At 63.4% G+C, this 56,933-nt stretch carries 49 protein-coding genes and 1 pseudogene (1 of these 50 running past the window's edge); 17 read left to right on the forward strand and 33 right to left on the reverse strand.

Going from position 1 to position 56,933, the window contains the following annotated elements:
* Positions 1-34 precede the first annotated feature (34 nt).
* The 6 genes from betA to B3397_RS04545 form a co-directional block, all read right to left on the reverse strand.
* A complete protein-coding gene (gene betA / locus B3397_RS04520; protein WP_296247681.1) occupies positions 35-1,738 on the reverse strand; it encodes a choline dehydrogenase in 1,704 nt (567 codons plus the stop codon).
* 260 nt (positions 1,739-1,998) lie between these two features.
* Entirely contained in the window at positions 1,999-3,471 is a 1,473-nt protein-coding gene (gene betB / locus B3397_RS04525; protein WP_296247682.1) for a betaine-aldehyde dehydrogenase, read from the reverse strand.
* 49 nt (positions 3,472-3,520) lie between these two features.
* A complete protein-coding gene (gene betI, locus B3397_RS04530) occupies positions 3,521-4,114 on the reverse strand; it encodes a transcriptional regulator BetI (RefSeq protein WP_296247684.1) in 594 nt (197 codons plus the stop codon).
* A 213-nt stretch (positions 4,115-4,327) separates the two neighbouring features.
* The gene (choV, locus tag B3397_RS04535; RefSeq protein WP_296247687.1) at positions 4,328-5,509 is read right to left on the reverse strand and encodes a choline ABC transporter ATP-binding protein; all 1,182 of its coding nucleotides are present in this window, start codon (positions 5,507-5,509) and stop codon (positions 4,328-4,330) included.
* Positions 5,506-6,351 (reverse strand): choline ABC transporter permease subunit, encoded by an 846-nt coding sequence (choW, locus tag B3397_RS04540; protein ID WP_296247688.1) that lies wholly within the window; start codon positions 6,349-6,351, stop codon positions 5,506-5,508. Before choW ends, choV begins: the two co-directional genes overlap by 4 nt.
* Positions 6,352-6,425: 74 nt before the next feature.
* On the reverse strand, positions 6,426-7,373 hold the full coding sequence (locus B3397_RS04545; protein WP_296247690.1) for a choline ABC transporter substrate-binding protein: 948 nt from the start codon (positions 7,371-7,373) through the stop codon (positions 6,426-6,428).
* A 936-nt stretch (positions 7,374-8,309) separates the two neighbouring features.
* On the opposite strand from B3397_RS04545, the gene B3397_RS04550 reads away from it, so the two are divergent.
* Positions 8,310-9,404, forward strand: coding sequence for a GlxA family transcriptional regulator (locus B3397_RS04550; protein ID WP_296247692.1), 1,095 nt, complete (start codon positions 8,310-8,312; stop codon positions 9,402-9,404).
* Positions 9,405-9,657: 253 nt separating this feature from the next.
* Here B3397_RS04550 and B3397_RS04555 read toward each other — a convergent pair whose 3' ends face one another.
* Positions 9,658-9,906: a hypothetical protein gene (locus tag B3397_RS04555; RefSeq protein ID WP_296247694.1), complete on the reverse strand. Its 249-nt coding sequence runs from the start codon at positions 9,904-9,906 to the stop codon at positions 9,658-9,660.
* A 335-nt stretch (positions 9,907-10,241) separates the two neighbouring features.
* Between B3397_RS04555 and B3397_RS04560 the strand changes: the two genes are divergently transcribed.
* Together B3397_RS04560 and B3397_RS04565 are read left to right on the forward strand one after the other, a co-directional pair.
* Complete coding sequence (locus B3397_RS04560) at positions 10,242-11,474, forward strand: AAA family ATPase (protein WP_296247695.1); 1,233 nt, start codon at positions 10,242-10,244, stop codon at positions 11,472-11,474.
* On the forward strand, positions 11,471-12,058 hold the full coding sequence (locus tag B3397_RS04565; RefSeq protein WP_296247696.1) for a hypothetical protein: 588 nt from the start codon (positions 11,471-11,473) through the stop codon (positions 12,056-12,058). The genes B3397_RS04560 and B3397_RS04565 overlap by 4 nt, the downstream gene beginning before the upstream one ends.
* A 42-nt stretch (positions 12,059-12,100) precedes the next feature.
* Here B3397_RS04565 and B3397_RS04570 read toward each other — a convergent pair whose 3' ends face one another.
* The 4 genes from B3397_RS04570 to B3397_RS04585 form a co-directional block, all read right to left on the reverse strand.
* Positions 12,101-12,550, reverse strand: a complete 450-nt coding sequence (locus tag B3397_RS04570; protein WP_296247699.1) for a thioesterase family protein — start codon at positions 12,548-12,550, stop codon at positions 12,101-12,103.
* The gene (locus B3397_RS04575) at positions 12,547-13,512 is read right to left on the reverse strand and encodes an L-carnitine dehydrogenase (RefSeq protein ID WP_296247701.1); all 966 of its coding nucleotides are present in this window, start codon (positions 13,510-13,512) and stop codon (positions 12,547-12,549) included. The genes B3397_RS04570 and B3397_RS04575 overlap by 4 nt, the downstream gene beginning before the upstream one ends.
* Positions 13,513-13,744: 232 nt before the next feature.
* Positions 13,745-14,629, reverse strand: a complete 885-nt coding sequence (locus B3397_RS04580) for a 3-keto-5-aminohexanoate cleavage protein (RefSeq protein ID WP_296247702.1) — start codon at positions 14,627-14,629, stop codon at positions 13,745-13,747.
* 167 nt (positions 14,630-14,796) lie between these two features.
* Entirely contained in the window at positions 14,797-15,741 is a 945-nt protein-coding gene (locus B3397_RS04585; RefSeq protein ID WP_296247703.1) for a choline ABC transporter substrate-binding protein, read from the reverse strand.
* 406 nt (positions 15,742-16,147) lie between these two features.
* On the opposite strand from B3397_RS04585, the gene B3397_RS04590 reads away from it, so the two are divergent.
* Both B3397_RS04590 and B3397_RS04595 read left to right on the forward strand, forming a co-directional pair.
* Complete coding sequence (locus tag B3397_RS04590; RefSeq protein WP_296247706.1) at positions 16,148-17,095, forward strand: GlxA family transcriptional regulator; 948 nt, start codon at positions 16,148-16,150, stop codon at positions 17,093-17,095.
* A gap of 180 nt (positions 17,096-17,275) precedes the next feature.
* Entirely contained in the window at positions 17,276-17,521 is a 246-nt protein-coding gene (locus B3397_RS04595) for a hypothetical protein (RefSeq protein WP_296247709.1), read from the forward strand.
* Between the two features lie 128 nt (positions 17,522-17,649).
* On the opposite strand, the gene B3397_RS04600 is transcribed toward B3397_RS04595, so the two are convergent.
* A complete protein-coding gene (locus B3397_RS04600; RefSeq protein WP_296247711.1) occupies positions 17,650-18,075 on the reverse strand; it encodes a DUF3010 family protein in 426 nt (141 codons plus the stop codon).
* On the reverse strand, positions 18,072-18,464 hold the full coding sequence (locus tag B3397_RS04605) for a lysozyme inhibitor LprI family protein (protein ID WP_296247713.1): 393 nt from the start codon (positions 18,462-18,464) through the stop codon (positions 18,072-18,074). Before B3397_RS04605 ends, B3397_RS04600 begins: the two co-directional genes overlap by 4 nt.
* A gap of 315 nt (positions 18,465-18,779) precedes the next feature.
* Between B3397_RS04605 and B3397_RS04610 the strand changes: the two genes are divergently transcribed.
* The 6 genes from B3397_RS04610 to B3397_RS04635 all read left to right on the forward strand — a co-directional run bounded on the left by B3397_RS04610 (position 18,780) and on the right by B3397_RS04635 (position 26,649).
* Positions 18,780-19,757 (forward strand): dipeptidase, encoded by a 978-nt coding sequence (locus tag B3397_RS04610; protein WP_296247717.1) that lies wholly within the window; start codon positions 18,780-18,782, stop codon positions 19,755-19,757.
* 212 nt (positions 19,758-19,969) lie between these two features.
* Positions 19,970-20,500, forward strand: a complete 531-nt coding sequence (locus tag B3397_RS04615) for a DUF5943 domain-containing protein (protein WP_296247719.1) — start codon at positions 19,970-19,972, stop codon at positions 20,498-20,500.
* Between the two features lie 18 nt (positions 20,501-20,518).
* Positions 20,519-22,579 (forward strand): dimethylglycine demethylation protein DgcA, encoded by a 2,061-nt coding sequence (gene dgcA / locus B3397_RS04620; protein WP_296247721.1) that lies wholly within the window; start codon positions 20,519-20,521, stop codon positions 22,577-22,579.
* 110 nt (positions 22,580-22,689) lie between these two features.
* On the forward strand, positions 22,690-24,642 hold the full coding sequence (gene dgcB, locus B3397_RS04625; protein ID WP_296247722.1) for a dimethylglycine demethylation protein DgcB: 1,953 nt from the start codon (positions 22,690-22,692) through the stop codon (positions 24,640-24,642).
* Entirely contained in the window at positions 24,642-25,862 is a 1,221-nt protein-coding gene (locus B3397_RS04630) for an electron transfer flavoprotein subunit alpha/FixB family protein (protein ID WP_296247724.1), read from the forward strand. The genes dgcB and B3397_RS04630 overlap by 1 nt, the downstream gene beginning before the upstream one ends.
* 16 nt (positions 25,863-25,878) lie before the next feature.
* Positions 25,879-26,649, forward strand: a complete 771-nt coding sequence (locus tag B3397_RS04635; protein ID WP_296247726.1) for an electron transfer flavoprotein subunit beta — start codon at positions 25,879-25,881, stop codon at positions 26,647-26,649.
* A gap of 93 nt (positions 26,650-26,742) precedes the next feature.
* On the opposite strand, the gene B3397_RS04640 is transcribed toward B3397_RS04635, so the two are convergent.
* From B3397_RS04640 to gbcA, 3 genes are all read right to left on the reverse strand, one after another.
* Positions 26,743-28,725: an acyltransferase family protein gene (locus tag B3397_RS04640; protein ID WP_296247727.1), complete on the reverse strand. Its 1,983-nt coding sequence runs from the start codon at positions 28,723-28,725 to the stop codon at positions 26,743-26,745.
* A gap of 481 nt (positions 28,726-29,206) precedes the next feature.
* Positions 29,207-32,221, reverse strand: coding sequence for an RHS repeat domain-containing protein (locus tag B3397_RS04645; RefSeq protein WP_296247729.1), 3,015 nt, complete (start codon positions 32,219-32,221; stop codon positions 29,207-29,209).
* 185 nt (positions 32,222-32,406) lie between these two features.
* On the reverse strand, positions 32,407-33,702 hold the full coding sequence (gene gbcA, locus B3397_RS04650) for a glycine-betaine demethylase subunit GbcA (protein WP_296247731.1): 1,296 nt from the start codon (positions 33,700-33,702) through the stop codon (positions 32,407-32,409).
* A gap of 286 nt (positions 33,703-33,988) precedes the next feature.
* Here gbcA and gbcB point away from each other — a divergent pair, with 286 nt between their 5' ends.
* Entirely contained in the window at positions 33,989-35,089 is a 1,101-nt protein-coding gene (gene gbcB / locus B3397_RS04655; RefSeq protein ID WP_296247733.1) for a glycine-betaine demethylase subunit GbcB, read from the forward strand.
* Between the two features lie 172 nt (positions 35,090-35,261).
* Here the strand turns inward: gbcB and B3397_RS22490 are convergent, their stop codons facing one another.
* The gene (locus tag B3397_RS22490; protein WP_414704345.1) at positions 35,262-36,140 is read right to left on the reverse strand and encodes a methyl-accepting chemotaxis protein; all 879 of its coding nucleotides are present in this window, start codon (positions 36,138-36,140) and stop codon (positions 35,262-35,264) included.
* Positions 36,117-36,887: pseudogene (locus B3397_RS22495) on the reverse strand (MCP four helix bundle domain-containing protein); the annotation flags it as partial. The gene B3397_RS22490 and the pseudogene B3397_RS22495, both read right to left, overlap by 24 nt.
* A 244-nt stretch (positions 36,888-37,131) precedes the next feature.
* Between B3397_RS22495 and B3397_RS04665 the strand changes: the two are divergent.
* From B3397_RS04665 to hemE, 4 genes are all read left to right on the forward strand, one after another.
* Positions 37,132-37,356 (forward strand): hypothetical protein, encoded by a 225-nt coding sequence (locus B3397_RS04665; RefSeq protein WP_296247737.1) that lies wholly within the window; start codon positions 37,132-37,134, stop codon positions 37,354-37,356.
* Positions 37,353-37,622 carry a cell division protein ZapA gene (locus tag B3397_RS04670; RefSeq protein WP_296247739.1) on the forward strand — a complete coding sequence of 90 codons (270 nt, stop codon included), beginning with the start codon at positions 37,353-37,355 and terminating at the stop codon, positions 37,620-37,622. Before B3397_RS04665 ends, B3397_RS04670 begins: the two co-directional genes overlap by 4 nt.
* Positions 37,623-37,778: 156 nt before the next feature.
* Positions 37,779-39,713: a methyl-accepting chemotaxis protein gene (locus B3397_RS04675; protein WP_296247741.1), complete on the forward strand. Its 1,935-nt coding sequence runs from the start codon at positions 37,779-37,781 to the stop codon at positions 39,711-39,713.
* A gap of 296 nt (positions 39,714-40,009) precedes the next feature.
* Positions 40,010-41,071, forward strand: a complete 1,062-nt coding sequence (gene hemE / locus B3397_RS04680; protein WP_296247742.1) for a uroporphyrinogen decarboxylase — start codon at positions 40,010-40,012, stop codon at positions 41,069-41,071.
* 325 nt (positions 41,072-41,396) lie between these two features.
* Here hemE and B3397_RS04685 read toward each other — a convergent pair whose 3' ends face one another.
* Both B3397_RS04685 and B3397_RS04690 read right to left on the reverse strand, forming a co-directional pair.
* Positions 41,397-41,897 carry a hypothetical protein gene (locus B3397_RS04685; RefSeq protein ID WP_296247743.1) on the reverse strand — a complete coding sequence of 167 codons (501 nt, stop codon included), beginning with the start codon at positions 41,895-41,897 and terminating at the stop codon, positions 41,397-41,399.
* Between the two features lie 749 nt (positions 41,898-42,646).
* Positions 42,647-43,909: an MFS transporter gene (locus B3397_RS04690; RefSeq protein WP_296247745.1), complete on the reverse strand. Its 1,263-nt coding sequence runs from the start codon at positions 43,907-43,909 to the stop codon at positions 42,647-42,649.
* A 118-nt stretch (positions 43,910-44,027) separates the two neighbouring features.
* Here B3397_RS04690 and B3397_RS04695 point away from each other — a divergent pair, with 118 nt between their 5' ends.
* Entirely contained in the window at positions 44,028-44,918 is an 891-nt protein-coding gene (locus tag B3397_RS04695; protein WP_296247746.1) for a LysR family transcriptional regulator, read from the forward strand.
* A gap of 34 nt (positions 44,919-44,952) precedes the next feature.
* Here B3397_RS04695 and B3397_RS04700 read toward each other — a convergent pair whose 3' ends face one another.
* From B3397_RS04700 to B3397_RS04760, 13 genes are all read right to left on the reverse strand, one after another.
* Positions 44,953-45,393 carry an excinuclease gene (locus tag B3397_RS04700; RefSeq protein WP_296247747.1) on the reverse strand — a complete coding sequence of 147 codons (441 nt, stop codon included), beginning with the start codon at positions 45,391-45,393 and terminating at the stop codon, positions 44,953-44,955.
* Positions 45,394-45,435: 42 nt separating this feature from the next.
* Positions 45,436-46,668, reverse strand: a complete 1,233-nt coding sequence (locus B3397_RS04705) for a beta-ketoacyl-ACP synthase (protein ID WP_296247748.1) — start codon at positions 46,666-46,668, stop codon at positions 45,436-45,438.
* Positions 46,668-47,396: a 3-oxoacyl-ACP reductase FabG gene (fabG, locus tag B3397_RS04710; protein ID WP_296247749.1), complete on the reverse strand. Its 729-nt coding sequence runs from the start codon at positions 47,394-47,396 to the stop codon at positions 46,668-46,670. Before fabG ends, B3397_RS04705 begins: the two co-directional genes overlap by 1 nt.
* Complete coding sequence (locus tag B3397_RS04715; protein WP_296247750.1) at positions 47,389-47,859, reverse strand: hotdog family protein; 471 nt, start codon at positions 47,857-47,859, stop codon at positions 47,389-47,391. Before B3397_RS04715 ends, fabG begins: the two co-directional genes overlap by 8 nt.
* The gene (locus B3397_RS04720) at positions 47,856-49,028 is read right to left on the reverse strand and encodes a beta-ketoacyl-[acyl-carrier-protein] synthase family protein (protein ID WP_296247751.1); all 1,173 of its coding nucleotides are present in this window, start codon (positions 49,026-49,028) and stop codon (positions 47,856-47,858) included. The genes B3397_RS04715 and B3397_RS04720 overlap by 4 nt, the downstream gene beginning before the upstream one ends.
* Positions 49,025-49,570 carry a hypothetical protein gene (locus tag B3397_RS04725; RefSeq protein WP_296247752.1) on the reverse strand — a complete coding sequence of 182 codons (546 nt, stop codon included), beginning with the start codon at positions 49,568-49,570 and terminating at the stop codon, positions 49,025-49,027. Before B3397_RS04725 ends, B3397_RS04720 begins: the two co-directional genes overlap by 4 nt.
* Positions 49,567-50,298, reverse strand: a complete 732-nt coding sequence (locus B3397_RS04730; RefSeq protein ID WP_296247754.1) for a class I SAM-dependent methyltransferase — start codon at positions 50,296-50,298, stop codon at positions 49,567-49,569. The genes B3397_RS04725 and B3397_RS04730 overlap by 4 nt, the downstream gene beginning before the upstream one ends.
* Complete coding sequence (locus tag B3397_RS04735; protein WP_296247756.1) at positions 50,295-51,536, reverse strand: NAD(P)/FAD-dependent oxidoreductase; 1,242 nt, start codon at positions 51,534-51,536, stop codon at positions 50,295-50,297. Before B3397_RS04735 ends, B3397_RS04730 begins: the two co-directional genes overlap by 4 nt.
* A gap of 48 nt (positions 51,537-51,584) precedes the next feature.
* Positions 51,585-53,924, reverse strand: coding sequence for an MMPL family transporter (locus B3397_RS04740; RefSeq protein ID WP_296247757.1), 2,340 nt, complete (start codon positions 53,922-53,924; stop codon positions 51,585-51,587).
* Positions 53,896-54,501 carry an outer membrane lipoprotein carrier protein LolA gene (locus B3397_RS04745; RefSeq protein ID WP_296247758.1) on the reverse strand — a complete coding sequence of 202 codons (606 nt, stop codon included), beginning with the start codon at positions 54,499-54,501 and terminating at the stop codon, positions 53,896-53,898. The genes B3397_RS04740 and B3397_RS04745 overlap by 29 nt, the downstream gene beginning before the upstream one ends.
* Positions 54,502-54,581: 80 nt before the next feature.
* Entirely contained in the window at positions 54,582-55,007 is a 426-nt protein-coding gene (locus B3397_RS04750; RefSeq protein ID WP_296247759.1) for an acyl-CoA thioesterase, read from the reverse strand.
* A complete protein-coding gene (locus B3397_RS04755) occupies positions 55,000-56,538 on the reverse strand; it encodes an HAL/PAL/TAL family ammonia-lyase (RefSeq protein WP_414704344.1) in 1,539 nt (512 codons plus the stop codon). Before B3397_RS04755 ends, B3397_RS04750 begins: the two co-directional genes overlap by 8 nt.
* On the reverse strand, positions 56,535-56,933 hold the 3' end of the coding sequence (locus B3397_RS04760) for a glycosyl transferase (RefSeq protein ID WP_296247760.1). Its footprint extends 528 nt past the window's final position; the window shows 399 of its 927 coding nt (coding positions 529-927); its start codon lies off the right edge, out of view; the stop codon is at positions 56,535-56,537. The genes B3397_RS04755 and B3397_RS04760 overlap by 4 nt, the downstream gene beginning before the upstream one ends.

Raw genomic sequence — 56,933 nt, forward strand, 5'->3', positions numbered from 1 at the left:
TGGGGTGAGGGGACCAGGCGCCGCGGTTCCTCGATCAGCCCACCTGAGCGCCCACCTCACGCATCGGCTTGCCGCGCACCGGCGCATCGCCGGCCACGTAATAGGCTGCGGTGGAACGCGCTTCAGGCTTGCGACCACGAATTCGATCGGCAATCTTCTCGGCGATCATGATGGTCGGGGCATTCAGGTTACCCGTGGTAATGATCGGCATGATCGACGCATCCACGACACGCAGTCCCTGCATGCCATGCACGCGGCCCTGGCCATCGACCACCGCCATGTCATCGGTGCCCATCTTGCACGAGCACGAAGGGTGATAGGCAGTCTCGGCATGCTCACGGATGAACTGGTCCAGCTGCTCGTCGGTCTGCACCTCGGCACCCGGGCTGATTTCGCGGCCGCGGTATTGGTCCAGTGCCGGCTGTTGCATGATCTCGCGAGTCAGGCGAATGCCGTCGCGGAACTCCTGCCAATCCTGCTCGCTGGCCATGTAGTTGAACAGGATGCTCGGATAGTCCCGCGGGTTCTTCGAGGTCACGTTGACCCGGCCACGGCTCGGTGAGCGCATGGAGCCCACGTGGGCCTGGAAGCCGTGTTCCTGCACACCCTTGGTGCCGTTGTAATTGATTGCCACCGGCAGGAAGTGATACTGGATGTTCGGCCACTCGAATTCAGGCCGCGAACGAATGAAGCCGCCGGCCTCGAACTGGTTGCTCGCGCCGATGCCGGTGCCCAGGAACATCCATTCGGCGCCGATCTGCGGCTGGTTCCACCATTTCAGCGACGGGTACAACGACACCGGTTGGGTGCAGCTGTATTGCAGGTACATTTCCAGGTGGTCCTGCAGGTTCTGCCCTACGCCGGGCAGTTCGTGCACCACGTCGATGCCCAGGGGCTCGAGCACATCGACCGGGCCGACACCGGAGCGCTGCAGGATCTGCGGCGAGGCAATGGCGCCGGCGCACAACAGTACTTCCTTGCGGGCACGGGCCTGGATGCGGGTGTCGTTGTCGCCGACCATGTAGCTCACGCCCACCGCGCGCTTGCCTTCGAACAGGATCTTGTCGGTCAGGGCATGGGTAACGATGGTCAGGGTATCGCGCTTCTTGGCTTCATCCAGGTAGCCGCGGGCAGTGCTGGCGCGACGGCCTTTGGGCGTCACGGTGCGGTCCATGGGGCCGAAGCCTTCCTGCTGGTAACCGTTGAGGTCGTCGGTGCGCGGGTAGCCCGCTTGTACACCGGCTTCGACCATCGCGGCAAACAACGGGTTGTTGCCGGCCTTGGGCGTGGTGACGCTGACCGGGCCGTTGCCGCCGTGGTAGTCGTTGGGGCCGATGTCACGGGTTTCGGCTTTCTTGAAGTACGGCAGGCAGTCCAGGTAGCTCCAGTCTTCCAGGCCCGGCAACTTGGCCCAGCCGTCGTAGTCCATGGCGTTGCCACGGATGTAGCACATGCCGTTGATCAGCGACGAGCCACCCAGGCCCTTGCCACGACCACATTCCATGCGGCGGTTGTCCATGTGCGGCTCGGGCTCTGTTTCGTAGGCCCAGTTGTAGCGGCGACCTTGCAGCGGGAAGGCGAGGGCAGCCGGCATCTGGGTGCGGAAGTCCAGGCGATAGTCCGGGCCGCCGGCTTCGAGCAGCAGGACGGTGACGCCCTTGTCTTCGGTCAGGCGCGTGGCCAGGGTGTTACCGGCCGAGCCGGCGCCGATGATGATGTAGTCGAATTCCTGGGACATGGAGGTTCCCTCTTTGAAAAGTGGCAAGGTGGAGCAGGTGCGCAGGCCCCTTTGTGAGCCGGGCCTTGTGTGAGCAGGGCCTTGTGTGGGAGCGGGCTCTGCCCGCGATGGGCGCGCCGCGGTGTTGCCTGGGGCCCCATCGCGGGTAGAACCCGCTCCCACAGGGGGCTGCAGTGTCTGGGCAATCTGTGGCTGCTCAGCTTCCACAGGGGGCTGCGGTGTCTGAGTGCTCTGTGGCTGCTGCTCCCACAGGGGGCGGCTTAGAACACCGAGGCGTAATCGCCCAGCTCTACCTGTACCGATTTGATCCGGGTGTATTGCGCCAGCGAGCTGATGCCGTTTTCGCGGCCCACGCCGGACTGCTTGTAGCCACCGACCGGCATCTTCGCGTCGGACTCGCCCCAGGCGTTGATCCAGCAGATACCCGCTTCCAGCTGATGAATCACTCGATGTGCACGGTTGAGGTCGCGAGTCACCACGCCGGCAGCCAGACCCATGTCGGTGTCGTTGGCACGGCGGATCACTTCGTCTTCGCTGTCGTAGCCGAGAATGCTCATCACCGGCCCGAAGATCTCTTCGCGCACGATGGTCATGTCGTCGGTGCAATCGCTGAACACCGTCGGCGCGACGAACGCACCCTGGCCCAGCTCACCCGAGTTCAAACGCTCGCCGCCACACAGCAGGCGGGCGCCTTCGGCCTTGCCCTTGGCGATGTAGCCCAGCACGCTCTCCATATGAGCGAAGCTGACCAGTGGGCCGAAGTTGGTGTTCTCGTCCTGCGGGTCGCCGATGCGCACGCGCTGCACCCGTTCCAGAATCTTGGCTTCGAACTTTGCCTTCAAGGCGTTGGGCACGAAGACTCGAGTGCCGTTGGTGCACACCTGGCCGGAGCTGTAGAAGTTGGCCATCATCGCAATGTCGGCGGCCTTGTCCAGGTCGGCATCGTCGAAGATGATCAGCGGCGACTTGCCGCCCAGCTCCATGGTCACTTCCTTGAGCGAGGAGCTCGAAGCGCTGGCCATGACCTTCTTGCCGGTGCTGACACCCCCGGTGAAGGAGACCTTCTCGATGCGCGGATGCTCGGTCAGCCAGGCACCGACTTCGCTGCCGCTGCCGGTCAGGACGTTGAACACACCGTCAGGCAGGCCGGCTTCGGTGTAGATCTCGGCGAGCTTGAGGGTGGTCAGCGAGGTGACTTCGCTGGGCTTGAAGATCATGGCATTGCCGGCGGCCAGGGCCGGGGCGGATTTCCACAGGGCGATCTGGATCGGATAGTTCCAGGCGCCGATACCCACGGTCACACCCAGCGGCTCGCGGCGGGTGTAGACGAACGAGGTGTCGCGCAGCGGGATCTGCTCGCCTTCGATGGCGGGCACCAGGCCGGCGTAGTATTCGAGCACGTCGGCACCGGTGACGATGTCGACGTAGCGGGTTTCGGAGTAGGCCTTGCCGGTGTCCAGGGTTTCCAGCTGGGCCAGTTCATCGTTGCGCTCGCGCAGGATGTCGACAGCCTTGCGCAGCACTCGCGAGCGCTCCATGGCGGTCATGGCGGCCCAGATTTTCTGGCCTTTCTCGGCGCTGGCGACGGCTTTTTCCACGTCTTCGAAGGTGGCGCGCTGAACCTGCGCCAGCACTTCACCGTTGGCCGGGTTGACGGCCTCGAAGGTGCCAGTGCCGGAGGCGTCGACGTAGCCGCCGTCGATGTAGAGTTTTTGCGTTTCGAAACGGGCCATAAAGTCCTCGCTGGTGCAGTTAAGGTGGCAGCAGGCGAGGCGTGAGCCGTCAGTCCTGCTGTTTTGCCAATTGCATGTCCATGTACTCGCAGGCGATGCGTTGTGCCTGTTCGGTATCGAAGGCGTCGCCGGACAAGGCGCCGCGCAGCCACAAGCCATCGATCAGGGCCGCCAGGCCGCGCGCGGCGTTGCGCGCTTGTTCCACCGGCATTTCACGGCGGAACTGGCAGCACAGGTTGGAATACAGGCGGTGATCGTTGATCCGCTGCAACCTGTGCAAGGACGGCTGGTGCATGCTGGTGGCCCAGAAGGCCAACCAGGTTTTCATGGCCGGGCCGTTGACCTGGCTGGCGTCGAAGTTGCCTTCGATGATCACCTGCAGGTGCGCCCTGGCACTGCTGTCGTCCAACGCCTGCCGGCGTGCGGCGACGTTTTCGATCAGCACGTTCATCAGGTAACGCATGGTCGCCGCGATCAGGCCGTTCTTGTCCTGGAAATAGTGGCTGATGATGCCGTTGGACACCCCGGCCAACCGGGCAATCAAAGCAATGCTGGCGTCGCTCATGCCAACCTGATCGACAGCTTGAAGCGTGGCTTCGATCAACTGCTGGCGGCGGATGGGTTGCATACCGACCTTGGGCATTGCGCAAATCTCCTTGGGCCTTCAGTACGGTCGATGAGCTGCCGACTGAAGCCAGTCTAGTTTATTTTGATTGAACGATCAATCAAGAAAAGAGGAAGGGATGGATTTGCGGGGTTTTTAAGGGATTGGGGTGGGGATGGCAAGCGGGGTTTTGGATGGGAAGGGGTTGGGGATCTGGGGTGAGGGGACCATCCACCCCAGATCCCCAAGCAATCACCCCAGATTCTTGCCCAGCAACGCGTGATACAACTCGGTATCCCCCAGAATGCCCACCACCTGCTTGTCACTGTCCTGCAGCACCAGCTTGTTGCCGGTCTGATAGCGAATCTGCAGCGCATCGCGCATGCCGATATCCGCGTGCACCAGGGTCGGCTTGCGCCCCAGGCCCTCCACGGCCTGCCCCGGCGCCCAATCCTGCAGGTCCAGCACCGCCTCGCCCTGGCGGGCGCTGGTCAATGAATTGCCCGTGCCCAGGTTGAGCCAGGAATCGACACCAGGGTCCAGACACACCGAGCCATTGACGCGTTTGCACTTGTCCAGGGTGCGCATCAGGCTGCGTCCGCACAACACGTTGAGGGGGTTGGTGTGGGCGACGAAGGTGCGCACATATTCGTCGGCAGGGTTGAGCACGATTTCTTCCGGCACGCTGTACTGGATGATCCGGCCGTCCTTCATGATGGCGATACGGGTGCCCAGCTTGAGCGCCTCGTCGAGGTCGTGGCTGACGAACACGATGGTCTTGCTCAGCTTGCGTTGCAGCTCCAGCAACTCGTCCTGCAGGCCCTGGCGAATCAAGGGGTCGAGCGCCGAGAACGGTTCATCCATCAGCAGGATATCGGCATCCATCGCCAATGCGCGGGCCAGGCCGACGCGCTGCTGCATGCCGCCGGACAGCTCGTCGGGCTTCTTGTTGCGCCACTGGGTGAGGCCCACCAGCTCGAGTTTCTCGTCCACCAGCTTGCGCCGTTCCTTTTCCGGACGGCCCTGCATCTCCAGGCCGAAGCTGATGTTCTCGCGCACCGTCAGCCAGGGCATCAGGGCGAACTTCTGGAACACCATGGCGATACGCTTGGTGCGCATCATCTTGAGCTCGGCGGGGGTGCACGAAGCGATGTCGATCTGCTTGCCTTCATGCTCGACGAACAGCTTGCCGCGGCTTACGGTATTGAGGCCGTTGATGCAACGCAGCAGGCTCGACTTGCCCGAGCCGGACAGGCCCATCAGCACACAGATCTCGCCCTTGTTGATATCCAGGCTGGCCTTCTCCACGCCGACGATCTGCCCGGTCTTCTTCAGGATCTCGTTGCGGGTCATGCCCTGATCCAGCAGCTTGAGGGCTTCGCGTGGATCCTTGGAAAAGATCACGTCGACGTTTTCGAACTTGATAATGCTCATGCATCACCCCCTATCTTGACGTCCGGTTGCTTGCAGATCCGGTCGAGCATGATCGCCAGCAGCACGATTGCCAGGCCGGCTTCGAAGCCCAGGGCGATGTCTGCGGTGTTCAGGGCGTTGACCACCGGTTTGCCCAGGCCGTCGGCGCCTACCAGGGCGGCAATTACCACCATCGACAGCGACAGCATGATGCACTGGGTGATGCCCGCGGCAATGCTCGGCATGGCATGGGGCAACTCGATGCGCGACAGCAACTGGCGGCGCGAGCAGCCGAAGGCCTTGCCGGCATCGAGCAGTTCATGAGGGACGTCGCGAATGCCCAGGTAGGTCAGGCGGATTGGCGCGGCGATGGCGAACACCACCGTGGAGATAAGCCCGGGCACCACGCCCAGCCCGAACAGGGTCAGGGTAGGGATCAGGTAGACGAAGGTGGGCACCGTCTGCATCAGGTCGAGCACCGGCCGCATCATGGTGTAGAACATCGGCTTGTGCGCGGCAATGATGCCCAGTGGCACGCCGATGATCACGCACACCAGCGTGGCGAACAGCACCTGGGCCAGGGTCTCCATGGTTTCCTGCCAGTACCCCAGGTTGAGGATCAACAGAAAGGACAGGGCGACGAAAGCGGTGAGGCCCCATTTGCGCTGGATGAAATGCGCCAGCGCGGCGATCAGGCCGGTGAGCACGTAGGGGTTGAACCAGGTCAGGCCCGCAGTGAAACCATGGATGATCGTTTCGAGGGTCGAGGCGATGGCGTCGAAGGTCGACGCGCCGTGTTGCGTCAGCCAGTCGACGAACGCTGCGATGTACTCGCCAAGGGGAATTTTGTGATCTGTCAGCATGGTAGTGAGTGTCCGCATGCGAGGGAACAAATGCCGGCTGGAGAGGGCGGCCGGAGCCGACCTCCCTGCCTGCGTTATTGCGCGAGCTTGGCTTTGGCGGCCTCCAGGCCGGGTTTGCCGTCGATGGTGGTCACGCCCGCGAGCCAGGTGTCGAGCACCTGTGGGTTGTTCTTCAGCCAGGCCTTGGCGGCCACATCAGGCTTCATCTTGTCGTCCAGGACGTTGCCCATCAGCGTGCTTTCCATGGCCAGGCTGAATTGCAGATTCTTGAGCAACTGGCCAACGTTGCTGCATTGCTCGGTGTAGCCCTTGCGCGTGTTGGTGTAGATGGTCGCCTGGCCAAAGTTGGGGCCGAAGAAATCGTCGCCACCGGTGAGGTACTTGAGCTTGAAGCGGGTGTTCATGGGGTGCGGTTCCCAGCCCAGGAACACCACGTCGGTGTTGCGGCGCTGGGCGCGATCGACCTGGGACAACATGCCGGCCTCGCTGGACTCGACCACCTTGAAACCGGCGTCTTTCAAGCCGAAGGCGTTCTTGTCGATCATGCTCTGGATCAGGCGGTTGCCGTCGTTGCCCGGCTCGATGCCGTAGATTTTGCCGTCCAGTTCCTTCTTGAACTTGACGATATCGGCGAAACTTTGCAGACCCTTGTTGTAGAGCGCCTCCGGCACGGCCAGGGTGTACTTGGCGTTTTCCAGGTTGGCGCGCACGGTTTCCACGGTGCCGGCATCGCGGTAAGGCTTGATGTCGTTCTCCATGGTGGGCATCCAGTTGCCGAGGAACACGTCCATGTTCTTGCCATCGGCCAGGGACTTGTAGGTCACCGGCACGGAAATCATGGTGGTCTTGGTCTTGTAGCCCAGAGACTGGAGAACGACGCTGGTGACAGCGGTGGTGACGGTGATGTCGGTCCAGCCGACGTCGGAGAAATTCACGGTGGCGCATTGCGCCGGTTCCGCCGCTTGAGCCAGCACCGGCAGGCTCAGCAGGGCGGCCAGCAACAACGATGGTGAACCTTTCATGGTGTGCTCCTAGTTTTTCTCTGGCGCGGGCCCCCAGGGACCTTCACGCTTATGTGATTGCTTGATCGAGTACGTTCAAACAGACAGGCGGGGTCGGTCGAGGTTTGCTCGGGCCAGGTGCCTTGCAATCGAGTCCTGACGGATCATGTACCAGTGAAAATCAGACGCCTACAGGGGGGGTCGTATCCAGTACAGGCAGAGTCGTATCCAGTGCCGACGACGTCGCTTACAGATTTCTCGACCCTGCCAAACCCTCTTTGCAGCCCGCTTGCGTGCCTGAAACGTCACGGTTTGCTGCACGGCGCAGTTAAGCATGATTGCGTCGCGCACAGACGTGACGCCTGCGGAAAAAGCTTGATGTGGAGATCGTGTGGATCAGCGTAGCAGCAAGCCAGGCTGTGGCGGTTGGTGTTGGTGGTGGGACTTGGGATTTGTGGTGAATGGTCCCCTCACCCCAGCCCTCTCCCTGGGGGAGAGGGAGCCGATCACCGCTATCCGCAGCACCGCGATCTGCTTTTGGCTCCCTCTCCCTCAGGGAGAGGGCTGGGGTGAGGGGACCATTCACCGCAAATCCCAAACCGCGCACTTTTAGCCCATGCCCGCCCCCTCCCTGCATCGTTATCGAGCATAAGTATGTCCAGGTGTTACCTCGCACCCGGCCACCCCCGTGCTTGTGGTGACACACCCCGCTGCACGCCCTTGCCACGCTGCTACCGAACTGCTCACACCGCCTCATGGCGTGGCTCTTGCAACACAACTACCCCACCGAAAGCCTGCGCTAGTTAGCCCTCAGCGACGTCGTTTTCAGGATTTATTGAATGGCCATTCAAATTTAGGCATGAGCTTTGCGTGGTTATTGCAAAGCCCTTTCTGCAAGGGCAATAACAAGAGCCTGCGCCTGAGGCCACCATCCGCTTTGCGTGAGGAGATACCGCGATGACGTCGTTCAACACCGGGGCTCAACCCCAGACCCGCACCCCGCAATCCATCGGCTTTCTGCTGTTGGACAACTTCACCCTCATCTCCCTGGCGTCGGCGGTCGAGCCTCTGCGCATGGCCAATCAGTTGTCGGGCCGCGAACTGTATCGCTGGACCACGCTGACCGCCGACGGTGGCCAGGTGTGGGCAAGCGACGGTCTGCAGATCACGCCGGACGCCGCCATGCACAAGGCGCCGGCCATCGACACGGTCATCGTCTGCGGCGGTGTCGGTATCCAGCGCACCGTTACCCGCGAACACGTCACCTGGTTGCAGGCCCAGGCGCGCCAGTCCAAGCGCCTGGGTGCGGTGTGTACCGGCAGCTGGGCCCTGGCGTGTGCCGGCCTGCTCGACGGCTTCGAATGCAGTGTGCACTGGGAATGCCTGGCCTCGATGCAGGAAGCCTTCCCGCGGGTGTCGATGAGTACCCGCCTGTTCACCCTGGACCGCAACCGCTTCACCAGCTCCGGCGGCACCGCGCCCCTGGACATGATGCTGCACCTGATCAGTCGCGATCATGGCCGCGAGCTGTCCGCGGCCATCTCGGAAATGTTCGTCTACGAACGCATCCGCAACGAGCAGGACCATCAGCGCGTGCCGCTCAAGCACATGCTGGGCACCAACCAGCCCAAGCTGCAGGAAATCGTCGCGTTGATGGAGGCCAATCTGGAAGAGCCGATCGACCTCGACGAACTGGCCGTGTATGTGGCGGTGTCCCGTCGCCAGTTGGAGCGGCTGTTTCAGAAGTACCTGCACTGCTCGCCGTCGCGCTATTACCTGAAGCTGCGCCTGATCCGCGCGCGCCAGCTGTTGAAGCAGACGCCGATGTCGATCATCGAAGTGGCCTCGGTGTGCGGCTTCGTTTCCACCCCGCACTTTTCCAAGTGCTACCGGGAATACTTCGGCATTCCGCCGCGGGACGAGCGAGTAGGGTCGAACACGGCCCAGCAGGTGGCGATGATGCCGATTCCGCAAGCCATGGTCCTGGCCGGTCCGTTGTCCTCCCTAAGCCAGGCCCGCAACGAATCCACCTTCGCCAGCGTCCGAATCTAGAGTCCAGCATGCACCCGAACGTAACCCGCGTCCTACATGCACACGACCCCGTACCCGCGGCCTAAGCCGCGCCCTGCATGCACGCGAACCCGTACCCGCGGCCTAAGCCGCGCCCTGCATGCACGCGAACCCGTACCCACGGCCTAAGCCGCGCCCTGCATGCACGCAAACCTGTAGCAGCGGCGTAAGCCGCGTCCTGACCGTGCACATGAATCCGGGACTGCGGCGTCCGCGGACGCGGCTTACGCCGCTGCTACAGGTGTTTGGCCAGGGCGGGGAGTAGGGTCTGGTCGATGGCTTGGCGAACCGCTGGCAGGATGGTCGCGCGGCCCATCAGCATCTGTTCCACCATCTTGCGCAAGGCTTGCGCGCGACCGCTGTCGAGCCCACGTACCGCACACTCGCAAGCCTGTTCGGCGCTGGCACCGGGAGGCATTTCGAAGCCCAGGGCACGCAGTTGGCCCAACAGGTCATCCTGATCAATCAAGTCCGCATGCATCATGACGCTGGTCCTTTTTCAATGGCGGGATCGTGTCTGGATTCTGGTAGCGCTGTGACGCCACGGCAAGGGGCGGCGGTCGGCATGGCTGGATCGCGCATGAACAGGTCGTTTTCTGACTATGGGCCAGTGTGGCAACTGGCAGACCGGCCAGCAGCACCGGGTCGTTCACCCCGTACCATAGGCCGCTGACAAAGCGTTCAGCCGCGATTGCACATAGCTCTGCGGATTTCGTTGCCTGCGCCATGGATCGGCGTCCCGGGTGGCATTGGGGTATGTCACCGCTGCAACGGCGGATTCATACCCTTGTCGCCTCCTTTCAATGGACGGCAATGGACATGCTCGATTTTCTCTCGTTCCACGGTGTGGGCCCGGCCCCGGTGCTGGGCCCGCTGGCGCTGGGGCCGCGGCTGAACTTCATCACCGGCGACAATGGCCTGGGCAAAAGCTTCGTGCTGGACGCCGCCTGGTGGGTGCTTACCGGCACGCCCGCCGCCGACAGGCGCATCACGCCGCAAGCCGACGTGGCAGCGCCCAGCATCGACTACCGCTTGGGTGGCACCGACCGCAGCCCGGGACAATGGGTCTGGGAATATGGCCGCTGGCACCACGTCGGCGCCGTCGACACACGCCCGGCGCTGGTGGTCTATGCCCATGCAGACGGTGGCTTTGGGGTATGGGACTCACTGCGCAATACCGGCTCGCCTGAAGCCTTTCATTTCTCCCAGACCGAGCTCTGGCAGGGCACCGCTTCGACCGAACACGGACGCCTGTGCAACGGCCTGATCCATGACTGGGTGCGTTGGCAGCGCACCCCCCGCAGCGCCGCATTTGCAGCCCTCAAACAGCTACTCAAGGCGTTGTCGCCCTCGGCTGAGGAAATGTTGCTGCCAGGCAAACCCTGTTACCTGGGCATGCTGGATGACACCGAGTACCCGACGCTGCGTCGCCCTCAGGGCGTCGTGCCGCTACCGCATACCTCGAGCGCTATCCGTCGGGTCATGGCGCTGGCCTACACCGTGCTCTGGGCCTGGCGCGGACACCAGCGCGCCTGCCGTCAGGCGGGTGTGGGGCCTGCCGCCGAGCTGGTGTTTCTGGTCGATGAGGTGGAGTGCCATCTGCACGCCAAATGGCAACGGCGGATCATACCGGCGCTGCTATCGGTCATCGAAGGCCTGACCCGCCGCCGGCTGGCGGTGCAGATGATCGTCGCCACCCATTCGCCGTTGGTGCTGGCCTCGATGGAAGCGCAATTCGATGAAGACCGCGATGCCCTGTTCACCCTGGGCCTGCAGGAAGGCCAGGTGCAGCTTGTCCAGCAACCCTGGGCGCGCCAGGGCGATGTGGTCAACTGGCTGGTGTCCGAGAGCTTCGGCTTGCGCCAGGCCCGTTCGCTGGAGGCCGAAGCCGCTATCGATGCCGCCGAAGCGTGGATGAGGGGGCAGCGCACGCGCCTTCCGGCAGGGCTCGAGACCGAAGCGCAGATCCAGGCACGGCTGCTGCAAACCTTGCCTGCGGGTGACCATTTCTGGCCGTGTTGGGTGGTTGCCAAGGGCGGGGTGGTGCCATGATCGAGTTCATCCAACCGCTGGCCGAGCCCGAGGCGTTCGACGAGCGTTGCCGCCGACGGGGCAACGCCTGGTTGCTCGACAATCCCCAGCCGGGACGGCCACGGGACTACTGGTCGCCCTTTCGCCCGCTGCTGGCCGAAGGCTTTTGCAATCGCTGTGCGTTCGGCGCCATGTACATTCCCAGTGGCACGGTGGAGCATTTCATCAGCTGTGACGAAGACCGCAGCATGGCCTATGAGTGGAACAACTATCGCTACGTCGACGCCTGGATGAACAGCGCCAAAGGCAGCAAGAAAGCCCAGGACTTCCTCGACCCGTTCGAGGTTCGGGACGGCTGGTTCGAGGTGTTGCTGCCGTCCTTGCAACTGGTGATGACGGACAAGGTCCCGGAGGCCTTCAGGGCGCGTGCCGAATATACGTTGCAGCATCTGCCGCTGCGCGATGACGAGCGGGTGATGCGAGTGCGGCGCCAGTGGTTGCGCTTGTACCAGGACGGCAAGATCGGGCTGGAGGGGCTCCGGGAGATGGCGCCGTTGATCGCGGCGGCGGTGGAGCGTAGGGAGAATGCCGAGGCAGGGGGTTGAGAGGGCGCTGAAGGCTACCCTCACCCCCGATCTCGACCCTGCTCACCCCAGGCCAATCCGTCGCCCCGCGTACTCTGCCACCGGCAACCGCTGCTGCTGGTCAAACAACCCTGCCAGCACAGCCGCCGTTGCCGCGCCGAATATCGCGGACTTCGGCCCTTGCAGGTCGACATGCAGCAACATCTGCTCACTGGCCGCCAGCACCTCGTCGGCGCCGTGCCGATGCAGCGTGTGATACACCTGCACCCGCTTGCGGTCATGGGCCAGTACGCGGGTGCGTACCTGCACTTCGCTGCCGCGTTTCACTTCGTGCACGAAGTTGAGGTGGCACTCCAGGGTGAACAGCGAATGATTGTCGCGCTGCGGATCGACCCCGATGCGTTCCATGAACGCATCCGTGGCGTAGCTGAAGATCAGCAGATAGAACGCGTCCCGCAGGTGGCCGTTGTAGTCCACCCATTCCTCGAGCACGGCAGTCTGATACGTGATCATTCGCTGAAGCTCATGCCGTGCCTGGCCTTTGTCACCCGCACCGCGTCCAGCACAGCCAGCAGGCAGTCGTCGCGATAGCGTTCCAGGGCGCCGATACTGTGTTCGCCCCGTTGCGCGGTGGTGCCGTCGACCACCTCGTCGATCAGTTTGTCGGTCAGTTCGGGCGCCGGGAGGTACGTCCAGGGCAGTTGCAGCGCAGGCCCGAACTGGTTCATGAAGTGACGCATGCCAGCGTCGCCGCCGGCCAGGGTATACGTCAGGAAGGTGCCCATGAACGACCAGCGCAGGCCGGCGCCGAAGCGGATGGCGTCGTCGATCTCGCCGGTGGTGGCCACGCCGTCATTGACCAGGTGCAGGGCCTCGCGCCACAGCGCTTCCAGCAGGCGATCGGCAATGAAGCCGGGGACTTCCTTGCGCACATGCAAGGGTCGCATGCCCAGGCGTTCATAGACCTGGATCGCGGCCTGGATGGCCTCGGCTGAGGTGTGGCGGCCGCCGACGACTTCCACCAGCGGCAGCAGGTACACCGGGTTGAAGGGGTGCCCCACTACGCAGCGCTCGGGGTGGGTGGCGCTTTCGTAGAACTCGCTGGGCAACAGCCCTGAGGTGCTGGAGGCGATCAACGCGTCGGGCCTGGCCGCAGCGCTGATTCTGGCGTGCAGATCGAGCTTCAATTCCAGACGCTCGGGCGCACTTTCCTGAATGAAGTCGGCGTCGCGTACGCACGCCTCGACGGTGCTCACGAAGCGCAGGCGCTCCTGCGCGGCATTGGCGGCCAGGCCTTGCTTGACCAGGGCCGGCCAGGCATTGGCGACGCGCTGCCGCAAGGCTGCTTCGGCGCCGGGGGCAGGGTCCCAGGCGACTACGTCCAGCCCATGGGCGAGCGCGCGTGCCACCCAGCCACTGCCGATGACACCGCTGCCCAGGGCAGCGAAGGTATTGATGTGGGTGATGAAAGTCATGGGGGTTCCTGTCTTCAGAATGGAGGTGTCGGTGCCGGCCTCATCGCGGGCAGAGCCCGCTCCCACAGGGGGTCTGTGTGGGCCGGAGTTAGCTGTTGCGCCCTGTGGTGGGTTGGGTGTCGGTGCCGGCCTCATCGCGGGCAGCGCCCGCTCCCACAGGGGGGAGGGGCGCACACGGGTCCGTGTGGGAGCGGGTTCTACCCGCGATGAGGCCGGTACAGTCGCCGGAGAATTACCGCCGGGCCAGGTTCATCTTCACCCGCCCCTCGGCCGGGCTGAGCACCCGTGCGCCCAGGCGCGTCAGGATCTCGGTGACCCGCTCGACCAACTGCCCATTGGTGGCCAGCACACCTTTCTCCAGCCAGATATTGTCTTCCAGCCCCACCCGCACATTGCCGCCCAGCAGCACCGCCTGCGCGGCCATGGGCATCTGCATGCGGCCAATCCCGAAACCCGCCCACACGGCATCGGTCGGCAGATTGTCGACCATGGCCTTCATGGTGGTGGTATCGGCCGGGGCGCCCCAGGGAATGCCCAGGCACAGCTGAAACAACGGATCGTGCAGCAAGCCTTCCTTGATCATCTGCTTGGCGAACCACAGGTGGCCGGTGTCGAAGATTTCCAGTTCGGCTTTCACCCCCAGTTCGGTGATGCGCTTGGCACCAGCGCGCAGCTGCTGCGGGGTGGACACGTAGATGCTGTTGCCGTCGCCGAAATTCAGGGTGCCGCAGTCCAGGGTGCAGATGTCCGGCAGCAGTTCTTCCACGTGGGCCAGGCGGGTCAGAGGCCCGACCAGATCGGTGCCGGCGCCGAATTCCATCGGGCATTCGTCACGGCCGATCTCCAGATCCCCGCCCATGCCGGCGGTGAGGTTGACGATGATGTCCACATCCGCTTCGCGAATACGCTCCATCACTTCCCGATACAGCGCCACGTCGCGGCTGAATTTGCCGGTCTGCGGATCGCGTACGTGGCAGTGGACCACGGTGGCGCCGGCCTTGGCGGCTTCGATGGCGGCCGCTGCGATCTGCTGCGGGGTGATCGGGACGTGGGGGCTCTTGCTGGTGGTGTCGCCAGCACCGGTTAAAGCGCAGGTGATGATGACGTCGTGATTCATTGAGGTGGGTCCTTTGGGTTGGTTGAATGTGTGCTCGGGAAGAAATTGGCGGTGACGGGTCCCCACACCCCAGCCCTCCCGGATCGGCGTATCGCCCTAGGGGAGAGGGGGTAAAAAGCAGATCGCCGATCGTCGTGATATCGCGGTGCGGACCCTTGACCACCGATCTAGGGATTGGCACTCAAGCGCACATTTCCCTCAGCCGGCTTGCCATCGAACGTCGTCACCCCCTGCAACCAGCGTTGCTGGTCCTGCGGGTGATCCTTCAACCACTGGCGGGCCGATTGCTGAGCATCCTTGTGATCCAGCAGGGGCTGCATCATCCGGCTCTCGTCCTCGGCGGTGAAGGTCAGGTTGGTCAGCAGCTTGTCGACGTTCGGGCAGCGGCTGGCGTAGTCGGGGGCGGTCACGGTCCACACCGTCGCCATGCCTTCGTTCGGCCCCAGGGCATCTTCGCTGCCGGTGAGGTAGGTCATCTTCTGGTTGACGTTCATCGGATGCGGGGCCCAGCCGAAGAACACGATGGCTTCACTGCGGTTGACTGCTCGGGTCACCGCCGAGAGCATTCCGGCCTCGCTGGATTCCACCAGTTGGAAGTCGCCCAGGCCGAACCGGTTCTTGGCGATCATGTCCTTGATCTGGGTATTGGCGCCCGAACCGGGTTCGATGCCGTAGATCTTGCCGCCCAGCTCTTTCTTGAAACGGGCGATATCGGCGAAGCTCTTCAGCCCCTTGTCGGCCAGGTAGGTGGGTACGGCCAGTGTGGCGCGGGCGTCCTTGAGGCTTGGCTCGGCCAGCACCCGCACCTGTTTCTGCTCGACGAAGGGGGTGATGGTCTGGGTCATCAACGGGTTCCAGTAGCCCAGGAACAGGTCCAGGCGCTGATCGCGAATGCCGGCGAAGATGATCTGCTGTGAAGCGCTGGTGGACTTGACCTGATAGCCCAAGCCTTCGAGCAATACCTGGGTCATGGCGCTGGTGGCGATCACATCAGTCCAGTTGACCACGCCCAGGCGCACGTTCTTGCAACTGGCGGGCTCGGCGGCGTTGACCGTTTGGGTCAGCAGGGTACCGGTGAGCATCAGCAGACAGCAGCTGATCAGTCTATTCATGATGGCTCCTCGTGCGGCAGTTCGAATTGTTATGGGGGGCGGCGTCTTTGCACCGTGTGAACACGTTACGCAGACCGCGCGGGGAAAAATCGCACTGCAGCGACCGACACTTGCACAGTGGCGACGTGGTGGGTATTAGTGAACACCCCCGTAGGAGCGGCGTCATAGCCGCGAACGCCCCACCGCGGTATCCCTGACACACCGCGGCGCCCATTTCGCGGTTTGTACAGGGGAGATTCATACGGTCTGTAGGAGCGGCGTCATAGCCGCGAACGCCCCACCGCGGTATCCCTGACACACCGCGGCGCTTCATTCGCGGCTTTTACGCCGCTCCTACGGGGCTGTGGGGGCGGGTTCTACCCGCGATGGCGTCGGCATTTTCAACGCAGAAATCACAGAGCTCTCGATGCCCCGACATTTCCATTTTCTGCTCCTTCCCGGCTTCTCCGCCCTGGGCTTCATCTCGGCGGTGGAACCCTTGCGCGTGGCCAACCGCTTTCGCGGCGAGCTGTACCGCTGGCAGGTCGCGAGCCTGGACGGCGGGCCGGTTGTGGCCAGCAACGGCATGTCAGTGAACGCCGACACGGCGCTCGGACAGGTGACCAAAGGCGCAACGGTCGTGGTGGTGGCAGGGTTCGAGCCCCTTGCCGCCTATACGCCGGCGCTGCGCGAATGGTTGCGGCGCCTGGACAGGGAGGGGGTGACCCTGGGCGGTATCGACACCGGCAGTTTCATCCTGGCTCAGGCCGGCCTGCTGGAGCGCCACCGGGTGGCACTGCACTGGGAGGCGCTGGAGGCTTTTCGCGAGTTTTACCCGACGCTGGAGGCCAGCCAGGAACTGTTCGAAACCGATGGCGCGCGGATCACCTGTGCCGGCGGCACGGCGTGCATCGACCTGATGCTCGACCTGATCGCCCAGGCCCATGGCAGCGAGCTGGCGATCCAGGTGTCGGAGCAATTCGTGGTCAGCCGCATTCGTCCGCGCAAAGATCACCAGCGCCTGCAGATCGCCTCGCGGTACGGCATCAGCAACAAGAAGCTGGTGCAGGTAATAGGCGAAATGGAGCAGCACACCGAACCGCCATTGAGCACACTGGCACTGGCGGAGCTGGCCAAGGTGACCCGGCGCCAGTTGGAACGGCTGTTTCGTCTCCACCTGAACGACACGCCGAGCAACTTCTACCTGCGTCTGCGCCTGGAGAAAGCCCGGCAACTGTTGCGTCAGACCCAGATGAGTGTGCTGGAAGTCAGCATTGCCTGTGGCTTCGATTCACCGTCGTATTTCACCCGCAGCTACCGCGCGCGGTTTGCCTGTTGCCCGCGGGAGGATCGGCGTGGGCGGGATGCGGGGTAGGGGCTTGGGGCAGGCGGTGACTGAAAGGACGCCTTCGCGGCTGCACGCCGCTCCTACGGGGGGGGCGATGGTGTTGTGCAGCCGCGAAGGCGTCTTCAGCCGCACTGCATATGTACCGTAGTGAACTCACCGCGCGCCGTTACCCTGCATGCTCAATTGATCGATAAAGGAATCATCGACATGCGCAAGCACGCCACCGCAGCACTCATGCTGACCACCCTGGCCGGCCCGGTATCCGCCGCCTGGTACGACTGCCGGGTCATCGACCATCAGGCCGAAGATCTGCGCGGCAACACCTTGGTGGACTTCCCCGTGGAGGCAGACAGCCTCGGTGAGGCCGAAGAAAAAACCCGCGCGTTCGTGGCGCTGGATCTGGGCAACCCGACGGATGTCGGGTTGGATTGTCGGATGAATGAGGAGGAATGAGGGACCTGTGCCAGCCTTGCGGGCCTCATCGCGGGTAGAACCCGCTCCCACAGGGGATCTGCGTGGTACCGGTGTACCCTGTGGGAGCGGGTTCTACCCGCGATGGGGCCGGCACTGACACCGCACCGTCACCGGCCCTTGAGCAACACCGCACACCCGGCCTTGTAGGCCTCGTGCTGATACTTGTTCAAGGTGCCGGGCAGCTCGCCGCCCAGCTTCTTGGCCTGGGCGCTGATGGTCTGCGGCGAAACCAGCACCACCTCGCAGCCTTCCAGCAACTGCAGCACCCCTTCGATCTTGAAAGTCGTGGGCCCGCCGGCGAACTCGCCTTTCTTGCCGCGTTTCTTGATGGCCAGCAGCGTCAGGCCCTGCTCGGCCACGAACGCCGCCACCTGCGCGCTGAACGCCTTCACGTTGGCGCCGACGTCATCATCGTCCAGGGCGATCTTCTTCAGTGTTACCGGCACATGGGCAAGACCACTGGCCCCCTGTTCCACCACCGCGAAGATCGCTTCGCTGCCCTTGATCTCGACGCCACCGATTCTCGCGCTCACTCCAGACCCACCGATTGCAGAAACTCGGACCGCTCGTCGCTCTTCTGCGCGCGGCAGTCATTCTGCGCGGTGTCGTAGACCTTGGTGCCCTTGGCAGCATTGACCGTGTACACGTCGCAGTCGGCATCCCGCGACTTGGCCCACAGGTCCTGCGCGATCTTGAGTTTGTCGGTGAACGCCTTGAGCTCCGGCGAGCCCTTGGGGAACTGCGAATTGATCCGGTCGAGCAAGTCCTTGTAGGACTCGTTCATCTCGGTTTCCGACGTGCTGCGGTTGTAGGCCGAACAGTCGTAGCCTTGCTGGTCGGTTTCGACATTGTCGCAAGGGGTGGGACCATCGGACTCCTCGGCGTGGACGCCAAGGGACAGCAGGGCAAGCAGGAGCAGCATCGATCTCATTATGGATTTCCCTAACCCGGTGCGCAGGATAATTGCCGGTGATTCTGTCTCAGGGGCGGAGGAATGAATAGAGGGCGCGACTTGCCGGGCCGATATTTCATCCTCGAACCACGCCATCACGGGTGGAACCCGCTTCCTCAGGGGCCGGGCAGGCTGACGGGCGAGAAGGGAATGTCGTGCATTGACGCTTTCGGCAATTCCCTTGTCGTTTTTGCATCCGGTCCGGCTGGCGCGCAGGCATATGCTGGCCCCATGAAGCGCCGGCAAACGACTCGGCGCCCCAAATTGCCTATAGGGGACAGCCTGATGAGCCCAGCCGAACTGCACGCCGACAGCATCGTTATCGACGGGCTGATCATTGCCAAGTGGAATCGTGAGCTGTTCGAAGACATGCGCAAGGGCGGCCTGACCATGGCCAACTGTACCGTATCGGTGTGGGAGGGCTTCCAGGCCACCATCGACAGCATCTGCAAGAGCCAGAAGCTGATGCGCGAAAACAGCGACCTGGTGATGCCCGTGCGCACCACCGCCGACATCCGCAAGGCCAAGGAGCTGGGCAAGACCGGCATCCTCTTCGGTTTCCAGAACGCCCATGCCTACGAAGACCAGATCGGCTACGTGGAGGTGTTCAAGCAGCTGGGCGTGGGCATCGTGCAGATGTGCTACAACACCCAGAACCTGGTCGGCACCGGTTGCTACGAGCGTGACGGTGGCCTGTCGGGCTTCGGTCGCGAGATCGTTGCCGAGATGAACCGCGTGGGCGTGATGTGCGACCTGTCCCACGTCGGCTCGAAAACCAGCGAAGAAGTCATCCTCGAATCGAAAAAACCGGTGTGCTACTCCCACTGCCTGCCCTCGGGCCTCAAGGAGCACCCACGCAACAAATCCGATGCGGAACTGAAGTTCATCGCCGACCACGGCGGCTTCGTCGGCGTGACCATGTTCGCACCGTTCCTGGCCAAGGGTATCGATTCCACCATCGACGACTACGCCGAAGCCATCGAATACACCATGAACATCGTCGGCGAAGACTCCATCGGTATCGGCACCGACTTCACCCAGGGCCACGGCCAGGACTTCTTTGAATACCTGACCCACGACAAGGGCTACGCCCGTCGCCTGACCAACTTCGGCAAGATCATCAACCCGCTGGGCATCCGTACCGTGGGCGAGTTCCCGAACCTTACCGAAACCCTGCTCAAACGCGGCCACAGCGAGCGCGTCGTGCGCAAGATCATGGGCGAGAACTGGGTGAATGTCCTGAAAGACGTCTGGGGCGAATGAGTACCTCTGGAGCCTACTGCGCCCGCCGATAGCTGCGTCAGGTCCTCGCTCAACGCTTGCCGTACCGGGGTACGACGCGCATTTCGCTGCGGTCCTTCCTTGCTCTCGACGTGCTCGCTACGGCTCCAAAGGCACTCATGCTGCTGTTTATTTAAAAGCAAAGCGGTTCGCCTTTGCTTCAACGAATTGTGAATTTCCGGAGTTTAGATCCCATGGCCAAGATCGCCCCGCAACTGCCCATCGAAGTCGACAGCGAAACCGGCGTCTGGACCTCCGACGCCCTGCCCATGCTGTACGTACCGCGGCACTTTTTCGTCAACAACCACATGGGCATCGAGGAAGTGCTGGGCGCCGACGCCTACGCCGAGATTCTCTACAAGGCCGGCTACAAGTCAGCCTGGCACTGGTGCGAAAAAGAAGCCGAGTGCCATGGCCTGGAAGGCGTCGCGGTTTTCGAACACTACATGAAGCGCCTGTCGCAGCGTGGCTGGGGTCTGTTCAAGATCCAGGACATCGATCTGGATAAAGGCACCTGCAGCGTCAAGCTCGAGCACTCCGCCTTCGTCTATGTGTATGGCAAGGTCGGACGCAAGGTCGATTACATGTTCACCGGCTGGTTCGCCGGCGCCATGGACCAGATTCTCGCCGCCCGCGGCAGTGCCATCCGTACCGTCGCCGAGCAAGTGTACGGCGGCTCCGAAGAAGGCCACGAAGATGGTCTCTTCACTGTAAAACCGTTGTAAGTCGAGGAATAAACCGTCATGGCTTTCGAAGCGATGTTCCAGCCGATCCAGATCGGCAAGCTGACGATCCGCAACCGCGTGCTCAGCACCGCGCATGCCGAGGTCTACGCCACCGACGGCGGCATGACCACCGATCGTTACGTGAAGTACTACGAAGAGAAAGCCCGCGGCGGAATAGGCCTGGCTATCTGCGGCGGTTCCTCCAGCGTGGCCATCGACAGCCCTCAGGGCTGGTGGAAGTCGGTCAACCTGGCCACCGACAAGATCATTCCGCATTTCCAGAACCTGGCCGATGCCATGCACAAGCATGGCGCCAAGATCATGATCCAGATTACCCACATGGGCCGGCGCTCGCGCTGGGATGGCGAGCATTGGCCCACCCTGATGTCGCCGTCGGGCATCCGCGAACCGGTGCACCGTGCCACCTGCAAGACCATCGAGCCGGAAGAGATCTGGCGGGTGATCGGCAACTACGCCAGTGCCGCCGCACGCGCCAAGGCCGGCGGCCTGGACGGCGTCGAATTGTCGGCGGTGCACCAGCACATGATCGACCAGTTCTGGAGCCCGCGGGTCAACAAGCGCACCGACGAATGGGGTGGCAGCTTCGAAAACCGCATGCGGTTCGGGATCGAGGTGATCAAGGCCGTACGCAAGGAAGTCGGCGACGACTTCTGCGTGGGCCTGCGGATCTGTGGCGATGAATTCCACCCTGACGGCCTGAGCCACGAGGACATGAAGGAAATCGCCAAGTATTACAGCGACACCGGCATGCTCGATTTCCTTGGCGTGGTGGGCTCCGGCTGCGACACCCACAACACCCTGGCCAACGTCATTCCCAACATGAGCTATCCGCCGGAGCCGTTCCTGCACCTGGCGGCGGGCATCAAGGAAGTGGTGAAGATTCCGGTCCTGCACGCGCAGAACATCAAGGACCCGAACCAGGCCACGCGCATTCTGGAAGGCGGCTACGTCGACATGGTCGGCATGACCCGCGCGCACATCGCCGATCCGCACCTGATCGCCAAGATCAAGATGGGCCAGGTCGACCAGATCAAACAGTGCGTGGGCGCCAACTACTGCATCGACCGCCAGTACCAGGGCCTGGACGTGCTGTGCATCCAGAACGCCGCCACCTCCCGTGAATACATGGGGGTGCCGCACATCATCGAGAAGTCCACCGGCGTGAAACGCAAGGTGGTGATCGTCGGCGCTGGCCCAGCCGGCATGGAAGCGGCGCGGGTATCGGCCGAGCGCGGCCACGATGTGACCTTGTTCGAGAAAAAGGAATTCATCGGCGGCCAGATCACCACGGCCTCCAAAGCGCCGCAGCGCGACCAGATCGCGGGTATTACCCGCTGGTTCCAGCTGGAACTGGCGCGCCTGAAAGTCGACCTGCGCCTGGGCACGGCAGCCGATGCCGACACCATCATGGACCTGCGTCCGGACATCGTCGTGCTGGCGGTGGGCGGTCATCCGTTCCTGGAACAGAATGAACACTGGGGCGCGGAAGAAGGCCTGGTGGTCAGCAGTTGGGACGTGCTCGACGGCAAGGTCGCGCCGGGCAAGAACGTGCTGGTGTACGACACCATCTGCGAGTTTACCGGCATGTCGGTGGCCGACTTCCTGGCCGACAAGGGCAGCCAGGTAGAGATCGTGACCGATGACATCAAGCCGGGTGTGGCGATCGGCGGAACGTCGTTCCCCACCTACTACCGCAGCATGTACCCCAAGGAAGTGATCATGACCGGCGACCTGATGCTGGAAAAGGTCTACCGCGAGGGCGACAAGCTGGTGGCGGTGCTGGAGAACGAATACACCGGGGCCAAGGAAGAACGGGTGGTCGATCAGGTGGTGGTGGAGAACGGCGTGCGTCCCGACGAGAAGATCTACTACGCGCTCAAGCCGGGCTCGCGTAACAAGGGCCAGATGGACATCGACGCCTTGTTCGCGATCCAGCCGCAGCCGTCGTTGAGTACCTCCGGTGATGGGTATCTGCTGTTCCGCATCGGCGACTGTGTGGCCCAGCGCAATACCCATGCGGCGATCTATGACGCGCTGCGCTTGTGCAAGGATTTCTGACGCCGTTCCAGGCTTGACCTCGATCCTGTGGGCGCGGGCAGAGCCCGCTACCACAGGATCTGCGTCGGCCTCCCGTCATTCTGGATCTCAGGGTCCGCAGGGGCTTCACCATGCTCGATACGCTTCTTCCCATCCTGCTGTTCGCGGCCCTCGGCCTGGCTGTATTGGGCGCCGTGCGGCGCATCAACATGTGGCGTCGTGGCCGGCCTGCTCAGGTCGACCTGCTGGGCGGGCTGCTGGCCATGCCCAAGCGCTACATGGTCGACCTGCACCATGTGGTGGCCCGCGACAGATACATCGCCAACACCCACGTGGCCACCGCCGGCGGTGCGGTACTGGCCGCGGTGCTGGCGATCCTGGTGCACGGTTTCGGCCTGCACAACCGCATTCTCGGCTACGCACTGTTGTTCGCCTGCGCCCTGATGTTCGCCGGGGCCTGCTTTGTCTACGCCCGTCGGCGCACGCCACCGGCGCGCCTGTCCAAGGGCCCTTGGATGCGCCTGCCGAAAAGCCTGTTGATGTTCTCGGCCAGCTTCTTCATCGCCACGCTGCCGGTGGCGGGCATCCTGCCGCCTGACTTTGGCGGTTGGGTGCTGGCGCTGATCCTGGGCATCGGTGTGGCCTGGGGCGTGTCCGAACTGTTCTTCGGCATGACCTGGGGCGGTCCGATGAAACACGCCTTCGCCGGTGCCCTGCACCTGGCCTGGCATCGCCGCGCAGAGCGTTTCGGCGGTGGTCGCTCCACGGGTCTCAAACCCCTGAACCTGGACGACCCGCAGGCCCCGCTGGGCGTGGAAAAACCCAAGGACTTCACCTGGAACCAATTGCTGGGCTTCGACGCCTGCGTGCAGTGCGGCAAGTGCGAGGCCGCCTGCCCGGCGTTCGCCGCCGGCCAGCCGCTGAATCCGAAAAAACTGATTCAGGACATGGTGGTAGGCCTGGCCGGCGGCACCGACGCCACATTCGCCGGCAGTCCGTACCCCGGCAAAGCCATCGGCGAGCACGGCGGCAACCCGCACCAACCCATCGTCAACGGCCTGGTGGATGCCGATACCCTGTGGTCGTGCACCACCTGCCGCGCCTGCGTGGAAGAGTGTCCGATGATGATCGAGCACGTCGACGCCATCGTCGACATGCGTCGTCACCTGACCCTGGAGAAGGGCGCTACGCCGAACAAGGGCGCCGAAGTCCTGGACAACCTGATCGCCACCGACAACCCCGGCGGCTTCAACCCAGGTGGGCGCATGAACTGGGCGGCAGACCTGAACCTGGACCTGTTCAGCGACAAGAAGCACGCCGAGGTGCTGTTCTGGGTCGGCGATGGCGCGTTCGACATGCGCAACCAGCGCACCCTGCGCGCCTTCGTCAAAGTGCTGAAAGCGGCCAGGGTCGACTTCGCGGTATTGGGCCTGGAGGAGCGCGACAGCGGCGACGTCGCGCGGCGCTTGGGTGACGAGGCGACCTTCCAGCTGCTGGCCAACCGCAACATCCGCACCTTGGGCAAGTACAGCTTCAAGCGCATCGTCACCTGTGATCCGCACAGTTTCCATGTGCTGAAGAATGAATACGGCGCCTTGGGCGGCCACTACGAGGTTCTGCACCACAGCACCTTCATGGCCGAACTGGTCAACGCCGGCCAACTCGCTCTGGGCCAGCACAAGGGCGGCAGCGTCACCTATCACGACCCGTGCTATCTGGGCCGCTACAACGGTGAGTACCAGGCCCCGCGCGATGTCCTCAAGGCGTTGGGCATCGAGGTCAAGGAAATGCAGCGTTCGGGCTTTCGTTCCCGGTGCTGCGGCGGCGGTGGCGGTGCACCGATCACCGACATTCCTGGCAAGCAGCGCATTCCCGACATGCGCATGGACGACATCCGCGAAACCCAGGCGCAGTTGGTGGCCGTGGGCTGCCCGCAATGCACGGCCATGCTCGAAGGCGTGGTCGAACCGCGGCCCTTGATCAAGGACATCGCCGAACTGGTGGCCGACGCGCTGGTGGAAGAGCCGGCCGCGCCGGTCAAGCCGACCCCGGCCAAACGTGAAATCGCTGCGGAGGTGAACTGATGAGCGACATTATTCGCCGCGACCCGCGGGCCGAGTGGATCGCCCGCAACCGTCTGCATCCGCTGCACAGTGCCCTGCAGCCCCAGGCCAGTGCCTGGATGGGCCCCAACGGAGTCATGCGCAAGAACCCCCATGGGATCGGCTTCCTTGGCCCGAACGGGATCAAGCGCATCGACCGCAGCGGTGCCCAGCAGGGGGGAGCGAGCAAGCGCTCGGTGGCCGTGCAGGTGCAACTGCCGTTGCATCAGGTGGCGGCGCCGGCGTTCTACATTGCCGTGGTACCGGACATGGTCGGCGGCCGCCTGAGCAGTCACGATCGCGATCTGCTTGGCCTGGCCCATCGCCTGGCGGCAAACGGCGGTGCCGTGCTGGCGATTGTGTTCGGCGAGCACAAGGAAAGCGCCTTCGACACCGCCGGTGTGGATCGCCTGCTGGTGCTGCAGGGCAACGAATTCGAAGGTTATGCACCTGAGCAACGGGTCCAGGGCCTGCGCGCTGTGGATAACCAGTTCAGCCCCCGGCATTGGCTGCTGCCTGACAGCCGCACCGGTGGTGGGGAGCTGGGCCGTCGCTTTGCCGCCAGCCTGGGTGAGCGGCCGGCGACCCGGGTGTGGCAGGTCAAGGACAACCAGTGCATCGGCCGTGCCGGTGCCGGCCAGCAGGACATAGCCCGCCTCCTGCCGCGCCTGATTCTGGCCGCCGCCGAGTGCGCCGAGCCTGTGGATGAAACTCGCCACGAGGTACTCCCCGTGGAGTTGTCCACAGGCGTGGTGCGCAGCCTGACCCGCATCGAAGACCTGGGCGCAGTGGCGGTGGACCCGTCGGCCATCCCCATGGCCGAGGCCGAGTTCATTTTCTCCGGCGGCAATGGCGTACAGGACTGGGACCTGTTCCATCGCACCGCTGCCGCACTGGGCGCCACCGAAGGCGCCTCGCGGGTGGCAGTGGACGACGGCTTCATGGGCCGTGATCGCCAGGTGGGCGCCAGTGGTACCTGGGTCACGGCGCGGGTCTATGTGGCGGTGGGTATCTCCGGCGCCATTCAGCACCTGCAGGGCATAGGCGCGTGTGACAAGGTCATCGCGATCAATCTGGACCCTGGCTGCGACATGATCAAACGCGCCGACCTTGCCGTTGTCGGTGACAGCAATGCGCTGATGCAGGCCCTGATCGAAGCCGTCGACGCCTACCGCAACCACGCCAAGCGTGATGCCGCCTGATGAGAGAGACACGCCCATGAACACCAAGGTCATCAGTCTGGTTTCCATCGGTGCCCACCCCACCTCGGGCCGACCTCGCCGCGCCGAGCAGGACGCTCGCGCCGTGGAGCTTGGCCTGCAACTGGCTGGGGATAACTTGCAGGTCGCCCATGCGGGTGACATTGCCGAACCCGCCTTGCGTGCCTATCTGGGCATGGGGCTTGCCCAGTTGCATGTGCTGGAACTGCCCGAGGGGGGTGACGCGCTGCCGGCGCTGGGCGACTACCTGCAAGGGCAGGGTGCCCAGTTGGTGTTGACCGGTAGCCAGGCGGAAACCGGCGAAGGCTCGGGGATGTTGCCGTTCCTGTTGGCCGAGCGCCTGGGCTGGCCGATGATCGTCGGCCTGGCTGAGGTGGAGTCCATCGGCGACGGGGTCGCCCATGTATTGCAAGCCTTGCCGCGCGGTCAGCGGCGGCGCCTGAAGGTGCGCCTGCCGTTGCTCGCCACGGTGGATAACGCCGCGCCAAAACCGCGCCAGAGTGCGTACGGCCCCGCCCAGCGTGGCACGTTGGCGGCCGATGAGGTGGAAGTGGTGATCGATGAGTTATCCACAGCCGGTGACTGGCAACCTGCCAAACCCCGGCCCAAGCGGCTCAAGGTGATCAAGGCCAAAAGCGGCGCCGACCGCATGAAGGCCGCCACCGCCAAGGCCAGCGGCGGTGGCGGGCAGGTGCTCAAGGGCCTGAGCGCAGAGGAGGGCGCCCAGGCGATCCTTAAAACACTGCTCGAAGAAAACGTCCTCCGTTAAAGCCCGGAGGTGTAGCAGCGGCGTAAGCCGCGTCCGCCCCCCCCGATCTTCCCGACAACTCTGCGGCGTCCGATGACGCGGCTTACGCCGCTGCTACAGGTGCGGGGTGACGCGGGTCAGGAGGTGTTGGGTGAAGGCGGGTTCCAGGATACGGTTGCCGTGAGCGCTCAGGTGATCGCTGTCACTGAACAGGGGTTTGCCTTGATCGTCGTAAGCCGAGCACAGGCTGCCGGGGCAGAGGATGGGCAACGGGTCCCAGACCTGCAACGCCGGAAACTGTGCGCTCAGCCTGGCCAGCACGTTCATCTGCGGTGCGCGCAGCGCCTCCAGCCATTCGCGGCTGACATCGAAACCCGGTGCACACACCGGGTTCATGCGATTGAACCCATCCGAACAGCGATTGGGCGGCGCTTTGAACAACGGCTTCGGCGCGTCGATCAGCACCGTCAGCCCCGCCCGGGTCAGGCGTTGCAACAGCGCCTCGGCTGACTCATAGGCGGCCTCGCTGCGCTCAGGCGTCTGTTGCGCGAGGATCGCGGCCAACACCTGATCATCCCCCTGGCGCCAGCCCCGGCCCTTGAGCTCGGGCATGCGCAGCGACGCCAGGAACACGATGTCCCCCGCCTGCGCCCGTTCAAGCAAATCCCCCAGTGCGGCCTGCCGGCTGGCGGCGCAGCGCGGCGGATCGGCGTCCATCAGGCTGATCACCGGACAGCCACCGCGCTCGTATTCCACCACCTCGACACCCAGGCGCAGGGCAACGATATTGAGCAGCGTGCGGTAGGCCGCCGTGTGTGAATCGCCCATCACGAACAGCCGACGTCCTTGCATGGCCGAGTCCTCGATGACCTCCAGCGGCTCCTGTGGATAATGTTTGTAGGCCTGCCAGGTATAGCTGTCGCTGACCTGGCTCAGGGATAGACGCTCGGTGTTGGCGGTTATCCACACGCCCGCGCCTGCCGCCAAACCCACCCCCGCCACGGCTCCGGCAAGCGTCAGGCCGGGGCGCCTGTGCAACGCGCTCCTACCTCTGCGTGCAGGTGTTTCGATCCAATGGTAGGAGGCCGCCGCCAGCGCCAGCAGCACCGGCGGGTAGGCCCAGGGCACCCACGACTGCTCCATGCCCACCGTCCAGCGTACAAACACCGCCAGGGGCCAGTGCCACAGGTACAGCGAGTAAGACAGCCTGCCCAGGTAAGTCACCGGCGCGGCGCGCAACAGACGCCGCAGACCCCAGCGCGACCCCCCAGGCTCGGCGACCACCGCACTGATCAACAGCAGGGTGCCCAGGACCGTGAGCATCGCCCACGGAAACGGGAAATGCGTTTGCTCGGCAAACGCCAGACCCGCCGCCAGCAGCAGCGCACCGGTCACCAGCAGCGGCCGGGCCAGCGAGCGACAGCGCGCCACGAAGCCCGTCACACTCATCAGCTGAAACAGCAGCGCCCCCGCCGCCAATTCCCAGAACCGAGCCGGCAGCAGGTAGAACGCCGCCAAGGGATCGCGGGTCGTCTGCACTGCGCACAGCACCAGCGACAACAGGGCTGCTACAGGCAACAACATCCACGCCAGCAGGCCCTGCTGCCGGCGGCGCAGCCAGACAAAGAACAGCAAGGGAAATATCAGGTAAAACTGCTCCTCCACCCCCAGGGACCAGGTGTGCAGGTAGGGATTGAATTCGGCACCGGGCGAGAAGTAGGTATCCAGGTTCCACGCCAGCACGACATTGCTCAGGCCGAACACGGCAGCCAGGCCAGTGTTGTCGTTCTGATCGCTGAGCCACACTGGCGGCACCAGCAGCGCCGACAGCACGAAACTCACCACCAGCACCGTCAGCAGCGCCGGCAGGATGCGCAGCACTCGACGACGATAGAAGTCCAGCAGGTAGGCGCCCAGAGGCAGGCCATCGCGCTGGGCCAGGGCACGGCTGATGACGAAGCCGGAGATCACGAAGAACATGTCCACACCGGTAAACCCCCCGGGCAGAAAGCCGAGGAATTCGATGTGGAAGATCACCACCGCAAACACCGCGATGGCCCGCAGGCCGTCGATGCCGGGGACGTAGGAGGTTGACATGGGAAGCGCCTTTTTATTGTTAGGCGGCGACCATAGAGCAACCCTTTCGAGAGTGGAATCCAACTGGGGTTTCCAGATATGTCATCACTGCAACAGTGTTCGCAGGGATTGGCGATGCATGGTTTGGATTGTGTGGGGGATGTGATGGCCCTTCGCGGGCAGAGCCCGCTCCCACAGGGGTTGTGCGTTGCCTATGTGGCGGCGTTGGCCCCTTCGCGGGCAGAGCCCGCTCCCACAGGGGGGTGTGCGTTGCCTATGTGGTGGTGTTGGGCCCTTCGCGGGCAGAGCCCGCTCCCACATGGGGTTGTGCGTTGCCTATGTGGTGGTGTTGGGCCCCTCGCGGGCAGAGCCCGCTCCCACAGGTGAGACTGAGTTGACCTGTGGGAGCGGGCTCTGCCCGCGAAGGGGCCGGTATGCCTGGCCAAACGTCCAAGCCGTGTGCAGGCAGTCAGGACGCCTTCGCGGGCGCGCTTCTACAAGGTCAAATGCCGAGCATCTGGGCATTGTGGCGTTGTTTGAACGCGGAGGCCGTGGCAGCGGCGTTCTCCAGTCTTCCGATGGCTTTGTCCCTTTTGGCCCACAGCTGACCCAGTGTCATTTGCCGCGTACTGGTGATGCTTGGGCAGAAGTCCAGAATGTCACTGGCCTGGGTAGCGCCATACATCGTAGCGATCTGGTCAGTGCGGCGACGCAGTTCGGCAATGGTCTGCAGAGCACCGTTCTCCAGTACCTCGATCTTGGCCGGATCCTTGTCCTTCTGTGTCTTGTACAGTTCATACCCGCCCTTGAGCACATCGACGCCGATCTTGACGGCTACGCCCGCCGAACCAGCGGCTTTGGAGCCTGCGGTCTTGGCCACTTCAATACCGAGGTTCAGCGCGCCCTTGGGCGTGTCTGGAACAAAGCCGGTCAGCTTGCCGTAAGCCTTGCCCAACACGCCGTTCTTGCGGATCTTCGCGTCGTGGACGACGGACGACATATTGAGGCTACCGGTTTGCAGGTGCAGCGTGGCGGTGTTACCCGCTTTTTCCATGCCTTTTTCTGAGCCGACACTGGCCAACTTGCCCACCACGAAACCAGCCCCCCCGCCGATCACGGAACCCGGCGGGCCCGCTACAGCCAAGCCGATACCGGCGCCTATTGCGGTCGATACGACTGTTGAAGACAGGTTGGATACCACGATGGTCGTGAGTCGCAAACCCACCGCCTTGGCCAGTTCCAAGTTGCTTTCCATGTTCGCGATGCCCTGGACGACCCCGTTGCTGCGGCTTTTGACCACATCGAACATAGCCATCAACACTTCCATCCGGCTTTGCCTGCCACGGGTGAACCAGTCCTTGCAGTGGCCTTTGAAGCTTTCCTGGGCCTTGGCCAAATCTGCGGGCGACAAACGGTCCCACGACCCCCGAGCCTCCATGTACTCAGGCGTCGGCCCGGCAGCGATCATGGCTTCGAGGGTGTCGTATTTGGTCTTGCTGCGGCCATCTCCGTCGACCAGGGTTATGGGGTTGTTACCCACCATGGCGTACAGGTTCAAACCGTCGATGTCGCCACCAGGGTCTGGATTGAGCCAGCGTGCCAGCCAAGGGGCGTAGTAGCGCAATCCGTAGTAGTACAGCCCGCTGGCGTCGCGCTCCTTGCCTGAATAGCGGATGGTCTTGTATTGAGCCTCCAGCGCATTGCGCCCGGCCCAGCAGGCCGTACCGCCAAAGGGATAGTATTCTTCCCGGCTGATCAGTTGCGCCTGCTGGTCCAGCTCCAGGGTGCAGGAGCCGAGGTGATTGTCCAGGCTGTAGCGCAACTGGTCATTGCTCAGCGCTTCGGGTTTTCCTTGCTCCCAGTGCAGCAGGCGCACGCCGCTGCGCCCCGCCCGGGCGATGACCACGTGGAGCCGTTCCCCGCTGCGGCTGTCGGTACGAATCTCCAGGCCTGGCAGATAACGCACATCGCTCACTCGGGTGCCGTTACGCACCTGCGCGCTGGAATGCTTGCGCACCCGCCCGCCCGCCGCGTCGTAGATATAGCGCTCATAATCGTCATCGCCGTCAGGGCGGCTGACCGGGGTGATCTGCTGCAACTGATTCTGGTTGTCCCAGCCAAGCGCCTGCCCAGGTTGCAACTGGCGCAGGTTGCCGTTGCTGTCAAAGGCGGCCGCCAGTTGCGTTTCGTCCGGTAGCACGCCGTCGCGTTCAGGCAGCGCGCGGTTGCTCAGCCGGGCAACCGCCATGCGTTGGGTGCGATTGCGCTGGCCGTTCACGTGGCGCAGTTCCAGCAGGTTGCCGGACGCATCGTAGTGCATGCTCTGGGTATAGTTGAGCAACAGGCCAGGATCGTCCGGCAGTAGCATCAACTCGGGAAGCGCTGGGCCTTGACCCGCACTGGCGGCTTCGCGTCCGCTGGCCGTGATCAACTGGTAGAGCGAATCGTAACTGTAGTGGTTAACCGCTTCGGTACGCTGATTGGCAAAGTGGCGAACAGGTTGTGAGCGGTCGCCGACGCTGAGGATGTTGCCGGCCGGATCATATTCGTAATGCAGGTCCTGCAGCAGTGTCCCACCCGCCCGTTGCGAGGTTGCCCGTCGCAGACGCTGGCTCGACGGGTCATATTCAACGCGGCTGACCACGCCATTGCCTGCAGTCTGAGAGATGACACGTCCCGTCGCGTCGTAATCGATCTCTACCAACAAAGGGATGTTCACGCCGTCTGCGGTGACCAGGTCACTGGCATTCTGCAAGCCGCTGATGTCATGGCCGAACTGCTGGACGTTGCCCGCCGCGTCCTGGTGGCTGAGCAACAGCGCAGTCGCATCGTGGAGGCTATGGCTGGTGTAGCCCGCACCGGCCTCGAGCAGGGCGTCTCGGGCACTGAGGGCTTCAGGCCAGTCCGCGGCCGTGTCGCCGGCCAGGAAGCGGCGACTGTGGCGGATGGCTTCACCGGTAATGCTGAAGCCTTGAGCGAACAGACTGCCCGCATCGTCGTCGTGGCGAATCACTGAGCCACACAGGTTCAGCTCCGCTTGCTCGGGGTCGACAGCGGCATAGGTGATGCGCTGAGTCGTACGCGAGGGGCCTTGCGCGTCGTGCTTGATCACCGAGGTCATTCGACCCAGGGCGTCATATTCGTGGGTCGTACACGTCTGCCGGCTATCCCAGCTCGCTCGCGCCAGCCCGCTGGCGTCTTGCAACATCACCTTCCATCCCGAGTCGACGTTGTGCTGCTGCAACGGCACCCCGGACAGGCTGAAAACGGTGCGCTGGTTGGGCGTGTCGCTGGTGCCGGCCTCGAAGTGGGCGAGTTGGCGGGGGTCCCATTGGGCGGTGGGGCGGCCGAGGGCGTCATGCCACTGCGCGTGGCCGCGGCGTTCGGCGGGGGTGTCGGCAGTACGGCGGTGGTAGGCGAGGGTGCGCACGCCGAGGCCACGTGGATCGCAAACGACAATGCCGGGCGTGCGGCTGTGGACTTTCAGGTGTTCGGGAATGCTTCGCTGAGTCGACATACAGTTACCTTGGATCGGACGGATTTTCCTTGTTTTATGTCCTATCGGGCAGGTGGCGACCATCGGCGCAGGCAGTAGGTTTCGCAGGTACAGACAGCGGTTCCGGGGTGAGCGCGCCGGGTTTCGCACCGGCGCATGAGCGGCTGAGGGGGATGAAAGGTTGAAGCCGGGCAGCGCCCGGCGAATCATTCGTGCACGGCAACGCCCTTGAGGTACGCCGCAGGCTCTGCGCCGAGGTTGCTGAGCATGCGCTCGCTGTACCAGTCGATGAAGTTGACCACGCCGAACTCGTAGGTCTTGGAGTAGGGCCCCGGCTGGTAAGCGGTGGAGTTGATGCCGCGCTGATTCTCTTCGGCCAGGCGACGGTCCTGGTCGTTGGTCGCGTCCCACACCTGGCGCATGCGCTCCACGTCGTAGTCCACGCCCTCGACCGCGTCCTTGTGCACCAGCCACTTGGTGGTGACCAGGGTTTCCTGGGCGCTGATCGGCCACACGGTGAACACGATGATGTGATCACCCATGCAGTGGTTCCACGAGTGGGGCAGGTGCAGGATGCGCATCGAGCCCAGGTCCGGGTTCTTGATGCGGCCCATGAGTTTCTTGCAGCCCACCTGGCCGTCCAGGGTCATGGACAGCGTGCCCTTGAGCAGCGGCATGCGCACGATGCGGTTGCGCAGGCCATGGCTGGCGTGGGCGTAGGGAATCTTTTCCGCTTCCCAGGCGGCGGCCGACGCGGCCACGTGGTCCTTGAACGCCTGGTCGGCACGCGGGTCGGTGACGTCGTCCCACTCCAGCAGGGTTTTCAACAGCTCCGGGTGGGAGCCGCCGCAGTGGTAGCACTCGCGATTGTTCTCCAGCACCAGTTTCCAGTTGGCCTTTTCCAACAGGTTGGTCTGCACCGCGACCTTGGTGTTTTCCATGTCGTACGGTTCCATGTAATGGTTCAGCGTACTGAGGAAATTGTCGATCGCGGGTGGGTTCTCGGCCAGGCTGATGAAGATGTAGCCGCCGGAGGTTTTCACGTGCACGGGCTTGAGGCCGTACTGCTTCATGTCGAAGTCGGCACCCATCTCGGTGCCGGCGAACAGCAGGCGGCCATCCAGTTCGTAGGTCCACTGGTGGTAATGGCAGACCAGCTTGGCCACCTTGCCCTTTTCCTTGGTGCACAGGCGCGAGCCGCGGTGCCGGCAGACGTTGTGAAAGGCATGCACCACGCCGTCGACGCCGCGTACCACGATGATCGGATTCTTGCCCACTTCCAGCGTCAGGAAGTTGCCCTTGGCCGGGATTTCGCAGGTCATGCCGGCGATCAGCCATTCCTTCTGGAAGATCTCCTGCATGTCGATCTGGAACAGCCGCTCGTCGCTGTAGAACGGCTGTGGCAGCGAGAACGTGCGCTCGCGCTCCTGCAACATGTGCGCGGTCGCCTTGCGTGCGGGCTCCAGTGGATCGCCCAGGCTCAAGGTAGTGGTGGCATCCATCGTTTGTATCCTCATGACCAGGCTAGGTGGCCGCGAAAAGTGGCAGGTACGGTTGGCAACGCAAGGCTTCTGAAAGCAGCTTCATTTGCGGTGGAGTGTGCGACTCGGCGCGCCGGGAACCTTATCCATGGGCGACATGGCCAAATCCATTCCCGACGCTGGAGCCTAGGTAGCATGGGGCTGGTCGCCATAAGCATGTGAATGTCGCGAATGGGAAAGTCGTCGCTTTATGGCACACGCAGAATCGCTCCCATGCACAGCCGACCGTCGGCCCCTGGAGATGAGCATGTCCAATAACTTCCTGATGCCCGTAAACACCCAGACCTGGGCCAATGGACGCCACGTCGTTCGGTGCGTCAAGGTGATCCAGGAAACCTGGGACGTGCGCACCTTCTGCTTCATGGCCGACCAGCCGATCCTGTTCTTCTTCAAGCCAGGCCAGTTCGTCACCCTGGAGCTGGAGATCGAAGGCGAGCCGGTGATGCGCTCCTACACCATCTCCAGTTCGCCGTCGGTGCCCTACAGCTTTTCCATCACCATCAAGCGAGTGCCGGGCGGACGCGTCTCCAACTGGCTGCACGACACCCTGCACGAAGGTCAGGAGCTAGCGGTGCACGGGCCGGTGGGGTTGTTCAACGCCATCGACTTCCCGGCGCCGAAGATTCTCTACCTCAGCGGTGGTGTCGGCATCACGCCGGTGATGTCCATGGCCCGCTGGTTCTACGACACCAACGCCAATGTCGACATGGTGTTCGTGCACAGCGCCCGTTCTCCCAAGGACATCATCTACCACCGCGAGCTGGAACACATGGCGTCGCGGGTGGATAACTTCAGCCTGCATATCATCTGTGAGAAGCATGGCCTGGGCGAGCCTTGGGCGGGTTACCGTGGCTACCTCAATCACAAGCTGCTGGAGCTGATCGCGTCGGACTTCATGGAGCGGGAAATCTACTGCTGCGGCCCCACGCCGTACATGAATGCGGTCAAGCGCCTGCTTGAAGTCGCCGGTTTCGACATGTCCCGCTACCACGAAGAGTCCTTCGGAGCGACCCCGCCAGAGGCCCGCGCCGATGCCGTGGAACAAGCCGAACAGGCGGCCGATGCCCCGGAAGTGGATGTCTCGGAATTGCACCAGGTGGAATTCACCGCCACCGGCAAGAGCATTCGCGTGGCGCCGGGGGAAACGGTGCATGCGGCCGCGTCCAAGCTCGGCCTGATGATCCCCAAGGCCTGCGGCATGGGCATCTGTGGGACATGCAAGGTGTTGAAGCTGGGGGGCGAGGTGGAGATGGAGCACAACGGCGGCATCACCGAGGATGATGAGGCCGAGGGGTACATTCTGTCGTGCTGCAGTGTGCCGAAGGGGGATGTGCGGATTGAGTTTTGAGGGGGGGTGGGAGTTGGTGAGGATCGGTGGTGAATGGTCCCCTCACCCCGGCCCTCTCCCTGAGGGAGAGGGAGCTAGAAGCGGATCGCGGTGGGTCGGCTGGCGGTGATTGGCTCCCTCTCCCTCAGGGAGAGGGCTGGGGTGAGGGGACCATCCACCCCCGCCCCATCCATCAAACCCGAAACCGCGCCACCATCGCATTCAAATCCACCGCCAGCCGCGCCAGCTCCCCGCTGGCCGCGGTTGTCTGCGCCGACCCTGCCGCCGTCTGCACCGACAGATCGCGGATGTTCACCAGGTTGCGGTCCACTTCCCGCGCCACCTGCGCCTGCTCCTCCGCCGCACTGGCGATCACCAGATTGCGCTCGTTGATCTGCACGATGGCGCCGTTGATGGTGTCCAGCGCCAGGCCCGCGCCCTTGGCAATGTTCAAGGTCGACTCGGCGCGCTCGGTGCTGTTGCGCATCGAATCCACGGCTTGCTCGGTACCGCCCTGAATGCTGCCGATCATGCGTTCGATTTCACTGGTCGACTGCTGAGTGCGATGGGCCAGCGCCCGCACTTCATCGGCCACCACGGCAAACCCACGCCCGGCTTCACCGGCACGGGCCGCTTCGATGGCGGCGTTGAGGGCCAGCAGGTTGGTCTGGTCGGCCAGGCCGCGAATCACATCCAGCACCTTGCCAATATCCCGAGACTCGGCGGCCAGGTTGCCGATCAGATCGGCGGTGCTCTGTACGTCGCCGCTCATGCGCTCGATGGCGCTCACGGTTTCCATCACCAGGTCGCGGCCGTCGCTGGCCGAGCTGGTGGCCTCCCTGGAGGCTTCGGAGGTGCTCACTGCGTTGCGCGCCACTTCTTCTACCGCACTGGTCATCTGGTTGACCGCGGTGGCAGCCTGTTCGATTTCGTTGTTCTGCTGAGTCAGGCCACGGGCGCCTTCGTCGGTCACGCTGTTCAGTTCTTCGGCGGCGGAGGCCAATTGCGTCGCCGAGCCGGAAATCCGTTGCAGGGTGTCGCGCAGCTTGCCCTGCATCTTGTCCATGGCCATGAGCAGGCGCGCGGCTTCGTCGCTGCCTTGCACCTGAATCGGTCGGGTCAGGTTGCCTTCAGCGATTTCTTCGGCGGCAGCCAGGGCCTGGTCGATAGGCTTGACGATGCTGCGGGTCAACAGCCAGGCGAACAGGAAGGTCAGCACGGTGGCGAACACCAGCATCGACACCACCAGCACGAAGGCCGAGCTGTACTGACCCGCGGCTTGCTCGTTGGTGACGGTGGTTTGCGCGGTGTTGATCTTGACCAGCTTGTCCAGGGCGGCATTGACCTGCTCTGAATTGTCCTGCATCTGGGTGTTGATCAAGGCGCGGAACTCGAGCACCTGGTTGGCCGCCGACAGCGTGCGCATGCGCGACTCGAGCTGGCGATACTGGACGATCAGGTTCTTGTAGTCATCGAACGCGGCTTGCTCTTCGCTGCTGTCGATCAGCTTTTCATAGCGAGCTTTGGCATCGTCCATCTGCTGGTTGCGCTGGTCGAACAGCTGCAGGGTCTTCTGCTGGACATCCGGTTCCCGGTTGAGCAGCAGGCGATAGGACAGGACCCGCAGGCGCAGGGTCATCTGAGTCATTTCGTCCAGAGCGATGATGCTGGGGATGCTGCTCTGTTCGATGGCCTCGCCGGCGTGGCGGATCTTGCCCATCTGGGTCAGGGAAAACACCCCGAGCACGATCATCAGGATGCCGATCAGGGCGAAGCCAAGCAGGGCGCGCGGCGCGATATTCATGTTGCGTAGTGACATGGAGGTCTACCAGGAATGAAACGCAGTCCGTGCGCTATTGAGGAGGCTGCATGGTTATCGGTCATTGCCGGCAAGTCTTGAGTGACAGATCGCCGCAGGGGCGAGCGATAGCGCCAAAGGTGTAGACCGATGAACGGGGCGAACCGAAAAAGCATTCCGGGGTCCATGAGGCTCCTATTTACTGGCCGGGGCGCATTTTTTTCTTTATCGTGCGCGCCCCTGCAAAAAGCTTTGGAAAATCAAAATGTTGGAAGCATCCCTGAGTCAATTGGAAAGCCTGGTGAATGACCTGGTACAGCAGACCAAGCAACTGGCCGAGACCAATGCCCGCCTGTCCGCTGAACTGGCCCAGGCCAAGGATGACAACGACACGCTGCAATTGAACCTGCTGGAGCAGGAAGAGCAGCGCGGCGCCACGGCAGCCCGTATTCAGGCCCTGGTCGAGCGCGCTACGTCGGCTGCGGTATGAGTGTCGAAGAAAGGATCGAGGTGTTCTCGATCCTTGGCAACGAATACTCGGTCAAGGCCCCGCCCGGCGAGCAACAGGCGCTGCTGCAGGCGTTCGGCATGCTCGAGCGCACCCTGGCCGAGACCAAGCGCAAGTATCCGACCCTGGTCGGCGATCGGTTGCTGGTGCTTACCGCCTTGAACCTGTGCCAGAACCAGCTAACCACCCAAACCCGCATCGACGCCCTCGTAGCAGCAGCGTCAGCCGCGTCCGAAACCGCGCGTTAACCCCCCCCCATACGCCGGGGCCTGGGACGCGGCTTACGCCGCTGCTACATTTCGGTGTGTCATGGCCGGCGGGCGGCGTCCCGGGCCAACACAACACCGTGTATACAATCTGGCATGCTGATTGCTGTGGATCTTGCTCTTATTTGGGGGTTCACCATGCAGTTCTGGCGACGCAGTATCCAATGGCAATTGATCTTGAGCATGGGCACGGCCCTGCTGGTCAGCATTCTTCTGGTGGTAGGCATCTATACGGTGGTGGTCAACCGCCTGACCCAGACCTATCTGCTGGAAACGGCGATGCCGGCCAGCATCGAAGCAATGCGCAACGACATCGAACGAATCCTGGCCAAGCCGCTGACCGCCGCTCAGGACATAGCCGGTAACACTCTGGTGCAGGAATGGCTGGCCGAGGGCGAAAACGGTGCCCAGACGTCACGGTTCGTGACGTATCTGGAAGGCGTACGTAGCAGCCAGAAAGCCTTCACCGCCATCATCGCGTCCGCCGGCACCAACAACTACTACACCGAAAAGGGCCTGGACCGGGTGCTCAGCCGTGGCAGCGCCAAGGACAGCTGGTTCTACAGCTTTCTGGACAGCGGCGACCCGCGCACCCTGAACATCGACAACGACACCACCACTGGCGCCCTGACCCTGTTCATCGACCTGCGCATGGAACGGGCCGGCAAACTGCTGGGCATCGCCGGGCTGGGCTTGAGCATGAACGAGCTCTCGGAGCTCATTCACAACTACAGCTTCGGCGAGGCCGGCAAGGTCTACCTGGTGCGCAATGATGGCCTGATCCAGGTGCACCCGGACGCTGCGGTCAGCGGCAAGCGCCAACTGGCCGAGCAGATCGGTGCCAGCTCGGCGCAGGCGCTGTTGGGGCACACGCAACTGACCAGCAGCGAGTTCCAGCGCGATGGCGAAGGCTACCTGGCGTTGAGCTTGCCGCTGCGCGACATGAACTGGAGCCTGGTGGCCGAAGTGCCCGAGGCGCAGATCTACGCTCAGGCGCGCCAGGCCATGTGGCTGACCAGCCTGATCGGCATCGCGGTGGCGTTGGTGTGCCTGCTGTTGGTGGTGTTGCTGGCGCGAGGGTTGGTCAAGCCGATCCGTCAGGTAACGGATGCGCTGGTGGCCATCGGCAGCGGGGGTGGCGACCTGACTCATAGGCTCAACGACTCGCGCGCCGATGAGCTGGGGGACCTGGCCCGCGGCTTCAACCGCTTTCTGGGCAGCCAGCGCGACATGATCGCCGATGTACTGACCACCAGCGAGCGCCTGCGCACTTCGGTGGGCCAAGTGGCTCGGGTGGTGGACAACACGGCCGAACGGGCCGGGAAGCAGCAGGAAATGACCGACATGGTCGCGACCGCCGTGCATGAGATGGGCCTTACGGTGCAGGAAATTGCCCGCAACGCCAGCAACGCGGCCCAGGCTTCGCAACACGCGCGGGACGAGTCGCTGGCGGCGCGGGAAGTGGTCAGCCAGTCGATCGTCCACATCGAGAGCATGTCGGACGAGATTGGCAACGCGGCGCAGGCCGTTGGCGAGCTTGCGACTCAGGTCGGTTCCATCGACCAGGTGCTGGCGGTGATTCGTGGCGTCTCCGAGCAGACCAACCTGCTGGCGTTGAATGCCGCGATCGAAGCCGCCCGCGCCGGAGAGATGGGCCGAGGTTTTGCCGTGGTGGCGGATGAGGTTCGTACCTTGGCGCGACGTACGCAGGCGTCGACCGACGAGATTCAGAAGATGATTCTGGGCCTCAAGCAGGGCGCCGAGAACGCCGTGTCATCGATGCACAGCGGGCAGGCGGCAACCGGTACCGGGGTCAAATCGAGCCAGCGCACCGGCGCGTCGCTCACGGCGATCACCGGGCAGGTAGAGCAGATCAGCGACATGAACCATCAGGTGGCCACGGCGACCGAAGAGCAATCGGCGGTGACCGAGGAAATCAACCGCAACGTGCAGGGCATCTCGGACCTGGCCAGGGCCACTGCCGGCGAAGTGCGCGACTGCCGCGACGACTGCCAGGCACTGCGCGGCCTGGCCGATGATCTGGCGCGGCAGATGGGGGGGTTCAAGTTGTAAAGCGAGGATGTCAGGCCCGGCCCCATCGCGGGTAGAACCCGCTCCCACAGGGGGCCGCGTGGCACCGCAAAGCGGAGTGGGACAGGCCCGACCCCATCGCGGGTAGAACCCGCTCCCACAGGGGGCTGGGGATTTGGGTGCACCGCCGATCACCTGTGGGAGCGGGCTCTGCCCGCGAGGCGGCCGTCCAGGCACCTAAAATCCCCAGACCGCCACCAGACCACCGCCCAACCCCACCGGTAGCTTGTTGCCCTGCGGTCTGCGAAAATGCTGGCACTTTTCTGCCGGATGTTGACATGACTGCCCTGAAGAACGACCGCTTCCTTCGTGCCCTGCTCAAGCAACCCGTGGACGTCACCCCCGTGTGGATGATGCGCCAGGCCGGTCGCTACCTGCCCGAGTACCGCGCCAGCCGGGCCAAGGCCGGCGACTTCATGAGCCTGTGCAAGAACCCGTCGTTCGCCTGCGAAGTCACCATGCAACCCCTGGAACGCTACCCGCTGGACGCCGCCATCCTGTTCTCGGACATCCTGACCATCCCCGACGCCATGGGCCAAGGCCTGTACTTCGAAACCGGCGAAGGCCCGCGTTTCAAGAAGGTCGTCAGCACCCTGGCCGACATCGAAGCCCTGCCGATCCCCGACGCCCAGAAAGACCTGGGCTATGTCATGGACGCGGTCAGCACCATCCGCCGCGAACTCAACGGCCGGGTGCCGTTGATCGGCTTCTCCGGCAGCCCCTGGACACTGGCCACCTACATGGTCGAAGGCGGCTCCTCCAAGGACTTCCGCAAGACCAAAGCCATGCTCTACGACCAACCCCAGGCCATGCACCTGCTGCTGGACAAACTGGCGCAGTCGGTCACCACCTACCTCAATGGTCAGATCCTCGCCGGTGCCCAGGCCGTGCAGATCTTCGACACCTGGGGCGGCAACCTGTCGGCGGCGGCCTATCAGGAATTCTCCCTGGCCTACATGCGCAAGATCGTCAGCGGCCTGATCCGCGAGCACGAAGGCCGCAAGGTACCGGTCATCCTGTTCACCAAGAACGGAGGGCTATGGCTGGAAAGCATCGCCGACGCCGGCGCTGATGCATTGGGCCTGGACTGGACCTGCGACATCGGCGAAGCCCGCCGCCGCGTCGGCAACAAGGTGGCTCTACAGGGCAACATGGACCCCACCGTGTTGTACGCCAAACCCGAGGCCATCCGTGCCGAAGTGGCACGCATCCTGGCCAGCTACGGGCAAGGCTCGGGGCATGTGTTCAACCTGGGCCACGGCATCACCCCCGAGGTCGATCCAGAACACGCCGGCGCGTTCATCCGGGCTGTGCACGAGTTTTCCGCGCAGTACCATTGATGGTCGAAACATCCGCTTTTAGCCCCCTCTCCCTCAGGGAGAGGGCTGGGGTGAGGGGGCCATCCCCCACCCATCCCACCCCTTACGCCGCCCCCACCAGCGCCGATGATCTGGCGCGGCAGATAGGGGCGCAAGTTGTGCATCGAGGATGTCAGCCCCGGCCTCATCGCGGGTAGAACCCGCTCCCACAGGGGGCTGGGGATTTGGGGGGCAGCGCCGATCACCTGTGGGAGCGGGCTCTGCCCGCGAGGCGGCCGTGCAGACAGCAAAAAATCCCCAGACCGCCACCAGACCACCGCCCACCCCCACCGTAGAAGCGGCACTGTCATTCACCGCATTGTTTGAAGTCATACAGCATCCGCAGATCCTTCTCCGTCACCTTGCCGTCTTTTGTGTCCTGGTCCTCAATGTTGCTTTCCAGCGTGCCGGACGCGTGAAATCCAACTTCGGTGCTAGGGAAGGAGGCTTCGAACTGCGCCTCGACATGCGTCCGGTCGGCGTTGTATTTGAACTCGACCCAGCCTGCCGTCGCTCGATAACGTCTTATCCAGCCGTTCCCTGCATTCTTTACATACGAGACCGAAGGGTAGTTTTCTTCCGGGTCCGGGAGGTTCAGTTCATAGCGGCCAGCGGGTAGGCTCTCTTTACCCAGGTACACATTAAGGTCGTCGTGTCGCCCTTCCCCGCGTCCCATCCTCATTGAAACACCTATATACCAAGCCGGAGTGTATAGGCCATGTCTCCGGTGGCCCTGAATGTACTCCGGCACATAGGGATATCCGTCGACAACACCTTTGAAGTTATTTGCATAGAGTTGATTGTTCATTGTGAACTCCTGTTGTGTGAAACCACCCGGTTGGGCAGGTTTTGTCAGCATCGTTCTTCGACTATACGAAGAATGATTGTTATGAGCGAAGATTCAGGCCTTCTGGAGTGTGTGCAACCTGAGAATGACGGTACGTGAGTTAACGGCTGTATGAACGTTTGCGTTCATGATGATCGTGCCTGAACAAAACTTATTACTGCCGGTCTTGCTCCGCATGAGCGGTTTTAAATGGCGGATGAATGCCGCAGCGGGGGCGCCGCAAATGCCAGATATTTCTCATTCGAGATCAAATGATCGGTCATCCTTTCGCCCTTCGGGCACTGCAACGGCCAGTTTACCGGCGGTCGAGATGTCAATCTCCGAAAACGTTGCCTCAAACTCCGCGATAAGCCAATCGTTCTGAGCGGCGTACCTGAAGTTGTTATCAAAGTAAGTGGGAAATCCCTGCAGCAGGCAGGCACTTATGAGGTTAGTCGCTTCGGCAAAGTATCTGTAATTATTTTTGAATAACAGGAGGTGGGTTTATATCCTGTTGCTGAAGACGATGCTCGTAACAAAAATTAGTTGAATATTTACGTACGCTAGTCGGTGGTGCGAATAATTTTTTTCAGATCTAATCCTATAAAAGATGTCTGTTGCATGGCTGAATATGCAACTTGCTGAGAGCCGCCCTGCGAGCCATCGGGCCGCTCGGGAATGTGCAGCAGATCGAGCCAGGCAAGGGGGGCAGACACCACAGATTGCCCATCCTACGCCACCCCCACCGGCCGCAACTTCGCCAGCTTCGCCGCCACCAGCAAGGCCACGCTCAACAACCCGGCAATAAACCACCCGACACCTGCCCATTCCCCGTAATGCCAGGCCATTCCCCCCAGTGTCCCGGCCACGCTGGAGCCTGCGTAATAGCTGAACAGATACAGCGACGACGCCTGTCCCTTGGCCTTCAGCGCACGCCGCCCGATCCAGCTGCTGGCCACCGAATGCGCGCCGAAAAAACCGAAGGTGAACATCAGCATGCCAGCCAGGATCACCGGCACCGCGCTGAACAGGGTGACCAGCAGACCCATGAACATCAGCACGATGCTCATCCAGAACACCTTGCGCCGGCCATGCCTGTCCGCCAGCGAACCGATCTGCGCCGAGCTGTAGATACCCGCCAGGTACACCAGCGACAGCAACCCCACCAGCGCCTGGCTCATGTGGTACGGCTCGGCCAGCAGGCGATAGCCGATGTAGTTGAACAGGGTGACGAAGCTGCCCATCAGCAGAAACGCCTCGAGGAACAGCCAGGGCAGCCCGGCGTCCTTGAAATGCATGGTGAAGCCTTCGATCAATCCGCGTGGGTTCATCTTGCGCGGGCGAAAGTTGCGTGACTCAGGCAGGATGCGCACGAACACCGCAGCAGCGATCACCGCCAGGCCGCCTACCACCAACATCGCCGTATGCCAGCTGACGAAGTCGATCAGCACGCCGGTGATCAGCCGCCCGCTCATGCCGCCAATGGCGTTGCCACCGATGTATAGACCCATCGCCAGGCCGATGTGTTGAGGGTGTATCTCTTCGCTCAGGTAAGTCATGGCAACTGCTGCCAACCCGCTGAGACTGAGCCCGGTGAGGGCGCGCAGCACCAGGACGCCTTCCCAACTGGGCATCAGCGCGCTGCCGATAGTGCACAGAGCGGCACAGAACAAGGCAGCCACCATCACCGGCTTGCGCCCGACGCTGTCGGAAATGGGCCCGGTGATCAGCAAACCGACCGCCAGCATGCCGGTGGCCACCGAAAGAATCAGGCTGCTCTGGGCGGCATTGATAGCGAATTCCTGAGACAGGATCGGCATCATCGGCTGCACGCAGTAGAGCAGTGCAAAGGTCGCGAATCCGCCGCTGAACAGCGCCAGTACCGTGCGCATGAACAGCGGAGTACCCTTTTCGATGTACAGCTCGCCCAATTCGGCGATGGCTTCGTTCAATGGCGCGATGTCCTGAGCCTGGGGCGCGACAGCAGTTTTCACGGGGACCTCGGTGGGGTGGTCGATGGCGGGTGTGAAAAAAACTATATAGCTGGCTATTGATTCTTTCCAATATATTGTTCGACCTGTTTGATAGGTTCTGCGACTCATTGGAGGTTGCATGGAATTGCGTCACCTGCGTTACTTCATCGCCGTTGCCGAGGAACTGCATTTCGGCCGCGCGGCGGAGCTGTTGGGTATTTCCCAGCCACCGTTGAGCCAGCAGATCCAGACGCTGGAGCAGGAGCTGGGCGCGCGGCTGTTCGAGCGTACCAATCGTCGGGTCGAGCTCAGTGAAGCCGGCCGCTTGTTTCTCGGCGAGGCGCGGCAGGTGTTGGCGCAGGTCGACAAGGCGGCCGATGTGGCCCGGCGAGCACAGTTGGGCGAACTGGGTGAGATGAAGATCGGGTTCACTTCTTCGGCGCCTTTCAATTCGGGTATTCCCAAGGCCATCTACGCCTTTCGCCAGGCCTTTGCGGCAGTGCACCTGAACCTGCGCGAGATGAGCAGTACCGAAGTGGCCGAGTCTTTGGTGGATGAGTCCATCGAAGTGGGCATCATGCGGCCCCTGGCGCTGCCGGATTCGCTGAGCTACATCGAGCTGTTCAGCGAACCGCTGGTGGCCGTCCTCGATGCCAAGCATCCGCTCGCGGCCAGGGACGGCGGGATCCTGTTGCAGGAGCTGGCCGAGCAACCGTTCGTGTTCTTTCCACGCAGCTATGGCAGTGGCCTGTACGCGCAGTTGCTGAACCTGGCCCGTCAGGCAGGGTTCAGCCCGCACATCGCCCAGGAGGCCGGTGAGGCCATGACCATCATCGGGTTGGTGGCAGCGGGGTTGGGGGTGTCGGTGCTGCCAGCGTCCTACAAGGCAATGCGCATGGATGGGGTGGTGTACAAGGCATTGCTCGATGAGGAGGCGGTTACGGCGGTGTGGGTGGTTCAGCGCAAAGGGCCGGTGTCGGCGATGGCTCAGGGGTTTGTGCGGTTGTTGGAGAGGGAGGCGAGGCGGTGAGTGAGGTCGGGGACCATCCACCGCCCAATCCCAATCAGTTCACCTTCGCCAGGTCCCCCTTGAGCGCAACCCCGGCAATCACCGCCCCGGCATGACATTCATAGGTGCTGGCATCCTTGCGCTCGTTCTTCTTGTAATAGCTGGCAATGTTCACCACAGCATTGGCGTTCGCTTTGCGCGCCGCGTCCTGCAAGGTCAGCAGGGCTGACTGCAAAGCCCATTCGCAGGCCACTTCGTCGGTCTTGTTGAAGGCGTTGGTCTTCTTGTTGGTCACAGCGTCAGCGTTGACCACACTCACTTTCCCTTTGGGCTGCACGCCCGCCAGGTAGAACTTGACGCTGCCGTCGAGCTTGCCGGCCTGGGTCATTTCATCGACCACTTTCTGAAATGGCAGGTACAGGGCGGTGTCGCGCGCCTGGCTGACGGCGGGGAGGGTGGCCAGGATGAAGGCGGTGGCTAGTGCTTGGCGTTTCATGGGGTCTCTACCTTGAGGAGTGGGTGTTGGGTTCGACGCGGCTTACGCCGTGGCTACGCGGCGGAATATCAAAGAGGTGTTGACGCCGCCGAAGGCGAAATTGTTGTTCATCACGAATTCGTTGTTCATGGCGCGGAACTCGCCGCGGATGTAATCGAGCTCACCACAGCGGGCATCCACCTGGTCCAGGTTCAAGGTGTGCACATACCGATCGCGGTTCATCATCTCGATGCTGAACCAGGATTCCAGAGCGCCGCACGCGCCCAGGGTATGGCCCAGGAAGCTCTTCTGCGAACTGATCGGCATGTGCGCCCCGAACAGGCTGCTGGTGGCCAGGGTTTCGGCGATGTCGCCCTGTTCGGTCGCGGTGCCGTGGCCGTTCACATAGCCGATGGCCTCAGCGGGCAGCCCGGCGTCCTGCAATGCCAACTCCATCGCGCGGCGCATGGTTGCCTGCTCGGGGCGAGTGGTGTGCTGGCCGTCGGCGTTGCTGCCAAAGCCGACGATTTCGGCATGAATGCGTGCACCTCGGGCCAACGCGTGTTCCAGTTCCTCGAGCACCAGCATGCCGCCGCCTTCACCAATCACCAGACCATCTCGGCCGCCGTCGTAGGGACGTGGGCTGGTGTGCGGCGCATCGTTCTTCAGGCTGGTGGCGTAGAGGGCATCGAACACCATCGCTTCGGTAGGACACAACTCTTCCGCGCCCCCGGCGAGCATCAGCGGCAGGCGGCCGAACTTGATTGCCTCGTAGGCATAGCCAATACCCTGGCTGCCACTGGTGCAGGCACTGGAGGTAGGAATCAACCGGCCGGTCAGGCCGAAGAATATGCTGATGTTGGCCGCCGTGGTGTGGGGCATCATGCGCACATAGGAGTTGGCGTTGAGCCCTTCGGCCACCGAGTTGAGCAGCATGTTGCCGAACGCCTTGATCTCGTCGGTGCTGCCGGTGGAGGAACCACAGGCCACGCCCATGCGTCCGTCCTTGATCGACTCGTCGCCCAGCAGGCCGGCATCGGCCAGGGCCTGCTCCGCCGCGCCCACGGCCAGGCGAGAAACCCGGCCCATGCTGCGCAGTTGCTTGCGGGTCCAGTGGCTCGGCACCTTGAAGTCATCGATGGGCCCGGCCAGGCGCGTGTTGAGTTCCTCGAAGCGGTCCCATTCGTTCATGCGCCGAATGCCGCTGCGGTTGGCAGCGAAGTGCCCGGCGATGCTGGCCCAGTCGTTGCCCAGCGAGGTGATACCGGCCATGCCGGTGACCACGACCCGTTTCATCAGCACAGCCCTCCATTGACGGCCAGCACCTGGCGAGTGATGTACGAAGCCTCTGCCGACATCAGGAAATTCACCGCGCTGGCGACCTCTTCAGGCGTGCCCATGCGCTGGGCAGGGATCATTTTCAACAGTTCTTCCACCGGTACGTTCTCGTCCAGCATGGCGGTGTCGATCAGTCCCGGGGCGACGCAATTGACGGTGATCTTGCGCTTGGCCAGTTCGATGGCCAAGGCCTTGGCAGCGCCGATGACGCCGGCCTTCGAAGCGCTGTAGTTGACCTGTCCGCGGTTGCCGATCAGCCCCGAGACCGACGTGATGCAAACGATGCGTCCAGCCGCACGGCGGCGAATCATGGGCATGGTCAAAGGGTGCAGAACATTGTAGAAGCCGTCCAGGTTGGTGCGCATCACCAGGTCCCAGTCCTCTTCGCTTAGGGCCGGAAACGCACCGTCGCGGGTCAGCCCGGCATTGCACACCACGCCGTAATAGGCCCCGTAGGTTTCCACATCCTCCAGCAGGATGCGCGCGCAGGCGGCGCGGTCGGCCACGTCGAATTGCAACACCCGGGCTTGTCGACCCAGGGCCTGGACCTGGGCCTGTACCGCATCGGCTTCGGCACGGCCGCTGCGGCAATGCAGCACCAGGTCGAAGCCAGCGCTGGCCAGGCGTAGGGCGATGGCGCGGCCGATGCCACGGCTGGAGCCGGTGACCAGAATGGTCTCAGTCATGGAGGGAGTCCTGTAGGGGGGCCTCGGCCAGGTACTGCTCGGCCTGAGGTGGGCGATAAACATTGAGGCGCGCTTGCACGCTGATGCCTGGGCCGGTCAATTCACATTCAAACACGCCCATGCCGCTGTCGTCTTCCAGCGAGCGGCGGGCATGGATATCCAACGAGCAGCCCAAGGGAAACCGTTCGACGTTGCAGTGGTACTTGCGGGTACCCAACAGGAAGCCCATTTCCACCTCCTGGCCTTGTTCACGGGCGCGACATCCGGCATAGGCGGCCACGCTCTGCGCCATCAGCTCAACCCCGACCCAGGCCGGCAGACTGCCGTCGGGGTCGTTGAACAGCCCGTCCGGCTGCACGGTGACACGGGTGTGGATGCTTTCCTGGTCGAAGGCCACGACGTGATCGATCAGGATCATGTCGCCGGCATGGGGCAACAGTTCGGCGATCGGCCAGTCGATCATGTCGGCGCTCCCAGAATCAGGCTGACATTGTTGCCGCCGAAGGCGAATGAATTGCTCATCAGGTTGCGTGGCCCTTGCAAGGTCTGTCCGGGCTGGACGAAAGCCAGCTGGGGCAGTTGTGGATCGATGATGGCGTCCCAGACATGGGGCGGCAGGACAGCGCCGGGTTGCAGGCTCAGCCAGCAGAACGCGGCTTCCAGTGCTCCCGCGGCGCCCAGGGTATGCCCGCTCAGCGGTTTGGTCGATGAACAGGGCACCCCGGCCGGGAATAGTTCAGCCACCGCCAGGCTTTCCATGGCGTCGTTGTGTGCGGTGGCGGTGCCGTGAAGGTTCAGATAGCCGATCTGCTCGGGCGCCAGCCCGGCTTGCGCCAACGCCTTGCGCATGGCTTGCAGAGCACCGCGGCCGCTGGGTTCGGGGGCCGAGATATGGTGGGCGTCGGAGCTGGCGCCTGCGCCCAGCAAAGCGACACTGGCCGGTTCGCGGGTCATCAGGAACAGCGCCGCTGCCTCACCGATATTGATGCCGTTGCGGTTGCGCGAGAACGGATTGCAGCGTTGCGCGGACACCGCCTCAAGCGCCGAGAAACCGTTCAGGGTGAGCCGACACAAGCTGTCGACGCCGCCACACAACACCGCATCGCAAAGGCCCATGGCGAGAAAACGACGAGCCGTCATCAGCGCCCGGGCGCTGGAGGTACAGGCTGTGGAGATCACGTGGGCCGGGCCGCTGATGCCGTACAGGTCGGCAAGAAACGCCGCCGGAGCCCCGAGCTCTTGTTGCCTGTAGTCGTAGTCGCCGGGGAACTGCCGGTCTTGCAGGTAGCGGGCGATGCCGCGACTGGCTTCGTCGATACCCGACGTGCTGGTGCCCAGCACGATGGCAATGCGCGAGGCGCCAAAGCGAGCGATGGCCTGCTGGATCTGGGCATCGATCTGCAAGGTTGCCTGCAACAGCAATCGATTGTTGCGGCTGGCCTGGCTGCTCAACGCGACGGGAATGGCCGGTAGCTCGCCGCGCACCGCCGCCACCGGGAGCACGCGCTCGGGCACCCAGCCGGCTTGCGGGCGCATGCCCGAGCAGTCGCCGGCAAACAGCGCCCGACTCACACTGGCGGTGTCCATGCCCAGGGCGCAGTTAAGGCCCAGTGCATTGAGGTAGGCAGTCATGGCGTGGCCTCGTGGGGCAGCGGGCTGATGCGGTAGGTCAGGTCGTGTTGGAGATACAGGGTGAATTCGGGATCCGCGCTGTCAATGCGGGCTGCACCTGCACCAGTAGGAGCGGCTAGCAGCCGCGCAGGCGCCGGTGGATACACCACCGACCAGCGATCTCCCAATCGTCGGCCGCCCTTCGTGGCCGTGGCATCGGCATAATCGGCCATCAATTGCTTTGCTGGCGTCAACGCAAACAGCACTGCAGCGAAAAGCTCCCGGGCTTCGGGATTGGGCGGCAGCAAGCCATCGGCTTGCCACTGCTGGCCAAGCAGGCGCTGGCGTGCCTGAGGTATGCCCAGAAAATCCAGCAGCGACCAGCGCAGCCCGTCATCCTCGCGCTGGATCACCAGCATCCAGTCCTGACTCTGCCCGGCCTGCAGGCGCTGAACGTGCAATTGCAGCGGCAACCGCAAGCTCGGTGCGCCAGCAGGCAGGGGTGCATGACTCGCGCAGCCGGCCAGCAGCATCAGGCAACCCACTATCCACGCGCGCATCATGGCGTCACTGCCTGGAGCGGCTTGCGCGCCACGACGTTGACCAGGGTTTCTTCACGTTGGCCAAACGGCTTCGGCGTGCGCAGCTTGAGCCGCTCCAGCAAACCGAAGTCCCTGGACCGACTCCACCACAGGTAAGGGTAGGAAACATTGCCCGTGTCGAACTCGAAACCCTGATCGCGCAGCATCTGCAGGTACCCGCTCGCGCTTTTCTGCACATGCATCGGATGGCGGAACAGCCAGCGAATCACCCAGGTGTCGATGTAGGCTTCGGTGGACTCGGCAAACAGCAGATAACCACCGGGCTTGAGCACTCGGTAAAACTCGGAGAGGGCCTTTTCCTGTTCCACCAGATGGTGGAAGGTCTGGTGACAGAACAGCAGGTCGACGCTGGCGTCGGCATAAGGCAGGTGGGCACAGTCACCCCCCTGCACGCGAATATCGCCGCCCAGGCGACGGGCCTCGGCGTTGCTCAGTTCCACGCTCAGCGGGTCGGCGTCATTGCCCAGCAACTGTGCAGGCGCGAACACCCGGCGCAGGTACTGGAAGGATTTGCCCTGGCCACACCCAGTGTCCAGCAGCACGGCGTTGCCTGGCGGTGGCTCGCTGAACAAACCGCGCAGGTCATCGATTGCCACCCTCAGCACATGGTGCTGCCAGGTATGGCTGCGCAGGAACCAGAAGCCGAAACGGGTTTCTTCGACATAGCTGTCGCTCAGGAACGGTCTCATGGTGCGGTGCTCGCGCACAGTTCGGCCAAGGTTCGCAGGCGCCGCTTGGGCTCGGCCACGAACGGGTTGCGCGTGTCCCAGGCGTACCCCGCCAGTATCGCGCTGATCATGCGGCGGATCTCGGGGGAGCTGTCGGGGTAGTAGATAACGTCCTGGAAACTGCCGTCGTACCAGCCCTCGACATAGGCGCGGAAAGTCTCGACCCCTGCCTTGAGCGGCTCGGCGAACTCCCGTTGCCAGTCCACCTGCCGGCCCTTGAGCTGGCGGTCGAGAAGCCCGGCGGCCATGCTCGCCGAGCGCATGGCGATGGTCACGCCGGAGGAGAATACCGGGTCCAGAAACTCTGCCGCATTGCCCAGCAGGGCGAAGCCTGGGCCGTGCAGGGTTCTGACGTTGGCCGCATAGCCGCCGATGGTCCGCGCCGGGGTGTCCCAGACCGCATCGCGCAGTACGCCCTGAAGGCTGGGCGTCTGCGCCACGAAGGCCTTGAGGCAGGCGTCCAGATCGTCATCCAGACCTTCGAAATGCTCCTTGGCAGCCACTACGCCCAGCGAACAGCGGCCGTCGCTGAAGGGGATGGTCCAGAACCAGATGTCGCGATGCTCGGGGTGGGTGGTGATGAGAATCTTCTCGCGATCGAAGTCGGCGCTATCGATGCGGTCTTCGATATGGGTGAACACGGCCTGGCGTACGGGGAAATCAGAGGGCGTTTCAAGGTCCAACAGGCGCGACAGTATCCGACCGTAGCCACTGGCATCGAGCACGAACGTTGCTTGCAGCAGGTACGTGCTGCCATCCAGACGGCGTACTTGCAGGCGCGTTTGCGTGGCGTCGAAGCCGGTGATTTCTTCTTCGTAGCGAATCTCTACCCCTTGCGCCTCGGCCTGGTCGGCGAGCAGTTGGTCGAAGCGGGCGCGTTGCACCTGGAACGTGGTGGGGATGCCTGCGGTGAACGTGTCCCTGAAGTCGAACGCACTGCGCCGCTCACCCCAAGCGAAGGCCGCGCCATTCTTCAGCTGAAACCCTGCGGCCTGCACGGCCTCGAGCATGCCGGCCTGCTCGACGAAGTCCAGGCAATGGCACAGCAGACTCTCGCCGATGGAAAAACGTGGAAAGCGCTGACGCTCGATCACCACCACGTCATGGCCTTGGCGCTTGAGCAGCGTGGCGGCGATGGCACCGGCAGGGCCGGCACCGATCACCACCACCTGGCGGGTTTGCAGTTCAACGTTTGACATAAGGCCTCCTGGCCGGGGTAGCGGGAAAGAAAGTACGCGTGTGGTCCTTCATGGCGACGCCTGTTCGCGTTGCAGCCCACCGGCCCAAGGCGCGAGCAGGAAGCTGAAGGCCAGCCCAAGGCTCACCGACAAACCGAAGTTACTGACCGCAGGGGTGCTTGACACGGCCAACAGGCCGAACGACAGCCAGGTTGTGGCCGCTGCGAGCAAGGTGCCCAACAGGCTCACTGCGGCGCCACCGATACGCTCGCGCATGAGGATGACGTAGTCGACACTGATGGCGGTCACCAGCAGCAGGCCAAACAGGCTGAACAGGGTCAGCGGTTGGCCCAGCCAGCCCAGGCTGGCCAAGCTGCACAGCGCCGCCAGCAGCGGCAGGGCAACCATGCGCAGCGCGCCGCCCGTACCGAAGGGACGCAGCAGCAACAGCACGATCAGCACGCACGAGGCGAGCTTCAATTCGGCGGCGCTGAGTTGGGTGGCAGCAAACACCTGATTCAGATCGCCGAGGCGGTCCACCAGCTGGACACCGGGCAAGTCCTGGGCGACCACCCGCAGCAGGTCGGCGTTGTTCAGCCCTTGCAGACTGACCATGGACGCCACGCCGTGGCCGCTTGGCCCTAGCCAGAGTGCGCGCCAGGGTTCGCTGAGCGGGCCGAGCAAGGCGTGGTCGATGGTTTGCACTGGCAGTTGCTGCAATTGGGCCAGTTCCGCCCGCAGCGCGGCCTCGGGAACGCCCAGCGCCACCAGCGGTTGCCAGTGTTGCGGCAGCTGGCCCAGGGCCTCGCGCACCCTGGCCTGGGCCTCAGGTGTGCTCACCAGTTGGCTGAGGGCCATGTAGCCGTGCAGCTTATCCATGTCCACCAGGGCGGACAGACGTTTGGCAAGCGCCTGATCGCGCTCCAGCAGTTGTTGTTCGTCGGTCCCCTGCACCAGAAAGAACTGACTGGTGGGCTGGTAGCCGGTGATCCGGGCGATGGCCTGGGCTTGCTCGAGCAGGGCCGGCGGTGTGCCGACCCACTGGCGGATGTCGTTCTTGACCTGCAGGTGCCACAGGCCGCCGGCGCAGAACACTGCCAGGAGCAGCAACAGCGCCGGGCCGGGCACGCGTCGCAGCAGGCGGGTGCGCAGATTCAGCAAGGCCTGGGCGACATTTAGCGGCCATTGCGCGGGGCGCACATCGACGCCCTTGAGCAGTGCCGGCAACAGGCACACCGCACACAGGTAAGCGCCTACCAACCCGGCGGCGGAGAATACGGCGATCTGGGTCAGTGCCGGGAAGGGCGTGAAAGCCAGGGCCAGATAGCCGATGCAACTGGTGGCCAGGCTCAGGCTCAGGCCCGGCAGCGTCAGGCGCAGCGCCGGCCAGCTGTGCCAGGGCTTGAGGCTCCAGCTCTTGGACAGGTAATGCAGCGGGTAGTCCACGGCCACGCCGATCAGGCTTGCGCCCAGCACCAGGGTCATTACGTGCATCTTGCCGAACAAGGCCACGCAGGCGACTGCGCCGAACAGCATGCCCACCAGCACCGGAACGAATGCCAGCAGCACCCGCCAGTGACGAAATGCCATCAACAGCAGCAGTAGAATGCCGGCCGTGGCACCGCCGCCCACCCAGGTGATTTCCCGGGAGGCCTCGCGCTGGCCATTGGCGGCATACAGCAGGCCACTGGCGGCCAGCAGTTGCACATGGCCTTGCCGAGCGTGCTCACGGGCAGCGTCGAGCAGGTCTGCCACCTTGAGCGGCAGGTGCATGTCAAACGCATCACCTGAGGTGCGAGCGCGCAGCAGCACCCAGTGGCGACCTTCGGCATTGGCCAGCAGGGCGCCAGTGGTCAGGTCCATCTCCACGGCGCCGTGCTTTGGCTGGCTGCCTTGGATGCGCCCGGTCAGGCCCAGCCAATCGTCTTGACTGGGCACCAGGCTGAAACCGGCGAAGGGGTCGAACAGGCTTTGCAGCCGTTGCTGGATGAACGCTTCGGGGTGCTCGGCCAGCAGCTGACGGTCGGCTGGCGCCAGCATGGCCAGACGGCCTTGCAACAACTGCGTGCGCAACGCCGGCAGGTCGGCCTGCAGGTTCCACTGTACCTTCTCGAACAAGCCGCTGGCCTGCCACTGCTCGCCCAGTGCTTTGGCCATGGCCACCGCGGCGTCGCGCTCCTCGCTGCCCACCAACACCAGCAGCTCCCGGTTCAGGGGTTCCTGCATGCGCTGTTCGGCACGCTGTTGCAGCGGGTCCTGAACGGCGCCGGGCACCAGTTCCATGAGGTTGGCCGACAACGGCGGCCCCGCTCGCCATTGGCAGCCAGCCAAGGCCACCACCACCAGCAGCAGGGCCAGGAACAGACGCGGTAGCAGGCGTTCACTCGGCAAGGTCGGCGCGCTCCGCATCGCTCAGGCTGGTAGCGCTGGTACTGGCAGGCATACGCAGCACGGTGCTGTCGCCCTGGGTTTCGGCCAGCTCGATGCGCTGTACATAGTCACCACCGCTGATGTCGATACGGGTGAACACCTGTTTGAGCAGCAGCGAGCGCGGGGTCAGTTGCAACGTCCAGGCACCGGCATCGCCTTTGAAGTCAAGCTCGAAGTCACGAGCCAGCTCGCTGCTGTCGCCTTGCAGCACGGCGAAGAACAGGTGGTTCTGTTGAGCGCCGGCGCTCTTGCCCGGCAGCATCTGCCAACCGGTGGCGTCGCGGCGGGCAATGCCGCGCGCGCTGATGTGGTAGTCCTGTTGCAACGGGGTTTTGAGCAGCCACAAGAGGCCGTAGTCCTTGGCCAGCACGAAGCTGCCCTGGCTGACCAGCGGTTGCGGCAGGGCGCGCAGGTGTTTTTCCTGAATGAACGGACCGCGGATCACAGCAGGTTTGCTCAGTTGGGTGCTCAGGTCTTTGAGGTCGAAGGCTTGGGCCGCAGGGGCGAGCAGGGTGGCGGTGGCCAGGAAAATTTGCAGAATGTGACCGAGCTTCATTGCGGGCAGAGCCCGCTCCCACACCGATCGGCGGAGCATGCAGTGCCCGTGCAGGCGCCACAGAATCGCTGGAACGCCCCTCATCCCAACACCCCCCCCACCGCATCCACAAACACCTTGGGCGAGGCCAGTTGCATCTCGCGGCTGGCGATCTCCACCGCCACCTGCACTGAACTGCCCCGGGTCATGCGCTCACCGGTCACTGCATCGCTGATCAGGTAATGGATCTTCAACCGATTCTCCCACTCCACCAGGCTCGCACGCACTCTGAGCTTCTGGCCGAACACCGCGCCACGCACGTAGCGCAACTGCAAGTCGATCACAGGCCACGCATAGCCGGATTCAAGCATCTGCGTGTAGTTGTGGCCGATGTGATCCAGCAGCGCGCAGCGCGCGACTTCCAGATACTTGACGTAGTGCCCGTGCCAGACCACGTTCATGCTGTCGACGTCAAAAAACGGCACCTGCATTTCGGTGTCCACATGCAACACCCCAAGGCTACGCATCGAACAGGCTCCAGTGCTGCTCGCCGATGCGCTTGAGGCACAGGCGCAAGTCATGTTCCAGAGCGCGGTCCTCGATGACGGGCTTGAAGTCCATCAGCAACTGCTCGTGCATGCTTGCCAGGGCCGGCGGCAGGGGGCGAGCGTCCTTGGCCTGGCCACGCATCCATACGCCCTGGTTGGCCGCCAGCAGGGTGGCGGCGGCGACCTGCTCGGTCAGCTCAAGGCTGCGCAGGGCATCGCGCGCGGCGATGGTGCCCATGCTGACTTTGTCCTGGTTGTGGCACTCGGTGGAGCGTGAGAACACGCTGGCCGGCAGGGTGTTTTTCAACGCCTCGGCGGTCCACGCGCTGGCGCCGATCTGCACGGCCTTGAAGCCGTGGTTGAGCATGGCACGCTCGACAGGCGCGCCGGACAGGTTGCTTGGCAAGCCATGGTTGTAGCGCACATCCACCAGCAGGGCCAGCTGCCGGTCGAGCAGGTCGGCAACGTTGCCCACCAGGTTCTTCAGGCTGTCCATGGCAAACGCGATATGCCCACCGTAGAAGTGCCCGCCGTGCAGCACGCGTTCGGCGTCGGCGTCGATGATCGGGTTGTCGTTGGCGCTGTTCAGTTCGGTTTCGATGAACCCCCGCAGCCAGCCCAGGCTGTCGGCCAGCACGCCCAGCACGTGAGGGGCACAGCGCAGTGAGTAGCGATCCTGCAGCCGATGCAGCGGCGCGGTCGGAGCGTCGATGGCCAGGTCCCGACGCAGCCAGGCGGCCACCTGCATTTGCCCAGGGTGCGGCTTGGCGGCGAACAGGCGCTCGTCGAAGTGCTCCGGGTTGCCTTGCAGGGCCACAACGTTCAGGGCCGTGATACGGGTTGCCAGCTTGAGCAGATAATCGGCACGGGCGAAGGCCAGGCAGGCCAGGCCGGTCATCACGGCAGTGCCATTCATCAGCGCCAAGGCCTCCTTTGGCCGCAGCACCAGTGGCGTCCAGCCCAACTCCCGATGCACGTCGACGGCTTGGCGGCGCTGGCCGCGAAACATCACTTCACGCTCGCCGGACAGGGTCGCTGCGACATAGGAAAGAGGGGTCAGGTCGCCGCTGGCGCCCACCGAACCTTCTTCCGGGATCAGTGGCAGCACGTCGTGTTCGAGGAAGCCATGCAGGCGCTCGAGCAGCTCGATGCGCACCCCCGATACGCCGTGACACAGCGACTGCAAGCGTGCCGCCAGCACGGCCCGGGTTGCCGGGGCATCCAGCAGTTTGCCCAGGCCGCAGCCGTGAAACGTATAGAGGTGGCGCGGCAGCGCCTCGACATGCTCCAGCGGCACTGCCACCACGCAGGAGTCGCCATAGCCGGTAGTCACGCCATAGATCACGCCTTCCTTGTCCAGCAACGAGTCGAGAAACCGTGCGCCCTTGGCGATGCGCTCGCGGTACGGGCCGTCACTCTGCAGCTGGCTCGACGCCTGGTGTTTGGCGACCGCCACAATGGCTTCGATGGGCAGTGCGGCCTGGCCGAACACGATCGGATCACGGGTCATGGGTTGTTCCAGAAAGGGTAGAAATTGAACCACTGGTGCGGTGCCTGCAGGCAGTGGTGGGCCAGGCGATCGGCATAGCGGCGCACCCACTCGGCGATCACCGCGTCGCGTTCGCCACGCTTCCACAGCACGTGGTCGGCGAAAGGCTCGAGGATCACCTGGTAGCGACCGTCGCGCTTGAGACAGAAAATCAGGTTCAGCGGGCATTTGAGCAGACCGGCCAGCAACCAGGGGCCTTGGGGGAAGGCCGCCGGCGCGCCGAGAAAATCGACCCTCACGTGTCGCCCGCCGTGCAGTGGCACGCGATCGCCGGCAATCGCCAGCCACTCGCCGCGATCCAGGCGTTCGCTCAGTTGCAGCATCACCGCCGGGTCCAGCTCGCTGACCTGAATCAG

This window comes from Pseudomonas sp. UBA4194, assembly GCF_002379585.1.
GTDB lineage: Bacteria > Pseudomonadota > Gammaproteobacteria > Pseudomonadales > Pseudomonadaceae > Aquipseudomonas.

Excerpts from the sequence above, each read along its gene's own strand:
- B3397_RS04565 (WP_296247696.1), top strand. The coding sequence starts at position 11,471 with ATGATCGAGTTCATCCAACCGCTGGCCGAGCCCGAGGCGTTCGACGAG.
- B3397_RS04735 (WP_296247756.1), bottom strand. The coding sequence starts at position 51,536 with ATGTCAAACGTTGAACTGCAAACCCGCCAGGTGGTGGTGATCGGTGCC.
- B3397_RS04550 (WP_296247692.1), top strand. The coding sequence starts at position 8,310 with ATGACGTCGTTCAACACCGGGGCTCAACCCCAGACCCGCACCCCGCAA.
- B3397_RS04640 (WP_296247727.1), bottom strand. The coding sequence starts at position 28,725 with ATGTCAACCTCCTACGTCCCCGGCATCGACGGCCTGCGGGCCATCGCG.
- B3397_RS04695 (WP_296247746.1), top strand. The coding sequence starts at position 44,028 with ATGGAATTGCGTCACCTGCGTTACTTCATCGCCGTTGCCGAGGAACTG.
- B3397_RS04575 (WP_296247701.1), bottom strand. The coding sequence starts at position 13,512 with ATGACTTTCATCACCCACATCAATACCTTCGCTGCCCTGGGCAGCGGT.
- B3397_RS04665 (WP_296247737.1), top strand. The coding sequence starts at position 37,132 with ATGTTGGAAGCATCCCTGAGTCAATTGGAAAGCCTGGTGAATGACCTG.
- B3397_RS04610 (WP_296247717.1), top strand. The coding sequence starts at position 18,780 with ATGAGCCCAGCCGAACTGCACGCCGACAGCATCGTTATCGACGGGCTG.
- choV (WP_296247687.1), bottom strand. The coding sequence starts at position 5,509 with ATGAGCATTATCAAGTTCGAAAACGTCGACGTGATCTTTTCCAAGGAT.
- B3397_RS04745 (WP_296247758.1), bottom strand. The coding sequence starts at position 54,501 with ATGAAGCTCGGTCACATTCTGCAAATTTTCCTGGCCACCGCCACCCTG.
- B3397_RS04605 (WP_296247713.1), bottom strand. The coding sequence starts at position 18,464 with ATGCTGCTCCTGCTTGCCCTGCTGTCCCTTGGCGTCCACGCCGAGGAG.
- B3397_RS04645 (WP_296247729.1), bottom strand. The coding sequence starts at position 32,221 with ATGTCGACTCAGCGAAGCATTCCCGAACACCTGAAAGTCCACAGCCGC.
- gbcA (WP_296247731.1), bottom strand. The coding sequence starts at position 33,702 with ATGGATGCCACCACTACCTTGAGCCTGGGCGATCCACTGGAGCCCGCA.
- B3397_RS04585 (WP_296247703.1), bottom strand. The coding sequence starts at position 15,741 with ATGAATAGACTGATCAGCTGCTGTCTGCTGATGCTCACCGGTACCCTG.
- B3397_RS04555 (WP_296247694.1), bottom strand. The coding sequence starts at position 9,906 with ATGATGCATGCGGACTTGATTGATCAGGATGACCTGTTGGGCCAACTG.
- betA (WP_296247681.1), bottom strand. The coding sequence starts at position 1,738 with ATGTCCCAGGAATTCGACTACATCATCATCGGCGCCGGCTCGGCCGGT.
- B3397_RS04560 (WP_296247695.1), top strand. The coding sequence starts at position 10,242 with ATGCTCGATTTTCTCTCGTTCCACGGTGTGGGCCCGGCCCCGGTGCTG.
- betB (WP_296247682.1), bottom strand. The coding sequence starts at position 3,471 with ATGGCCCGTTTCGAAACGCAAAAACTCTACATCGACGGCGGCTACGTC.
- B3397_RS04595 (WP_296247709.1), top strand. The coding sequence starts at position 17,276 with ATGCGCAAGCACGCCACCGCAGCACTCATGCTGACCACCCTGGCCGGC.
- B3397_RS22490 (WP_414704345.1), bottom strand. The coding sequence starts at position 36,140 with ATGGCCATGGACAAGATGCAGGGCAAGCTGCGCGACACCCTGCAACGG.
- choW (WP_296247688.1), bottom strand. The coding sequence starts at position 6,351 with ATGCTGACAGATCACAAAATTCCCCTTGGCGAGTACATCGCAGCGTTC.
- B3397_RS04725 (WP_296247752.1), bottom strand. The coding sequence starts at position 49,570 with ATGATGCGCGCGTGGATAGTGGGTTGCCTGATGCTGCTGGCCGGCTGC.
- B3397_RS04730 (WP_296247754.1), bottom strand. The coding sequence starts at position 50,298 with ATGAGACCGTTCCTGAGCGACAGCTATGTCGAAGAAACCCGTTTCGGC.
- B3397_RS04700 (WP_296247747.1), bottom strand. The coding sequence starts at position 45,393 with ATGAAACGCCAAGCACTAGCCACCGCCTTCATCCTGGCCACCCTCCCC.
- B3397_RS04740 (WP_296247757.1), bottom strand. The coding sequence starts at position 53,924 with ATGCGGAGCGCGCCGACCTTGCCGAGTGAACGCCTGCTACCGCGTCTG.
- dgcB (WP_296247722.1), top strand. The coding sequence starts at position 22,690 with ATGCTCGATACGCTTCTTCCCATCCTGCTGTTCGCGGCCCTCGGCCTG.
- B3397_RS04630 (WP_296247724.1), top strand. The coding sequence starts at position 24,642 with ATGAGCGACATTATTCGCCGCGACCCGCGGGCCGAGTGGATCGCCCGC.
- B3397_RS04635 (WP_296247726.1), top strand. The coding sequence starts at position 25,879 with ATGAACACCAAGGTCATCAGTCTGGTTTCCATCGGTGCCCACCCCACC.
- B3397_RS04580 (WP_296247702.1), bottom strand. The coding sequence starts at position 14,629 with ATGAATCACGACGTCATCATCACCTGCGCTTTAACCGGTGCTGGCGAC.
- fabG (WP_296247749.1), bottom strand. The coding sequence starts at position 47,396 with ATGACTGAGACCATTCTGGTCACCGGCTCCAGCCGTGGCATCGGCCGC.
- B3397_RS04590 (WP_296247706.1), top strand. The coding sequence starts at position 16,148 with ATGCCCCGACATTTCCATTTTCTGCTCCTTCCCGGCTTCTCCGCCCTG.
- B3397_RS04615 (WP_296247719.1), top strand. The coding sequence starts at position 19,970 with ATGGCCAAGATCGCCCCGCAACTGCCCATCGAAGTCGACAGCGAAACC.
- B3397_RS04705 (WP_296247748.1), bottom strand. The coding sequence starts at position 46,668 with ATGAAACGGGTCGTGGTCACCGGCATGGCCGGTATCACCTCGCTGGGC.
- B3397_RS04750 (WP_296247759.1), bottom strand. The coding sequence starts at position 55,007 with ATGCGTAGCCTTGGGGTGTTGCATGTGGACACCGAAATGCAGGTGCCG.
- hemE (WP_296247742.1), top strand. The coding sequence starts at position 40,010 with ATGACTGCCCTGAAGAACGACCGCTTCCTTCGTGCCCTGCTCAAGCAA.
- gbcB (WP_296247733.1), top strand. The coding sequence starts at position 33,989 with ATGTCCAATAACTTCCTGATGCCCGTAAACACCCAGACCTGGGCCAAT.
- B3397_RS04720 (WP_296247751.1), bottom strand. The coding sequence starts at position 49,028 with ATGACTGCCTACCTCAATGCACTGGGCCTTAACTGCGCCCTGGGCATG.
- B3397_RS04755 (WP_414704344.1), bottom strand. The coding sequence starts at position 56,538 with ATGACCCGTGATCCGATCGTGTTCGGCCAGGCCGCACTGCCCATCGAA.
- B3397_RS04670 (WP_296247739.1), top strand. The coding sequence starts at position 37,353 with ATGAGTGTCGAAGAAAGGATCGAGGTGTTCTCGATCCTTGGCAACGAA.
- B3397_RS04570 (WP_296247699.1), bottom strand. The coding sequence starts at position 12,550 with ATGATCACGTATCAGACTGCCGTGCTCGAGGAATGGGTGGACTACAAC.
- dgcA (WP_296247721.1), top strand. The coding sequence starts at position 20,519 with ATGGCTTTCGAAGCGATGTTCCAGCCGATCCAGATCGGCAAGCTGACG.
- B3397_RS04685 (WP_296247743.1), bottom strand. The coding sequence starts at position 41,897 with ATGAACAATCAACTCTATGCAAATAACTTCAAAGGTGTTGTCGACGGA.
- B3397_RS04715 (WP_296247750.1), bottom strand. The coding sequence starts at position 47,859 with ATGATCGACTGGCCGATCGCCGAACTGTTGCCCCATGCCGGCGACATG.
- B3397_RS04675 (WP_296247741.1), top strand. The coding sequence starts at position 37,779 with ATGCAGTTCTGGCGACGCAGTATCCAATGGCAATTGATCTTGAGCATG.
- betI (WP_296247684.1), bottom strand. The coding sequence starts at position 4,114 with ATGCCCAAGGTCGGTATGCAACCCATCCGCCGCCAGCAGTTGATCGAA.
- B3397_RS04545 (WP_296247690.1), bottom strand. The coding sequence starts at position 7,373 with ATGAAAGGTTCACCATCGTTGTTGCTGGCCGCCCTGCTGAGCCTGCCG.